Origin of the sequence: Falsiroseomonas sp. HW251, from assembly GCF_050563545.1 — a bacterium.
Classification (GTDB): Bacteria; Pseudomonadota; Alphaproteobacteria; order Acetobacterales; family Acetobacteraceae; genus Falsiroseomonas.
In genome coordinates, this window is sequence record NZ_JBNXUM010000019.1 from 56,432 (window position 1) to 111,337 (window position 54,906).

The 54,906-nt window shown below is 71.8% G+C and carries 50 protein-coding genes, 1 tRNA gene and 1 pseudogene (1 of these 52 running past the window's edge); 27 read left to right on the top strand and 25 right to left on the bottom strand.

The genetic code is table 11. The annotated features are described in order from the left end of the window. The first annotated feature begins 68 nt into the window (after window positions 1–68). From ACLF3M_RS21795 to ACLF3M_RS21805, 3 genes are read left to right on the top strand one after another with little or no spacing between them, the layout of a single operon-like run. Window positions 69–1,070, top strand: a complete 1,002-nt coding sequence (locus tag ACLF3M_RS21795; protein ID WP_430659166.1) for a Gfo/Idh/MocA family protein — start codon at window positions 69–71, stop codon at window positions 1,068–1,070. After that, on the top strand, window positions 1,067–1,888 hold the full coding sequence (locus ACLF3M_RS21800) for a sugar phosphate isomerase/epimerase family protein (RefSeq protein WP_430659089.1): 822 nt from the start codon (window positions 1,067–1,069) through the stop codon (window positions 1,886–1,888). The genes ACLF3M_RS21795 and ACLF3M_RS21800 overlap by 4 nt, the downstream gene beginning before the upstream one ends. Next, entirely contained in the window at window positions 1,888–3,315 is a 1,428-nt protein-coding gene (locus tag ACLF3M_RS21805; protein ID WP_430659090.1) for a mandelate racemase, read from the top strand. The genes ACLF3M_RS21800 and ACLF3M_RS21805 overlap by 1 nt, the downstream gene beginning before the upstream one ends. A gap of 3 nt (window positions 3,316–3,318) precedes the next feature. Here ACLF3M_RS21805 and ACLF3M_RS21810 read toward each other — a convergent pair whose 3' ends face one another. Genes ACLF3M_RS21810 through ACLF3M_RS21820 form a run of 3 tightly spaced genes read right to left on the bottom strand, consistent with a single transcriptional unit; the run spans window position 3,319 to window position 6,736 of the window. Then, window positions 3,319–4,680, bottom strand: coding sequence for a DUF2927 domain-containing protein (locus ACLF3M_RS21810; protein WP_430659091.1), 1,362 nt, complete (start codon window positions 4,678–4,680; stop codon window positions 3,319–3,321). Then, window positions 4,668–5,714, bottom strand: a complete 1,047-nt coding sequence (locus tag ACLF3M_RS21815; protein WP_430659092.1) for a dihydrodipicolinate synthase family protein — start codon at window positions 5,712–5,714, stop codon at window positions 4,668–4,670. Before ACLF3M_RS21815 ends, ACLF3M_RS21810 begins: the two co-directional genes overlap by 13 nt. Next, complete coding sequence (locus tag ACLF3M_RS21820) at window positions 5,714–6,736, bottom strand: NAD-dependent epimerase/dehydratase family protein (protein WP_430659093.1); 1,023 nt, start codon at window positions 6,734–6,736, stop codon at window positions 5,714–5,716. Before ACLF3M_RS21820 ends, ACLF3M_RS21815 begins: the two co-directional genes overlap by 1 nt. Window positions 6,737–6,850: 114 nt before the next feature. On the opposite strand from ACLF3M_RS21820, the gene ACLF3M_RS21825 reads away from it, so the two are divergent. The 7 genes from ACLF3M_RS21825 to urtE all read left to right on the top strand — a co-directional run bounded on the left by ACLF3M_RS21825 (window position 6,851) and on the right by urtE (window position 14,808). Continuing rightward, window positions 6,851–8,917 carry a carbon starvation CstA family protein gene (locus ACLF3M_RS21825; RefSeq protein ID WP_430659094.1) on the top strand — a complete coding sequence of 689 codons (2,067 nt, stop codon included), beginning with the start codon at window positions 6,851–6,853 and terminating at the stop codon, window positions 8,915–8,917. Next, entirely contained in the window at window positions 8,914–9,120 is a 207-nt protein-coding gene (locus ACLF3M_RS21830; RefSeq protein ID WP_430659095.1) for a YbdD/YjiX family protein, read from the top strand. The genes ACLF3M_RS21825 and ACLF3M_RS21830 overlap by 4 nt, the downstream gene beginning before the upstream one ends. A gap of 311 nt (window positions 9,121–9,431) precedes the next feature. Then, window positions 9,432–10,673: an urea ABC transporter substrate-binding protein gene (gene urtA / locus ACLF3M_RS21835; protein ID WP_430659096.1), complete on the top strand. Its 1,242-nt coding sequence runs from the start codon at window positions 9,432–9,434 to the stop codon at window positions 10,671–10,673. Window positions 10,674–10,714: 41 nt separating this feature from the next. Beyond that, window positions 10,715–12,286: an urea ABC transporter permease subunit UrtB gene (gene urtB, locus ACLF3M_RS21840; RefSeq protein WP_430659097.1), complete on the top strand. Its 1,572-nt coding sequence runs from the start codon at window positions 10,715–10,717 to the stop codon at window positions 12,284–12,286. Beyond that, window positions 12,283–13,377 (top strand): urea ABC transporter permease subunit UrtC, encoded by a 1,095-nt coding sequence (gene urtC, locus ACLF3M_RS21845; RefSeq protein ID WP_430659098.1) that lies wholly within the window; start codon window positions 12,283–12,285, stop codon window positions 13,375–13,377. Before urtB ends, urtC begins: the two co-directional genes overlap by 4 nt. Continuing rightward, complete coding sequence (urtD, locus tag ACLF3M_RS21850) at window positions 13,374–14,111, top strand: urea ABC transporter ATP-binding protein UrtD (protein ID WP_430659099.1); 738 nt, start codon at window positions 13,374–13,376, stop codon at window positions 14,109–14,111. The genes urtC and urtD overlap by 4 nt, the downstream gene beginning before the upstream one ends. 4 nt (window positions 14,112–14,115) lie before the next feature. Next, window positions 14,116–14,808, top strand: coding sequence for an urea ABC transporter ATP-binding subunit UrtE (gene urtE, locus ACLF3M_RS21855; protein ID WP_430659100.1), 693 nt, complete (start codon window positions 14,116–14,118; stop codon window positions 14,806–14,808). Between the two features lie 48 nt (window positions 14,809–14,856). Here urtE and ACLF3M_RS21860 read toward each other — a convergent pair whose 3' ends face one another. Then, complete coding sequence (locus ACLF3M_RS21860) at window positions 14,857–15,606, bottom strand: winged helix-turn-helix domain-containing protein (protein ID WP_430659101.1); 750 nt, start codon at window positions 15,604–15,606, stop codon at window positions 14,857–14,859. Window positions 15,607–15,824: 218 nt separating this feature from the next. Between ACLF3M_RS21860 and ACLF3M_RS21865 the strand changes: the two genes are divergently transcribed. Then, window positions 15,825–18,143, top strand: coding sequence for a heavy metal translocating P-type ATPase (locus ACLF3M_RS21865; protein ID WP_430659102.1), 2,319 nt, complete (start codon window positions 15,825–15,827; stop codon window positions 18,141–18,143). Between the two features lie 30 nt (window positions 18,144–18,173). On the opposite strand, the gene ACLF3M_RS21870 is transcribed toward ACLF3M_RS21865, so the two are convergent. The 4 genes from ACLF3M_RS21870 to ACLF3M_RS21885 all read right to left on the bottom strand — a co-directional run bounded on the left by ACLF3M_RS21870 (window position 18,174) and on the right by ACLF3M_RS21885 (window position 22,832). Beyond that, window positions 18,174–19,241: a BMP family ABC transporter substrate-binding protein gene (locus ACLF3M_RS21870; protein ID WP_430659103.1), complete on the bottom strand. Its 1,068-nt coding sequence runs from the start codon at window positions 19,239–19,241 to the stop codon at window positions 18,174–18,176. A 68-nt stretch (window positions 19,242–19,309) separates the two neighbouring features. Next, window positions 19,310–20,227: an ABC transporter permease gene (locus tag ACLF3M_RS21875; protein WP_430659104.1), complete on the bottom strand. Its 918-nt coding sequence runs from the start codon at window positions 20,225–20,227 to the stop codon at window positions 19,310–19,312. Next, window positions 20,224–21,297: an ABC transporter permease gene (locus ACLF3M_RS21880; protein WP_430659105.1), complete on the bottom strand. Its 1,074-nt coding sequence runs from the start codon at window positions 21,295–21,297 to the stop codon at window positions 20,224–20,226. The genes ACLF3M_RS21875 and ACLF3M_RS21880 overlap by 4 nt, the downstream gene beginning before the upstream one ends. Further along, window positions 21,294–22,832 (bottom strand): ABC transporter ATP-binding protein, encoded by a 1,539-nt coding sequence (locus tag ACLF3M_RS21885; RefSeq protein ID WP_430659106.1) that lies wholly within the window; start codon window positions 22,830–22,832, stop codon window positions 21,294–21,296. Before ACLF3M_RS21885 ends, ACLF3M_RS21880 begins: the two co-directional genes overlap by 4 nt. A gap of 65 nt (window positions 22,833–22,897) precedes the next feature. On the opposite strand from ACLF3M_RS21885, the pseudogene ACLF3M_RS21890 reads away from it, so the two are divergent. After that, window positions 22,898–23,266, top strand: a pseudogene (locus ACLF3M_RS21890) (YkvA family protein); the annotation flags it as partial. Here ACLF3M_RS21890 and ACLF3M_RS21895 read toward each other — a convergent pair. From ACLF3M_RS21895 to ACLF3M_RS21910, 4 genes are all read right to left on the bottom strand, one after another. Further along, window positions 23,164–24,396, bottom strand: a complete 1,233-nt coding sequence (locus tag ACLF3M_RS21895; RefSeq protein ID WP_430659107.1) for a DUF305 domain-containing protein — start codon at window positions 24,394–24,396, stop codon at window positions 23,164–23,166. The pseudogene ACLF3M_RS21890 and the gene ACLF3M_RS21895 sit on opposite strands and share 103 nt — an antisense overlap. A 139-nt stretch (window positions 24,397–24,535) precedes the next feature. Beyond that, complete coding sequence (locus ACLF3M_RS21900) at window positions 24,536–25,294, bottom strand: SDR family NAD(P)-dependent oxidoreductase (protein WP_430659108.1); 759 nt, start codon at window positions 25,292–25,294, stop codon at window positions 24,536–24,538. A gap of 3 nt (window positions 25,295–25,297) precedes the next feature. Beyond that, complete coding sequence (locus ACLF3M_RS21905; protein ID WP_430659109.1) at window positions 25,298–26,065, bottom strand: crotonase/enoyl-CoA hydratase family protein; 768 nt, start codon at window positions 26,063–26,065, stop codon at window positions 25,298–25,300. Beyond that, window positions 26,065–26,547 carry a MarR family winged helix-turn-helix transcriptional regulator gene (locus ACLF3M_RS21910; RefSeq protein WP_430659110.1) on the bottom strand — a complete coding sequence of 161 codons (483 nt, stop codon included), beginning with the start codon at window positions 26,545–26,547 and terminating at the stop codon, window positions 26,065–26,067. Before ACLF3M_RS21910 ends, ACLF3M_RS21905 begins: the two co-directional genes overlap by 1 nt. A 95-nt stretch (window positions 26,548–26,642) precedes the next feature. On the opposite strand from ACLF3M_RS21910, the gene ACLF3M_RS21915 reads away from it, so the two are divergent. From ACLF3M_RS21915 to ACLF3M_RS21935, 5 genes are all read left to right on the top strand, one after another. Continuing rightward, a complete protein-coding gene (locus tag ACLF3M_RS21915) occupies window positions 26,643–28,487 on the top strand; it encodes a feruloyl-CoA synthase (RefSeq protein ID WP_430659111.1) in 1,845 nt (614 codons plus the stop codon). Beyond that, a complete protein-coding gene (locus ACLF3M_RS21920) occupies window positions 28,484–29,716 on the top strand; it encodes a thiolase family protein (protein WP_430659112.1) in 1,233 nt (410 codons plus the stop codon). The genes ACLF3M_RS21915 and ACLF3M_RS21920 overlap by 4 nt, the downstream gene beginning before the upstream one ends. Next, complete coding sequence (locus ACLF3M_RS21925) at window positions 29,709–30,146, top strand: acyl-CoA thioesterase (protein WP_430659113.1); 438 nt, start codon at window positions 29,709–29,711, stop codon at window positions 30,144–30,146. The genes ACLF3M_RS21920 and ACLF3M_RS21925 overlap by 8 nt, the downstream gene beginning before the upstream one ends. 421 nt (window positions 30,147–30,567) lie before the next feature. Next, entirely contained in the window at window positions 30,568–31,560 is a 993-nt protein-coding gene (locus ACLF3M_RS21930; protein ID WP_430659114.1) for a Bug family tripartite tricarboxylate transporter substrate binding protein, read from the top strand. A 74-nt stretch (window positions 31,561–31,634) separates the two neighbouring features. Continuing rightward, window positions 31,635–33,194 carry an ArnT family glycosyltransferase gene (locus ACLF3M_RS21935; protein WP_430659115.1) on the top strand — a complete coding sequence of 520 codons (1,560 nt, stop codon included), beginning with the start codon at window positions 31,635–31,637 and terminating at the stop codon, window positions 33,192–33,194. A 61-nt stretch (window positions 33,195–33,255) separates the two neighbouring features. On the opposite strand, the gene ACLF3M_RS21940 is transcribed toward ACLF3M_RS21935, so the two are convergent. Genes ACLF3M_RS21940 through ACLF3M_RS21970 form a run of 7 tightly spaced genes read right to left on the bottom strand, consistent with a single transcriptional unit; the run spans window position 33,256 to window position 40,282 of the window. Then, window positions 33,256–34,062: a YdcF family protein gene (locus tag ACLF3M_RS21940; RefSeq protein WP_430659116.1), complete on the bottom strand. Its 807-nt coding sequence runs from the start codon at window positions 34,060–34,062 to the stop codon at window positions 33,256–33,258. A 3-nt stretch (window positions 34,063–34,065) separates the two neighbouring features. Continuing rightward, on the bottom strand, window positions 34,066–34,938 hold the full coding sequence (locus tag ACLF3M_RS21945) for a glycosyltransferase family 2 protein (protein ID WP_430659117.1): 873 nt from the start codon (window positions 34,936–34,938) through the stop codon (window positions 34,066–34,068). Next, window positions 34,938–35,822 (bottom strand): glycosyltransferase family 2 protein, encoded by an 885-nt coding sequence (locus ACLF3M_RS21950; RefSeq protein ID WP_430659118.1) that lies wholly within the window; start codon window positions 35,820–35,822, stop codon window positions 34,938–34,940. The genes ACLF3M_RS21945 and ACLF3M_RS21950 overlap by 1 nt, the downstream gene beginning before the upstream one ends. After that, window positions 35,819–36,931 carry a glycosyltransferase gene (locus tag ACLF3M_RS21955; RefSeq protein ID WP_430659119.1) on the bottom strand — a complete coding sequence of 371 codons (1,113 nt, stop codon included), beginning with the start codon at window positions 36,929–36,931 and terminating at the stop codon, window positions 35,819–35,821. The genes ACLF3M_RS21950 and ACLF3M_RS21955 overlap by 4 nt, the downstream gene beginning before the upstream one ends. Then, window positions 36,928–37,971 carry a glycosyltransferase family 4 protein gene (locus ACLF3M_RS21960; protein ID WP_430659120.1) on the bottom strand — a complete coding sequence of 348 codons (1,044 nt, stop codon included), beginning with the start codon at window positions 37,969–37,971 and terminating at the stop codon, window positions 36,928–36,930. The genes ACLF3M_RS21955 and ACLF3M_RS21960 overlap by 4 nt, the downstream gene beginning before the upstream one ends. Next, window positions 37,968–39,497: a flippase gene (locus tag ACLF3M_RS21965; protein ID WP_430659121.1), complete on the bottom strand. Its 1,530-nt coding sequence runs from the start codon at window positions 39,495–39,497 to the stop codon at window positions 37,968–37,970. Before ACLF3M_RS21965 ends, ACLF3M_RS21960 begins: the two co-directional genes overlap by 4 nt. A gap of 59 nt (window positions 39,498–39,556) precedes the next feature. Continuing rightward, the gene (locus ACLF3M_RS21970; RefSeq protein ID WP_430659122.1) at window positions 39,557–40,282 is read right to left on the bottom strand and encodes a sugar transferase; all 726 of its coding nucleotides are present in this window, start codon (window positions 40,280–40,282) and stop codon (window positions 39,557–39,559) included. Window positions 40,283–40,561: 279 nt separating this feature from the next. Between ACLF3M_RS21970 and ACLF3M_RS21975 the strand changes: the two genes are divergently transcribed. Further along, window positions 40,562–40,732: a hypothetical protein gene (locus tag ACLF3M_RS21975; protein ID WP_430659123.1), complete on the top strand. Its 171-nt coding sequence runs from the start codon at window positions 40,562–40,564 to the stop codon at window positions 40,730–40,732. Window positions 40,733–40,790: 58 nt separating this feature from the next. After that, entirely contained in the window at window positions 40,791–42,416 is a 1,626-nt protein-coding gene (locus tag ACLF3M_RS21980) for a DUF6311 domain-containing protein (RefSeq protein ID WP_430659124.1), read from the top strand. On the opposite strand, the gene ACLF3M_RS21985 is transcribed toward ACLF3M_RS21980, so the two are convergent. Both ACLF3M_RS21985 and ACLF3M_RS21990 read right to left on the bottom strand, forming a co-directional pair. Further along, a complete protein-coding gene (locus ACLF3M_RS21985) occupies window positions 42,317–43,372 on the bottom strand; it encodes a glycosyltransferase family 2 protein (protein ID WP_430659125.1) in 1,056 nt (351 codons plus the stop codon). The genes ACLF3M_RS21980 and ACLF3M_RS21985 overlap by 100 nt on opposite strands. A 98-nt stretch (window positions 43,373–43,470) precedes the next feature. Then, window positions 43,471–43,839, bottom strand: coding sequence for a hypothetical protein (locus ACLF3M_RS21990; RefSeq protein ID WP_430659126.1), 369 nt, complete (start codon window positions 43,837–43,839; stop codon window positions 43,471–43,473). A 114-nt stretch (window positions 43,840–43,953) separates the two neighbouring features. Between ACLF3M_RS21990 and ACLF3M_RS21995 the strand changes: the two genes are divergently transcribed. Next, window positions 43,954–44,028 (top strand) — tRNA-Thr (locus tag ACLF3M_RS21995). Window positions 44,029–44,143: 115 nt separating this feature from the next. On the opposite strand, the gene ACLF3M_RS22000 is transcribed toward ACLF3M_RS21995, so the two are convergent. From ACLF3M_RS22000 to ACLF3M_RS22015, 4 genes are read right to left on the bottom strand one after another with little or no spacing between them, the layout of a single operon-like run. Then, window positions 44,144–44,518, bottom strand: coding sequence for a phage tail fiber protein (locus ACLF3M_RS22000; RefSeq protein ID WP_430659127.1), 375 nt, complete (start codon window positions 44,516–44,518; stop codon window positions 44,144–44,146). 48 nt (window positions 44,519–44,566) lie between these two features. After that, the gene (locus ACLF3M_RS22005) at window positions 44,567–45,844 is read right to left on the bottom strand and encodes a phage head spike fiber domain-containing protein (protein WP_430659128.1); all 1,278 of its coding nucleotides are present in this window, start codon (window positions 45,842–45,844) and stop codon (window positions 44,567–44,569) included. Further along, the gene (locus ACLF3M_RS22010) at window positions 45,844–48,198 is read right to left on the bottom strand and encodes a glycosyl hydrolase family 28-related protein (RefSeq protein WP_430659129.1); all 2,355 of its coding nucleotides are present in this window, start codon (window positions 48,196–48,198) and stop codon (window positions 45,844–45,846) included. The genes ACLF3M_RS22005 and ACLF3M_RS22010 overlap by 1 nt, the downstream gene beginning before the upstream one ends. Window positions 48,199–48,238: 40 nt before the next feature. Further along, a complete protein-coding gene (locus ACLF3M_RS22015) occupies window positions 48,239–48,889 on the bottom strand; it encodes a hypothetical protein (RefSeq protein ID WP_430659130.1) in 651 nt (216 codons plus the stop codon). Window positions 48,890–49,185: 296 nt separating this feature from the next. On the opposite strand from ACLF3M_RS22015, the gene ACLF3M_RS22020 reads away from it, so the two are divergent. The 7 genes from ACLF3M_RS22020 to ACLF3M_RS22050 form a co-directional block, all read left to right on the top strand. Then, window positions 49,186–50,280 carry a polyamine ABC transporter substrate-binding protein gene (locus ACLF3M_RS22020; RefSeq protein ID WP_430659131.1) on the top strand — a complete coding sequence of 365 codons (1,095 nt, stop codon included), beginning with the start codon at window positions 49,186–49,188 and terminating at the stop codon, window positions 50,278–50,280. Then, a complete protein-coding gene (locus tag ACLF3M_RS22025; RefSeq protein WP_430659132.1) occupies window positions 50,277–51,341 on the top strand; it encodes an ABC transporter ATP-binding protein in 1,065 nt (354 codons plus the stop codon). The genes ACLF3M_RS22020 and ACLF3M_RS22025 overlap by 4 nt, the downstream gene beginning before the upstream one ends. Further along, window positions 51,338–52,198 (top strand): ABC transporter permease, encoded by an 861-nt coding sequence (locus tag ACLF3M_RS22030; RefSeq protein ID WP_430659133.1) that lies wholly within the window; start codon window positions 51,338–51,340, stop codon window positions 52,196–52,198. The genes ACLF3M_RS22025 and ACLF3M_RS22030 overlap by 4 nt, the downstream gene beginning before the upstream one ends. Beyond that, a complete protein-coding gene (locus tag ACLF3M_RS22035; protein WP_430659134.1) occupies window positions 52,195–52,989 on the top strand; it encodes an ABC transporter permease subunit in 795 nt (264 codons plus the stop codon). The genes ACLF3M_RS22030 and ACLF3M_RS22035 overlap by 4 nt, the downstream gene beginning before the upstream one ends. A gap of 52 nt (window positions 52,990–53,041) precedes the next feature. Next, the gene (locus ACLF3M_RS22040) at window positions 53,042–53,395 is read left to right on the top strand and encodes a hypothetical protein (RefSeq protein ID WP_430659135.1); all 354 of its coding nucleotides are present in this window, start codon (window positions 53,042–53,044) and stop codon (window positions 53,393–53,395) included. Window positions 53,396–53,500: 105 nt separating this feature from the next. Next, the gene (locus ACLF3M_RS22045) at window positions 53,501–54,700 is read left to right on the top strand and encodes a pyridoxal phosphate-dependent aminotransferase (RefSeq protein ID WP_430659136.1); all 1,200 of its coding nucleotides are present in this window, start codon (window positions 53,501–53,503) and stop codon (window positions 54,698–54,700) included. Between the two features lie 137 nt (window positions 54,701–54,837). After that, window positions 54,838–54,906, top strand: partial view of a GNAT family N-acetyltransferase gene (locus tag ACLF3M_RS22050; RefSeq protein ID WP_430659137.1) — the 5' portion only. The gene runs 369 nt beyond the window's last position; only the first 69 of its 438 coding nucleotides appear in the window; it begins with the start codon at window positions 54,838–54,840; its stop codon lies beyond the right edge, outside the window.

The following is a 54,906-nucleotide window of genomic DNA, read 5'->3' on the forward strand; positions in this document are numbered from 1 at the left end:
GCACGCCAACGCGCGGACCGGCGTGCGGCTCCTTGACCGCGCGCGCTGCGCGTCCTTCGCTGGTGACGATGGCCAGGGTCCTGCTGATCGGCGCCGGCGCCTTCGGGCGCGTGCATGCCGCTGCGCTCGCGCGGCTCGGCGTGCCGGCGCGCGGCTACGACACCGCGGTCGCGGCCCTGCCCGGGCTGGACTTCGTGGAGCGGCTGGAGGACGGCCTGGCCTGGTGCGACGCGGCGATCGTGGCGACGCCGCCCGCCACCCATGTCGCGCTGGCCGGGGCCGTGCTGCGCGCCGGCCGCGACCTGTTCCTGGAGAAGCCCGCAACCGAAACGGCGGCCGAAAGCGCGGGGCTGGCGACGCTTGCGGCCGCGCAGGGCCGGATCGTGCAACTCGGCCTCTATTTCCGCTTCCATCCCAAGGCGCAGGCGCTGCGCGCGCTGGTCGCGGAGGGCGCCTTCGGCCGGCTGCATCACCTCTCCGCCCGCATGTCGGGGCTGAAGCGCGCGCGGAGCGATTCCGGCGCGCTGCTGAACGACGCGGTGCATTTCGCGGATCTGCTGCCCTGGCTGGCGCAAGAGGCGCCGGCCCGCGTCTTCGCGACGACCGCCGATCCGCTCGACCGCGGGCAGGAGGATCTCGCGCTGATCCATCTGATCTTCCCCTCGGGCCTCACCGGCTTCATCGAGGCCGGCTGCGTCCTGCCCGGGGAGCACGCGGACGCCGTCGTGCCCGGCGCGGAGACGCGCAAGCTGTTGGCGGTCGCGGGCCGCGACGCGCTGGCGGAGCTGGATTTCGCCGCCGAGCGCCTGGCGCTGCGCCGCGGCCGCCACGAGCCCGCGCAAGGCGGGGCCTGGCTGCCGCACCACGCCCCGCGGGAGGTGATGGACGTCCCCGCGCTCGATCCGCTCGGCGTCGTGACGGCGGAGCTCGATGCCTTCCTGCACGCGGTCGCGACGCGCGTCCCGCAGGGCCCGGGCTTGACGGAAGGCGGCGTCGCGCCGCTGGCGATCCTGGATGCCGCGCGCCGTTCCGCGCGAGAAGGCCGCGTGGTCGCGGTCGGGGAGACATGATGCGCATCGCGCTCTGCAACGAGGTCGTCGCCACGCTGCCCTTCCACGCGCAGGCAAAGCTGGCAGCGTCGCTCGGCTACGCCGGACTCGAGGTCGCGCCCTTCACGCTGGATGCCGAGGCGCCGCACCTTCTGCCCGCCTCGCGCCGCGCCGAACTGCGGCGCATCGCGGAAGGGGAGGGCGCGCCGATCACCTCGCTGCACTGGTTGCTGGTCGCGCCGGCGGGCCTGTCCATCACGACGGCCGATGCCGCGATCCGCGCGCGCACGCTGGATGCCGTGGAGCGTCTGATCGGCCTGGCCGCCGATCTCGGCGCGACGCTGCTGGTGCATGGCTCGCCGAGGCAGCGCCAGGTCGCGGGGCATGGCGACGCTGAGCGGGCGGAGGAGGCGATGGCGAAGGCCGGCGCCTTGGCGGCGCAGCACGGCCTGACCTATTGCCTGGAGCCGCTCGACGCCGGCCAGACCAACTGGGCGACGACGGTCGCGGAAGCCATCGAGATCGTCGCGCGCATCGCTTCGCCCGGGCTGAAGACGATGCTGGACGTCAGCGCCGCCGGCAATGGCGAGGCCGAGCCCGCCGAGACGCTGCTCCGCCGCTTCGTCCCCACGGGCTGGATCGCGCATGTCCACCTGAACGACCGCAACCGCCGCGGCCCGGGGCAGGGGACCGACCGCTTCGCGCCGGTGCTGCGCGCGCTGAAGGACACGCACTACACCGGCTTCTGCGCGGTGGAGCCCTTCGACTACCACCCCGACGGGGCTACCAGCGCCGCGCGCGCGATCGGGTATCTCTCGGGCATCCTGGAGACGCTGTGATGGACGCGCCGAAGTTCAGCCTCGTCGAGACGCAGCGCTTCGAATGGCCCTTCCGCCTGCGCCTTCCCTTCCGCTTCGGCGTGATCACCGTCACGCATGGCCGCCAGGCCGTGATCCGCGCGCGCATCCGGCTGGAGGACGGCACGGAGCAGTGGGGCGTGGCGGCCGAGACGCTTGCGGCCAAGTGGTTCGACAAGGATCCCGCGCTGACGGATGCGCAGAACGAGCACCAGCTTCGCCGCGCGTTGGAGATTGCGGAGGAGGCGACGCGCGCCGCCGGCGCCGCCACCGCCTTCGGCCATTTCGCCGACAGCTACGCCGCGGTGACGCAGGCCGGCGCTGCGGAGAAGCTGAACCCGTTGGTCGCGAGCTACGGCCGGGCGCTGCTGGACCGCGCGATGCTGGACGCGCTGCTGAAGGCACGCCGCGTGTCGTTCTGGACGGGCATGCGCGCGAACATCGGCGGCATGGCGCCGCATGCGGTCGCGTCCGACCTCGCGAGCTTCGACCTCGGGGGCATGCTTGCATCCGCGCAGCCCCTGACGCGCCTGCACGCCCGCCACACCGTGGGCCTGGTGGACCCCATCACCGCCGCGGATCAGGCGGAGCGCGTGAATGACGGCCTGCCCGAGACGCTGGAGGAAGTCGTCGCGACGTATCGCCACCGCTACTGGAAGCTGAAGGTCGGCGGGAATGTCGCGGCGGACGTGGATCGCCTCTCCCGCATCGCCACGGTGCTCGACCGCCTGCATGGCGGCTACCACGCGAGCCTGGACGGCAACGAGCAATACGAGGACGCCGAGGGCGCGCTGGCGCTGTGGCGCGCGATCGAGGCCGAGCCGCGGCTGGCGAAGCTCTGCGCCTCCATCTTGTTCATCGAGCAGCCCGTGAAGCGCGCCAGGGCGCTCGAGACCGGCATGAGCACGCTCGGCGCTGCGCGCCCGGTGATCCTGGACGAGAGCGACGGGCCGCTCGATGCCTTCGTCACGGGCCGCGGGCTCGGCTATGCCGGCGTGTCGTCGAAATCCTGCAAGGGCGTGTGGCGCTCGATCATCAACCTCGCGCGCTGCCGCGCCTGGAACGCGGCGGAAGGCCGCGAGCGCTACTTCATGTCGGCCGAGGACCTGACCACGCTGGCGGGCGTCTGCGTGCAGCAGGACCTCGCATTGGTCGCGCTGCTTGGCCTCCCGCATGTCGAGCGCAACGGCCACCATTTCGTCGACGGCTTCGCCGGCCGCCCGAAGGCGGAAGCCGTGCGCTTCATGGAAGCGCATCCCGACCTCTATGCCGACACGCCGCGCGGCCCGCGGCTGCGCATCCGCGACGGCGCGCTGGAGATCGGGTCGCTGGACGTCGCGGGCCTGGGCGCGACGGAGGAGCCCGACGTCGCCGCGATGGAGCCGATGCCGAAGGCCGCCTGGCCCTGAACGCTACGGCGCGATCCGGCTCAGCCCCACCGTCCGCCGCGCACCCTCGCGCGCCTCCGCCAGCGTCATGCCCGGCCGTAGCCCCGAGAGATACAGCAGCCGCAGCATCCGCTGGTCTAGCGTCGTGAGGTCGAGATAGGGCAGCGATGTCCTGAAACTGCTGGCCTCCAGCGCGTCATCCGTCCCGAACTGCCCGAGGAGGCGGCTGGTCCGCGCCACTAGTTCCGCCCAGATCCGTGTCGGCGAGGCGTCGCCGCGCACCGCGACGGTCGTCATGCCGGGACCGAGCGACCCGCTCACCGCTTCGACATCGCGGGCGATGACAATTGCGAGGTTCGCGCGCGTCTCGGCCGCCTCGATCGCGTGGCGCGTGAGGAAGGCGAGCTGCCCGATCAACGCGCCGGCCCAGAAGCGGTAGGGCGAAGCGGCCTCGTCAGTCACGACGCGAACCCGGACCGGCTCGTCCCAGCGCGCCAGGCGGGTGCGCCCGTTTGCGAAGGCGAGCGACAGCAACCCCTCCACGACCTGCGCATCCGGCACGTCGAAATCAGGCATCACCGACCCGGCGATGATGCCTTCCGGCCGGAGCCTTCGCATCGCCTCGGTGGCGGCACGCAATGCCTCGGGCCGTGTCATGCCGGGCCGGATCGAGCGGTCATACAGCAGGCGGAGCATCCAGCGGTCGGGATCGGTCAGGTCCACATAGGGGCTGGCGTCGTTGAAGATGGACCAGCCCACGCGGTCGTCGTCGCCGAGCAGGCCGAGGAGCTGGGACAGTTCCTCCACGACCGCGCCGTAGATCATGGCGGGGTCGCGGTCGGTCGGGATCAGCACCAGCCCGCCCACGATGTCGTGCGGCCGCCCCGACGCGAAGGCCGGCGTGAAGAGCCCGCCATTGGCGAGCGTGATGGCGCCGAGGAATCCGTCCAGCGCGGCCTCGCCGCCGAACATCCGCACCAGCGTCGCGCGTTGCCCGCTCTCGCGCAGGAAGCGGGGCGCGTCGCGCGTCAGCAGGACGACGACGCTGGCCTCCGCCGGCGCGGAGAGGCCGACCGGCTGGCCGGTCGCCCGCGACAGGGTGCGCGCATGCGCCACGACCCAGGGCGTGTAGCGCGCCGCATCCTCGCCGAGTGTCGCGATGCGCATCGGCGTGCGGAAGCGCAGCAGCCGGTCTCGCGGCGGCGCGCCGGTCTCGGCGTCGCCGCCGAAGGCGATGGCGCAGAAGGCTTCGGCGATGCGGTCGTTGGTCGGGTTGAAGAAGGTCGCGGGCGCGACGGACTGGTCGCTCGGGATCACTTGGCCCAGCGCCGCGCCCGGCAGTGCCAGGCCGGCGCCGAGCAGCGCGCGGCGTCTCAGCGCAGCCACCGGTCGAGATTGTCCCGCACGAAGGCATCGTCCGTGAGGTGCGGGTAGCGCGCGGAGACCGCGGTCAGCAGCTCCGCCTGGCCGGGCGACAGCCCCTCATGCGGATCGAGGCACCAGATGCCCTCCAGCAGGCCCTGGCGGCGCAGCACCTCGTGGCAGCCCGCGATGACGCCGTGGAAGGCGTTGGCGACATCGAAGACCGCGGCGTTCATCTCCGTGACCTGCGCATCCTGCGCCAGCAGCGCCGGCGGGATCGGGCCGTCGGCGACGCCGCGGCAGCGCCGGTGCAGCGCGACCGCCGCATGGGTCCAGACCGACCAGTGGCCGAGCAGCCCGCCCACGATGCGCAGCGGCCGACCGCTACCGAGGTCGAAGGGCGTCAGCAGGTCGCCGACGATGTGGTCGTCGTTCCCGGTGTAGAGCGCGACGCGGTCCGCCGCGCCCGCTTCCTGCACGCCGCGCAGCACGTCGAGCGTCGCATAGCGGTTGAAGGGCGCGATCTTGATCGCGACGACGTTCGGCAGCGCCGCGAAGCGCCGCCAGAAGGACGCGGGGAGCGGCACGCCGCCGACGGCGGGCTGCAGGTAGAAGCCGACCAGCGGCATCTCCGCGGCCACTGCCGCGCAGTGCGTCACGATCTCGTCCTCCCCCGCGCCCTTCCAGGCCGCGAGCGAGAGCAGCACGGCGTGGTAGCCGAGATCGCGGGCGATACGCGCTTCCCGCACGGCCTGCTCGGTCCGCCCGATCGCCCCGGCGACCAGGATCGGCGGCGTGCGCTGCTCCCCCGCCGCTTCCGCGGCGATCCTCAGCACGGGCTCGTACAGCCCGACCTCGCGGATCGCGAATTGCGTGGTGTGCACGCCGACCGCGAGCCCGCCCGACCCCGCATCCAGGTAGTAGCGCGACAGCGCCTTCTGCCGACGCGGATCCAGCGTCCGGTCCGCCCGCAGCGCGAGCGGATGGGCCGGGATCACGCAGCCCGCGCGCAGCCGCTCCGCGATGCCCGTCGGCCAGTCCTGCCAGCGAAGTGCCATCAGAACCTCCCGTCCCGGACCTCGAACTTGGTGGGCTTGCCCAGCGCGCGGCCGCCGCGCTGCACCCAATCCGCGACCCAATGGACCATGCGGTCCAGCGGCACGCGGGGATAGCCGAAGAGGGCGAAGGCCCAGGCGGCGTTGGACAGCAGCGCTTCCGGCGCCTCGGTGCCCGTGAATTCCGGCGTGCGGCCCATCAACGCACCGAAGCGCGTGGCGAGCCAGCGGATCGAGACGGTCTCCGGCCCTGTCACGTTCATGATGGGGCAGGCCGCATCGGCATGGCGCAGCGCGCGCAGCGCCCAGGCATTGGCGTCGCCCTGCCAGATGACGTTGGCATGCCCCATGGCCAACGGCACCGGCGTGCCAGCCAGCACCTTGGTCGCGACGTCGTGCAGAACGCCGTAGCGCAGGTCGATCGCATAGTTCAGCCGGATGCCGAAGAGCCTGGTGCCGCGCGCGGCGCCGGCATGCTGGAAGACGCGCTCGCGCCCCAGGCAGCTCGCGGCGTATTCGCCGACCGGGCCGGGCCTGGCGCTCTCGTCCGGCGATGGCCCGTTCACCGCCGCCATCGGCAGCACGTTGCCGGTGGAGAAGAAGACGATCCGCGAAGTGGGATATCGCTCCGCCACCATCGCCGGCAGCACCACGTTCATCTGCCAGGTCAGCGCCTCGTTCCCGGTCGAGCCGAACTTGCGCGCCGCCATGAACACCACGTTCGGCGCGTCGGGCAGGGCGGCCAGCGCCGCGCGGTCCGTCAGGTCGGCCGACAGGCACTCGATGCCCCAACCCTCCATCCGCTCCCGCAGGCCGGGCTCCGACCATCGCGCCACCGCGATCACGCGCCGCGCGGGATCGGCGCGCCTGGCCAGCCGGCAGAGCGTTGGGCCCATCTTCCCCGCGGCGCCCAGCACCAGCAGGTCGCCCGGCACCGCGGCGAGGTCCGCGCGCAGCGCCTCGTCCGGGATCGAAAGGACGTCCTCGAGCGCCGCCTCGTCCTCGATCCGCATCTGCCAGTCCATGCCGTTTCCTCCTCGGCGCGCAGGATAGGGGGAGTGGCTGCAACCCGGAAGGCGCCCGGTGCGATTGAAAAGGAATGGCCCGGCCCCCGCAGGCGGCACGGGCGGGAGACGTCCATGCGCGCCAACGGCATCATGTCCCATCTGCCCTGGATCGCCCTCGGCATCCTCGGCGCCGTCGCGCTCGGCATCGTCGCGACCGAGCGCGGGGAGCCCGTTAACGCCCTCTGGATCGTCGTCGCGGCGGTGGCGACCTACTTCGTGGCCTATCGCTACTACGCGCTCTACATCGCGCAGAACGTGATGCAGCTGGACCCGTCCCGCCCGACCCCGGCGGTGCGCCGCAACGACGGGTTGGATTATGTCCCGACCAACCGCGCCGTGCTGTTCGGCCACCACTTCGCCGCCATCGCCGGCGCGGGCCCGCTGGTCGGCCCCGTGCTGGCCGCGCAGATGGGCTACCTGCCGGGCATGCTGTGGATCCTGGCCGGCGTGGTGCTGGCGGGTGCCGTGCAGGACAGCATGGTGCTGTTCGTCTCCATGCGCCGCGACGGGCGCTCGCTCGGCGAGCTCGTGCGGTCCGAGATGGGCACCGTCGCCGGCGTCGTCGCGTTGCTCGGCGCCTTCATGATCATGGTGATCATCCTGGCGGTCCTTGCGCTGATCGTGGTCAAGGCGCTGGCCGACAGCCCCTGGGGCACCTTCACCGTCGCCGCGACCATCCCGATCGCGATGGTCATGGGCGTCTGGATGCGCCACATCCGCCCCGGCGCGATCGGCGAGGCCTCGATCGCCGGCTTCGTGCTGCTGATGCTCGCGATCATGGGTGGGCAGTGGGTGTCGCAGGACCCGGAATGGGCGGCGGCCTTTACCTTCAGCGGCACCGAGCTCTGCTGGATGCTGATCGGCTATGGCTTCGTCGCCTCCATCCTGCCGGTCTGGTTGCTGCTGGCCCCGCGCGACTACCTTTCCACCTTCCTCAAGGTCGGCACGATCATCGCACTCGCGCTCGGCATCCTCGTCGTCGCGCCGCGGCTCGAGATGCCGGCGGTCACGCGCTTCGTGGACGGCACCGGCCCGGTCTGGAGCGGGAGCCTGTTCCCCTTCCTCTTCATCACCATCGCCTGCGGGGCGGTGTCGGGGTTCCACAGCCTGATCTCGTCGGGCACCACGCCGAAGCTGATCGCGACCGAGGCCGACGTCCCCTTCATCGGCTATGGTGGCATGCTGATGGAGAGCTTCGTCGCCATCATGGCGCTCGTCGCGGCCTGCGTGATCGAGCCCGGCATCTACTTCAGCATGAACAGCCCGGGCGGCATCGTCGGCACGACGCCGGAGACCGCCGCCGCCGCCGTGACCGCCATGGGCTTCGCCACGGACGCGGCGACCATCGCCCAGGCTGCCCAGGACGTCGGCGAGACCACCATCATCAGCCGCGCCGGCGGTGCGCCGACTCTCGCCGTCGGCATGGCCCACATCTTCCACCAGGTCATCGGCGGCAAGGCCATGATGGCCTTCTGGTATCACTTCGCCATCCTGTTCGAGGCGCTGTTCATCCTGACGGCGGTGGACGCTGGAACCCGCACCGGCCGCTTCATGCTGCAGGACCTGCTCGGCGTCGCCTTCCCCGCGATGCGCAACACCGAAAGCTGGGGGTCGAGCATCCTGGCGACCGCGATCTGCGTCACGGCCTGGGGCTACTTCCTCTACCAGGGCGTGACGGATCCGCTGGGCGGTGTGAACACGCTCTGGCCGCTCTTCGGCATCTCCAACCAGATGCTGGCGGCCGTGGCGCTGACGCTCTGCACCGTCGTGATCTTCCGCATGAAGCGGGAGCGTTACGCATGGGTGACGATCGTGCCGACGGTCTGGCTGGTCGCCTGCACGCTGACGGCGGGGATGCAGAAAGTGTTCCATTCCGATCCGCGCATCGGCTTCCTGTCGCATGCGTCCCGCTTCCAGGATGCGATCGCGGAAGGGCGCGTGCTGGCGCCGGCCCGCAGCCTCGACCAGATGCGTCAGGTCGTGGTGAACGACTACGTCGACGCCGCGCTTGCCCTGCTTTTCATCGCGGTCGTCGTCGCCATCGTCGCCTTCGGCATCCGCGCCTGCCTCGACGCGTATCGCACCCATCACTGGACCGCGCGGGAGGTCGGCGGCGCCGCGCCGGCGGGCGCGGAATGACCGCGCAGCCCGGTGGCCTGGCAGCCCTCCTGCGCTGCGCCTGCGACACCGCGCGGCTGATGGTCGGTCAGCCCAGCTACGAGGCCTATGTCGCGCATATCAGGCGGACGCACCCGGACACCGCGCCGATGACGCCGGCCGAGTTCTTCCGCAACCGCCAGGACGCACGGTTCGGCGGCGGCGGGCGCTTCACCTGCTGCTGACGCGATCTGTCTGCTCCGCTTTCAGGAGCGGGGAGGAAAAGCGTCTCCGTTGATCGTCCGGCAGGCGAAGCGCGGATTGCGCTTTGCCCATCTGCCCACGAGTTGGGCGGGCTACCGCTTCCGTGATGCATGGGCTGCCTCCGATCGGGGCAGCCGTCGCTGGTGCGTGCCGCCATGCCGCGCAGGACCGTGTTGCCACGCCGGCATCACGCTCTGGCACGCAACTCGCAAGACCCGGTCCGGCCACCACGCGCGCCGATGGCGGCGCGTGCCTGGGCGAGCCATGCCCAAGAGGAGGCTTCGACCCCCGCATGACCAGCTTCAAGCTCACCCGCCGCGCCGCGCTCGCCGGCGCCGCCGCCGCGATCGCCTTCCCCAACATCAAGCCGTCGATGGCGCAATCCGCCCCGATCAAGGTCGGCGTGCTGCATTCGCTGTCCGGCACCATGGCGATCTCCGAGACCGCACTGCGCGACACCGTCCTGATGATGGTGGAGCACCAGAACAGCAAAGGCGGCCTGCTCGGCCGCCGCCTCGAGGCCGTGGTGGTAGACCCCGCCTCCAACTGGCCGCTGTTTGCCGAGAAGGCGCGCGAGCTGCTGCAGGTGCACCGCGTGGACGTGACCTATGGCTGCTGGACCTCGGTGTCCCGCAAGTCCGTCCTGCCGGTCTTCGAGGAGCTGAACGGCATGCTCTTCTACCCCGTCCAGTACGAGGGCGAGGAAGAGAGCCGCAACATCTTCTACACCGGCGCCGCGCCGAACCAGCAGGCCATCCCCGCGGTGGAATACCTGATGTCGGCCGATGGCGGCGGCGCCACGCGCATCGCGCTGCTTGGCACGGACTACGTCTATCCCCGCACGACCAACCGCATCCTGCGCGGATTCCTCAATTCCAAGGGAATCGGCAACGCCGACATCATGGAGGAATACACGCCCTTCGGGCACAGCGACTGGCAGGGCATCGTCGCTCGCGTCAAGCGCTTCGCCGGCGAGGGCAAGAAGACCGCGATCGTCTCCACCATCAACGGCGACGCCAACGTCCCCTTCTACCGCGAGCTCGGCAACCAGGGCATCACCGCGACCGACATCCCCTGCGTCGCCTTCTCCGTCGGCGAGGAGGAGCTCGCCGGCATCGACACGCGTCCGCTGGTCGGCCATCTCGCGGCCTGGAACTACTTCATGTCGGTCCAGTCGCCCGCGAATACCGAGTTCAAGAACCTCTGGCAGGCCTACATCAAGAACCCGCGCCGCGTGACCAACGACCCGATGGAGGCCACCTACACCGGCTTCAACATGTGGGCCCAGGCGGTGACCGCGGCGCGCAGCACGGCCGTGGATGCGGTGCGGACGGCGGTGATCGGCCAGAAGTTCAACGCCCCCGCCGGCTTCGAGGAGGCGATGCTGCCGAACCATCACCTGTCCAAGCCCGTGATGATCGGCGAGATCCAGGCCGACGGCCAGTTCAACGTAGTCTGGAAGACGCCGAACGCGGTGCCGGCGGAGAACTGGTCGCAGTTCATCCCCGAGAACGCCAACCGCCGCCGCGGCTGAGCGGACAGGACGGGGCGCGCCGCGCCCCGTCCACCCCTTGCATGAGGCGCATCCTTCTTCTCCTCCTGCTGCTCGTCGCGGCCATCCCCGCGCGCGCGCAGGATGCCTTCGTCGAGGCCCTGCCGGGGCTTGGCGGCAACTTCAACCAACAGGCCGAGGCGGTGGACCGCCTGGGGACGCTGGCCGATCCACGCGCGCTGCCGATCTTGCGTGCGCTGAACGACGGGCGCCTGCTGCGCACTGCCGAGGGGGCGCTGCTGCTGCGCGACGGCTCGACCCTGACCGATGCCGCGACCGGTGCCGTGGTGCCCACGCCCTCGCCCGAGCCGCAGCGCATCAACATCAACAACCGCGTTCGCGTCACTCTGCGCGGCGCGCTCGGCCGGCTGCAGATCGTCTCGCCTGACCCTGCCGAGCGCTTGGCCGCGGCCGAGGCCGTCTTCCGCACGCGCAGCGCCGAGAACGTCGCGCTGCTGGAAGCCGCGCTGCAGCGCGAGACGGTCGGGCGCATCCGCGAACGCATGGAGCTCGCGCTCGGCGCGTCCCGCCTGATCGCGTCGGACCGCGACGCCAAGCTCGCCGGCATCGCGACGCTGGGCGCCACCGCCTCGCCCGAGGCACGCTCCATCCTGCTCGAGGCCCGCGCCGCCAACCCCGACCTGCTGCCGCAGATCGAGGAGGCCGTGGCTGCGATCGACACGCGGCTGGCGATCCGCCGCGCGGTGGAGACGACGTTCCAGGGCCTGTCGCTGGGATCCGTGCTGCTGCTGGCCGCGCTCGGCCTGGCCGTGACCTTCGGCGTCATGGGCGTGATCAACATGGCGCATGGCGAGTTCGTCATGCTCGGCGCCTACACCACCGTCGTGGTGCAGGACCTCACGCGCGACATCCCCTGGCTGCAGCCCTGGGCGCTGCCGCTGGCCGTGCCGGCGGCCTTCCTGGTGACGGCGCTCGCCGGCGCGGCGCTGGAACGCGGGCTGATCCGGCACCTCTACGGCCGCCCGCTCGAGACGCTGCTGATGACCTTCGGGGTCGGCATGATGATCCAGCAGGCGGTGCGCCTGGCCTTCGGCGCGCAGAACCGCGAGGTCATCAGCCCGCCCTGGATGCAGGGGACGCTGATGCTGCCTTTCGACATCCCGGTGACGCAGAACCGGCTCTGGATCCTCGCCTTCAGCCTGGTAGTGCTGCAGCTGGTCGTGGCCGCGATCCGCTTCACCCGCTTCGGGCTCGAGATGCGCGCAGTCACGCAGCGCCGCGCCATCGCGTCCGCCATGGGCATCCGCACGGGCCGCGTGGACGCGCTGACCTTTGCGTTCGGCTCCGGCATCGCGGGGATCGCCGGCGTGGCGCTGAGCCAGATCGACAACGTCTCGCCCAACCTCGGCACGGGCTACATCATCGACAGCTTCCTCGTCGTGGTCTTCGGCGGCGTCGGCAGCCTGGCCGGCGCGCTGATCGGCGCCTTCAGCCTCGGCCTCATCAACAAGGTGATGGAGCCCTGGGTCGGCGCGGTGCTGGCCAAGGTGGTGGTGCTGGTCGCGATCATGCTGTTCATCCAGCGCCGGCCGCGCGGGCTCTTCGCCCAGAAGGGCAGGGCGGCCGAGGCATGAGCGTGGCGGTATCCGAGCCGCCGCCGCTCTCCCGCGCGCGGCTCGGCCTGCGGGCCGGGTTGATCCTGGTCGTCCTGATCCTGGCGGCTTTTCCGCTGCTGAACCTGCTCCCGCGCGACAATGCCTTCCACGTCTCCGACTTCCTGGTCAGCGTGACGGGCAAGTGGATCTGCTACGCGATCCTCGCGCTGTCGCTGGACCTCGCCTGGGGCTACACCGGCATCCTCTCGCTCGGCCACGGCGCCTTCTTCGCACTCGGCGGCTACGCCATGGGCATGCACCTGATGCGGCTGATCGGGCCGCGCGGCGTCTACGGGCATCCCGTGCTTCCGGACTTCATGGTGTTCCTGGGCTACCGCGAACTGCCCTGGTACTGGCTAGGCTTCGACAGCTTCCCCTTCGCCATGCTGATGGTGCTGCTGGTGCCGGGCTTCCTGGCCTTCGTCCTCGGCTTCCTCTGCTTCCGCAGCCGCATCACCGGCGTCTATCTCTCCATCATCACCCAGGCCATGACCTATGCGCTGATGCTGGCCTTCTTCCGCAACGACATGGGTTTCGGCGGCAACAACGGCTTCACCGACTTCAAGGAGCTGCTGGGCATGCCGCTCAACACCTCCCCCGCGCGGGCCGCGCTGTTCTACGCCTCGCTGGTCTCGCTGGTCGGCTGCTACGCGCTCTGCCGCTGGCTGACCGCCACGAAATACGGCCGCGTGCTGACCGCGATCCGTGATGCGGAAAGCCGCGTGCGCTTCCTCGGCTACGACGTGACCAGCCACAAGCTCTTCGCCTTCGTGCTGTCCGCGATGATGGCGGGCCTGGCCGGCGCGCTCTATGTCCCCCAGGTCGGGATCATCAACCCCGGCGAGTTCAGCCCGGGCAACTCGATCGAGGCGGTGATCTGGGTCGCGGTCGGCGGGCGGGGTACGCTGGTTGGGGCGGTGCTCGGGGCCTTCAGCGTGAACGGGCTCAAGACCTGGCTGACCTCCGCGGCGCCGGATCTCTGGCTCTTCGTGCTCGGCGGCCTCTTCGTGCTGGTGACGCTGTTCCTGCCTCGCGGCCTGATCGGTCTGCTGCAGGGGCGCCCGAAGTGAAGGGCCGGCGCCTCTATCTCGACGGTGTCTCCGTCGTCTTCGACGGCTTCAGGGCGCTGAACAACCTGGCCCTCGTCGTCGAGCCCGGCGAGCTCCGCGCCGTGATCGGCCCGAACGGCGCGGGCAAGACCACGATGATGGACTGCATCACCGGCAAGACGCGCCCGACGACGGGCGTCGTCAGTTTCGGCGATGCGGACCTCACCCGCATGGATGAGGCCGCCATCGCCAATCTCGGCATCGGCCGCAAGTTCCAGAAGCCCACGGTCTTCGACGCGCTGACGGTGTTCGAGAATCTCGAGCTCGCGCTCAAGGCGCCCCGCGGCCCGATCGCCTGCATCCGCTGGGCCCTGACCGGCGAGGCGAAGTCGCGCATCGAGGCCACGATGCAGGAGATCGGCCTGACGGAGCGCGCCCGCGACCTGGCCGGCATCCTCTCCCACGGCCAGCGCCAATGGCTGGAAATCGGCATGCTGCTGATGCAGGACCCCGACCTCATGCTGGTGGACGAGCCCGTCGCAGGGATGACCGACGCCGAGACCGAGCACACCGCCGCGCTCCTGGTCCGCATCGCGGGCCGGCGCAGCGTCGTGGTGGTGGAGCACGACCTGGAATTCGTCCGCGCGCTCAATTGCCGCGTCACGGTGCTCGCCGAGGGCAGCCTGCTCTCCGAAGGCTCCATCGACCACGTGCAGAACGACGAGCGCGTGATCGAAGTCTACCTCGGTCGCTAGAAGCATGCTCGACGTCGCCGCCATCGATCTCTTCTACGGCGCAAGCCGGTGCCTTCGTGGGGTCTCCATGTCCGCGCAGCCCGGCAAGGTGACCGCCGTGCTCGGCCGCAACGGCGTGGGCAAGTCGTCGCTGCTGCGCGCCATCATGGGGCTCGAGCGCGTGAAGGCCGGCACCATCACATGGGAAGGCCGCGACGTGACGTCGCTCGGCCCCGCGGAGCGCGCGCGGGCCGGCATCGGCTATGTCCCGCAGGGCCGCGAGATCTTTCCCTTCCTCACCGTGCAGGAGAACCTGGAAACAGCGCTCGCCGCTGCCCCGCGAGGCAGCAGCGTGGACAGCGAGGTCTTCGACCTCTTTCCCATCCTGCGCCAGTTCCTGCGTCGCCGCGGCGGCGACCTCTCCGGCGGGCAGCAGCAGCAGCTGGCGATCGCGCGCGCTCTCTGCGCCAGGCCGCGACTGCTGATCCTGGATGAGCCGACCGAGGGCATCCAGCCCAATGTCATCAAGGACATTGCGAAGGTGATCCGCCACCTCGCGCGCGGCCGCAACATGGCGGTCGTGCTGGTCGAGCAGTACTACGATTTCGCCCGCGACCTCGCGGACACCATCACGGTGATGGTGCGCGGCGAGGTCGCGATGGCCGGCCCGACGGACGAGCTCGACGAGCCCGCCGTCCGCCGCCTGCTGACGGTCTAGCGAGAAAGCCCTCTCCCCCCTGCGGGTGGAGAGGGCTTCGTCGCCCCCTCAGCTGGCGATCGCCATCTCCGCGGCCGCCTCGTTCGCCGCCACCGGCGGCATGCCGGTGACCACGTCGAAGCCGACGAAGACATACCCGATCCCGCGGACCGACTTGATCAGCCGCGCCGCCGCGCCCTCGTCGCCGAGCTTGCGCCGCAACCGCAGCACGATGTTGTCCAGCGCCCGGTCCTCCGGGTGATAGGGCCGGCGCAGCACCGACAGCGACAACGCGTCGCGATGCACCGGCATGCCCTGTTGCCGCGCCAGGCTCTGCAGCAGCTCGAACTCGGCCGAGGTCAGGTGCCGCGCCCGCCCGTCCGGGGCGAACAGCTCCCGCTGCCGCAGGCAGAGCCGCCAGCCGCCACGCGCATCGTCCCGTGGCGGCACGATGCGCACGCGCCGCAGCACCGTGCGGATGCGGGCCAGCACCTCCCGCGGGCCGGTGTCCTGGCGGAGGTAGTCGTCGGCGCCGATCTCCAGCGCCAGCACGCGGTCCACCTCGTCGTCGCCGTCCATCGCCCGCAGCATCACGGGCACGGAGGACGCCGCCCGCAGCCGGCGCAGCACCGTCAGGTCCGGCTCGGTCCGCACGCGCCGGTGCAGAAGCACCAGCGCCGGCGGCTGCACCGCCAGGCGCTGCAGCAGGGCGTCGCCGGCGTTCCAGCACTCCGTGCCGAGCCCCTGCCGGGTGAGGAAAGCGGCCAGCGCCTCGCCGTCCTCGGCGTGGTGATCCGCGATAAGAATACGTGTCGCCATCCGTCCACCCCATCCCCTTGATCCGCCGGCGCCTCTCGCCGGGCTCACGGACACGTGTAGGCGGCTCGCGGTCGCGTTATCCAGTAAATTGTATTCCATTTACGGTCGCGGAATGTCTCGCTTTGCACGCGATGGTTGCCGCCGCTTGATCCATCCCATGTCGCCCTTCTGCCGTTCCGGCGCATGCTGAATGGCATGGCCACCGCCCACGAGGCGACATGACGCGCTACCTGCTGCTCTGCTGGGTGCTGGCTGGCCTGATCCTCGGCGGCGCGCTGCGCGTGTCTGGCTTCCCGGATGCCGCCGCTCTTGCCTGGTCAGCGGCCGCGCTGCCGGTCGCCTTCCATGTCGCGATCGGGCTGGTCCGGTCCCTGCTGGGTGGGCGGATCGGCGTGGATGCCGTGGCGCTTGCCGCCATCCTCGGCGCCGTCCTGCTGCAGGAAGCCGCGGCGGCGGCCGTCATCGGCCTGATGGTTGCCGGCGGCGAGGCACTGGAGGCTTGGGCCGAGGGGCGTGCCACCGGCGCGCTCACCGACCTCATGGCCCGCGCCCCGCGCCGCGCCGCGCGCATCGAGGGTGAGACGCTGACCGAGGTGGACGTCGCCGCCGTCCGCCCCTGCGACCTGCTGCTGGTCCGCCCCGGCGAGACCGTCGCCGTGGACGGCGTGCTGGAGGACGAAGCCGCGACGCTCGACGAGAGCGCACTAACCGGCGAGGCGCTGCCCGTCGCGTTGTCGCGCGGCGCGGCGCTGCGCAGCGGCGCGGTGAATGCCGGCGCCGCCTTCCGCCTGCGCGCCGCCAGGGACGCCGCCGACAGCACCTACGCCGCCATCCTGCGCCTGACCCAGGAAGCCGCCGCCGCGCGCGCGCCGCTGGCCCGCCTGGCCGATCGCTGGGCACTCGGTTTCGTCTGCGCGACCGCGTTGCTGGCCGGCGGCGCCTGGATCCTGACGGGCGATCCCGTGCGCGGCCTCGCCGTGCTGGTCGTCGCGACGCCCTGCCCGCTGATCCTCGCCGCGCCCGTCGCGCTGGTCGCCGGCATCGGCCGCGCGGCGCGGCGCGGCATCGTGGTGAAGGGCGGCGGCGCGCTGGAACGCCTGGCGCGCATCCGCACCGTGCTGTTCGACAAGACCGGCACGCTGACGCCGGGCCGCCCGCGCCTAGCCGCCATCGACACCGCCGAGGGCCTGACGCGTGATGACGCGCTGCGCCTGGCGGCCGCGCTGGCCCAGGCCTCGACCCATCCCGTCTCCGCCGCGCTCGTCGCCGCCGCCGCCGCGCGCGGCCTGGTGCCGCCGGTGCCGGAGAGCGCAGCCGAGGTCCCTGGCGGCGGCGTCACCGGCCAGGTGGAAGGCCACGTCCTGCTGCTCGGCGCCGAGGGCTTCCTGCGGTCCGCCAGCGTCGAGCCGGATGACGGCTTCGCGGTCGCCGCGCAGGTCTCGGCCGCCGCGGGCTCCGTTGCCTGGCTCGCGATGGATGGCCGCGCCGTCGCCGCCTTCGTCATGGCCGACGGCCTGCGGCAGGAAGCGCCGCGTGCGGTCCGCCGCCTGCGCGCGTTGGGCGTCGCGCGCCTCGTCATGGTCAGCGGCGACCGCGCGGCGGCGGCCGCCCCGATCGGCCGTGCGCTGCGGCTGGACGAGGTGCTGGCGGATCGCTCGCCCGCCGACAAGATCGAAGCCGTGCGTGCCGAGGCCGCCGCCGCGCCAACCGCGATGGTCGGCGATGGCGTGAACGACGCGCCGGCGCTGGCCGCCGCCGACGTCGGCATCGCGATGGGCGCGCATGGCACCGCCGCAGCGGCCGAGGCCGGCGACGTCGTGCTGCTGGTGGACCGCGTGGACCGCGTGGCCGAGGCCATCGCCATCGCCCGCCGCGCGCGGCGCATCGCGCTGCAGGCGATCCTGCTGGGGATGGGCATGTCCGTCCTGGCCATGACCTTTGCCGCGGCCGGCTACCTCACGCCGCTCGCCGGCGCGCTGGTGCAGGAGGCGATCGACGTCTTCGCCATCCTCTACGCCCTGAACGCGCTGCGGCCCGGCCCCGACGAGGCCGCACCTGCCGCGCTGCCCGCCGAAGCGGGGCTGGCGGAACGCCATGCCGAGCATGCCGGCCTGCGCGAGCTCGCCGACACGCTGCGCGCCGGCGCCGAGGCGATCGGCGGCTCGCCTTCCGTGCTGCCTTCTCTCTCCGCCGTCGAGCAGCGCCTGCGCGCCGAGCTCCTGCCGCACCAGCACGAGGAGGAACGCGCGCTGTATCCCGAAGCCGCGCGCCGTCTCGGCGGCCTCGATCCCATGGCGCCGCTGCTGCGCATGCATGCCGATATCGAGGGGCTGTCCGAACGCGTCGCTGCGCTGATCGCGCTGGCGAAGGACGAACGCCAGTGGGGCTCGGTCGGACCCGAGCTCCGCCGCACCCTGTTCGGCCTCGAGGCGCTGCTGCGCCTGCATCTCGCTGCCGAGGAGGAAATCATGGCGAGCCTGTCGGCCGAGACGCCCCACACTCCCTCTCCACCCAAAGGGGGGAGAGGGCCGGGGTGAGGGGGCGTGCCGAAGCGCGCCGCCCGCCCCCTATGGGATGGCGACGTCGATCCCACGGTAGAAATAGTTCATGGACTTGATCTGCTCGTCGGTCAGCCGCTGCCCCGCGGGGATCACCGTCGTCCCGTCCTGCCGCACGATCGGGCCATCGAAGGGATGCAGCGTGCCGGCGGCAATGGCGTCGCGGATGCGCGCGGCCTCGGCCTGCTCCTCCGGCGTCATGTTGGTGAAGGCCGAGAGGCGCAGCATGCCGCCCTTCAGCCCCTCCCAGGTGTCCGTCGGCCGCCAGCTGTTGTCGAGCATCGCGCGGGCGCGCTGGGTGTAGTAGTCGCCCCATTCGTCGATGCTGCTGAAGAGGTGCGCGCGCGGCGCGAAGCGCGTCATGTCGCTGGCCTGGCCGAAGGCGTGGATGCCGCGCTGCTCCGCCAGCTGCAGCGGCGCGGGGCTGTCGGTGTGCTGGCAGAGCACGTCGCAGCCCTGGTCGATCAGCGCGCGCGCGGCGTCCGCTTCCTTCGGCGGGTCGAACCAGGTGTTGGCCCAGACCACGCGCACCTTCATCGCGGGATCCACGCTCCAGGCGCCGCGCATCAGCGTGTTGATGCCGTGGATGACCTCGGGGATCGGGAAGGCCGCGACATAGCCGATGGTCTTGCTGCGCGATTTCCGCGCGGCGACGACGCCCTGGATGTAGCGGCCTTCGTAGAAGCGACCGTCATAGACCGCCATGTTCGGGCCTGGCGCGGTGCCGGTCGCGCTCTCGAAGCGGACATTGCCCATCCGCTGCGCCGCGCGCTGGGTCGCCTGGAAATAGGTGAAGCTGGTGGTGAAGATCAGCCGCGCGCCATTGCGCTGCAGCTGCGTCACCACGCGGTCGAAATCGGGCGGCGCCACGGACTCCACGACGGAGGAGGCGATACGGTCGGCGCCGACCGCGTCCATCATCTTCCGCCGTCCCTGGTCGTGCTGGTACGACCAGCCGTAGTCGCCCACCGGGCCGACCAGGATGAAGCCGATGTTCAGGCGCTGGGCCTGGGCCTGGGCCGAGGTGGCGAGGGCAGCGCCGGCGGTGCCGAGCAGGGCGCGGCGGGACAGGGTCATCGGGGGGACCTCCTTCGATGCCGCGAGCCTGCCGTCGCGCTGCCCGGGGCGCAACCGCCGGGCGTGACCTAGCGGTCCGGCACGAAGGGCGTGCCGAGATCCGCCGGCCCCGCCGCCCCGCCGCGGCGCAGCCGCATGATCGCGACCAGCACGACGATGGTGATGAGGTAGGGCAGGGCGGACATCAGCTGAGGCGGCACGCGGAACCCCGCGCCCTGCGCGTGCAGCTGCAGGATGGTGACGCCCCCGAAGAGATAGGCCCCGAGCGCCGCCCGCCAGGGCCGCCAGGACGCGAAGACCACGATGGCCAGCGCGATCCAGCCCCGCCCGCCCGTCATCCCACTTGTCCAGAAGGGCGTCAGCACCAGCGAGAGATAGGCCCCCGCCAGCCCCGCGCAGCCGCCGCCGAACAGGATCGCGAGGAAGCGGATGCGCAGCACCGGATAGCCCAGCGCATGCGCGCTGGCGGCACTTTCCCCGCAGGCGCGCAGCACGAGGCCGGCGCGCGTCCGCGTCAGGAACCAGGCGACGCAGGCGGTCAGCGCGACCGAGGCATAGACGAAGGGATCCTGCGCGAACAGGACCGGCCCCAGGAAGGGGATCTCCGACAGCAGCGGGATCGCGAGCTTGCCGATCCCCTCGCGCTGCGCGCCGACATGCGACGCGCCGATCACGCCGGAGAGCCCCAGCCCGAAGATCGTCAGCGCCAGCCCCGACGCCACCTGGTTCGCCGCCAGGCCGAGCGTCAGCGCCGCGAACAGCGTCGCCATCGCCATCCCCGCGAGCACCGCCGCGGCGACGCCCGCCGCTCCCGATCCCGTCGCGATGGCGGCGACGATCCCGCAGGCCGCGCCCATTATCATCATCCCCTCGACGCCGAGGTTCAGCACGCCGGATTTCTCGACCACCAGCTCCCCGACCGCCGCGATCAGCAGCGGGGTGGACGCCGTGATGACCGTCAGGATGATCGCCTCGAGTAGCGTCACGCGGCGGCGCTCCTGACCAGCCGCGGCCGGTAAAGCAGCAGCGTGTCGCAGGCCAGCACGTAGAATAGCAGCAGCCCCTGGATCACCCGCGTCGCGTCCAGCGGCAGGCGCAACATGATCTGCGCGTTCTCGCCGCCGATGAAGGTGATTGCCAGGAACACCCCCGCCACCAGGCACCCCACGGGATTCAACCGCCCGAGGAAGGCCACGATGATCGCGGTGAAGCCGTAGCCCGGCGAGATCCCGGGCTGCAGCATGCGCACCGTCCCCGCGGCTTCGAGGATGCCCGCCAGCCCCGCCAGCGCGCCGGAGGCCGCGAAGACCACCCAGGTCAGCCGCGTCGCGTCGAAGCCGGCGAAGCGCGCCGCACGCGGCGATTCGCCCACGAGCCGGATCTCGAAGCCCTTCAGCGTGCGGCCCATGACCACGGCCAGCACGATTACCACGAAGATCGCGATCGGCGTGCCGAGGTTGAGCCGCCCGCCCTCCATCAGCAGCGGCACCGTCGCATCGGCCGAGAAGGTGACGGTCACCGGCATGTTGAAGCCCTGAGGGTCGCGCCAGGGCCCCCGCACCAGCCAGTCCAGCAGCAGTTCCGCCACATAGACCAGCATCAGCGAGGTCAGGATCTCGTTCGCGCCGAAGCGCGTCTTCAGCGCCGCGGGGATCAGCGCGAACAGCGCGCCGCCCGTCGCACCCGCCGCCAGCATCGCCGGCAGCAGCCACGCCCCCTGTGCCCCGCCATGCGTCGCGACGGCGAGCCACCCGCCCGCCATCGCGCCGACCAGGAACTGGCCCTCCGCCCCGATGTTCCAGTTGTTCGAGCGGTAACACAGCGCGAGCCCCACCGCGATCAGCACCAGCGGCGTCGCTTTCACCGCAACTTCCTGTAGGCCAAAGGCGTCGGAGACCGGATTCAGGAAATAGGCATCCAGCGCGACCAGCGGATCGAGCCCCAGCGCCGCGAAGATCGCAGCGGAGGACACCAGGGTCAGCGCGACCGCCAGCATCGGCGAGACCAGCTGCAGCCAGAACGGCGTCGCGTCGCGCTTCTCCAGCAGGAGCTTCACGCCGCTTCCTCCGCGGGAAAGCCGGATCCGCCCATCAGCAGGCCGAGCGTCTCGCGCGTCAGCCCCTTCACCGGCATCGCGGGGGACAGCCTTCCATGGAAGATCACCGCGATGCGGTCCGCGATCTCCAGCAGCTCGTCCAGGTCCTGGCTGATCACCAGCACGCCCGCGCCCTGCGCCGCGAGGTCCACCAGCGCCTGGCGGATGCGCCGGGCGGCGCCGGCATCCACGCCCCAGGTCGGCTGCGCCGCCACCAGCAGCGACGGGCTGCGCAGGATCTCCCGCCCCACCACGAATTTCTGCAGGTTGCCGCCGGACAGCGCCCGCGCCTCGGGGTCGCGCGGGCCCTTGCGGACATCGAAGGCGCGGGTGATCTCGTCCACGAAGCCCAGCAACCGGCCGCGGCGCACCAGCCCCGATCGCACGAAGCCGCCCGTCGCATGGCCCGACAGCAGCGCGTTATCGCTGAGCGCGAAGCGCGGCGCCGCGGCATGGCCCAGGCGCTCCTCCGGCACGAAGGCCGCGCCGAGGCGTCGCCGCGCATTGATGTCGAGCCCGCCGACCGCGCGCCGGTCCAGCAGCACCGCTTCCGCCCGCGCCGCCGGCCGCTCACCGGAGATCGCGGCGAACAGCTCCTCCTGCCCGTTGCCCGCGACGCCGGCGATGCCGAGCACCTCGCCCGCATGGACGCCGAGCGAGATGCCGCGCAGCGCGACGCCATGCGCCTCCGCCGGCGGCAGCGAGAGGTTGGTGATGGCCAGCCGCACCGGGCCCGTCGGCTCCGCCGCGTCGTGCCGGACGCCGAGGATCGTGGTGCCGACCATCATCGCGGCCAGGCTCGCCGCGCTTTCCGCGCGCGGATCGCAGCGCGCGACCACCTTGCCCTGCCGCAGGATCGTCGCGGTCTCGCAGAGCCGCCTGATCTCCTCGAGCTTGTGCGAGATATACAGCACCGCGCGCCCCTCGGCCCTGATGCGGTCGAGCGTGGCGAAGAGCCCCTCGGCTTCCTGCGGCGTCAGGACCGAGGTCGGCTCGTCCAGGATCAGCAGGCGCGGATCCTGCATCAGGCAGCGCACGATCTCGATACGCTGGCGCTCGCCGACCGAGAGCTGCCAGACCTTCCGCCCGGGATCGAGCGGCAGGCCATAGGCGCGGCTGACCTCGGCCAGGCGCTCCGCGATTCGGGGCAGGGGCTCCGCACGGTCCAGCGCGAGAGCGACGTTCTCCGCGACGCTCATCGCCTCGAAGAGCGAGAAGTGCTGGAAGACCATGCCGATGCCGCGCGCCCGGGCGTCGCGGGGCCCGTCCAGCACGACGGGCTCGCCCTGCCACAGGATGCGCCCGGCATCGGGCTGCAGCAGGCCGTAGAGCATCTTGACCAGCGTGGACTTGCCCGCGCCGTTCTCGCCGAGCAGGGCATGCACCTCGCCGGCGGCCACCGTGAGGTCCACATGGTCGTTGGCCGTCAGCGCGCCGAAGCGCTTGACGACGGCGTCGGCCTGGATGAGGGGCGGGCCAAGGGGCGGAGACGTCACGGCGCGTCTGCTTAGCGAGGCGCCGGGGGCTTGGGAAGCGCGGGATCGGAACGATGCTCGACGGCGCGAAGCGCTGGGCGAAGGCGATGAAGCGGGACGTGCACGCCGTCTTCCTCGCGGCGCGCCATCCCGCGACGCCCTGGCACGCCAAGGCCCTGGCGGTCGCCGTCGCGGCCTATGCGCTGTCGCCGATCGACCTGATCCCGGACTTCATCCCCGTGCTGGGCTACCTGGATGACCTGCTGATCGTCCCGCTCGGCATCCTCCTGGTGACGCGCCTCGTGCCGCCCGCCGTCATGGCGGAATGCCGCGCGCGGGCAGCGGCCGCGGATCAGCGCCCGCGCAGCATCGCCGGCGCGGTTGCGATCGTCTCGATATGGCTGGCCGCAGCGGGGCTGCTGCTGTGGTGGCTCTGGCCGTCGCCGGCGCCGTGAAAGCCGGCGCGCGCCTCGGCACTGCCCTCGCCGAAGGGATCGAGCATGGCGGAGAGCGCGGCCGCGCCGACCGCGAAGCCGCGCGGGATGCCGTGCATCAGCTCGATCTCGCCGCGCTGGGCGTGCCGCAGCGCATGCGCCATGACACGCAGCCGTGGATCGCCGGCGTTGCGCAGCGCCCAATCCGCCATCTGCACCGCGCCGAGATGGTGGCGCGTCATGCGCACGACGAAGGCCGCGTCGAATTCGGCGCCCCTCGCGGCGGAGAGGCCCGCCATCTCGGACGGGCCGAGCATCCCCGGCATCTCGCCGTGTTCGTCCGGCAGCTCCGCGGCGAACCAGCCGAGATGCCATTGCCGCAGCACGGCGATGTCGCTGGCCTGCGCCGCCGCCATCAGCCGCGCGAGCGACCGCAGCCGCGGATCCTCCGCGCGCTGCTCCGCCAGCCCTGCGATCGCGATGCCCTGGCGGTGATGGGCCGCCATGCGCCGCATCCAGGCGGCGTCCTCCGCTCCGCCGCCGTTCGGCGGCCATTCGTGCCCCGACGCGCCGAGCCAGGCCAGCACGCCCAGCACCGCCGCCACCGCGCCGGCACCTGCCGCCCAGCGCCGCGCGACGCGCCGGTGCGGCGGATGCGGCCGCCGCGCCACCGCGTCGCGCAGCCAGGGATACAGCGGATAGAGCGAGGCCGAGGTCGCGTGCACCAGCAGCCCGATCCAGTAGGGCTGCTCCAGCACGAAGACGGGCTGCCAGAACGGCACGATCACGAAGTATTCGGCGGCGGAGGTGAAGATCGCCCAGGGCAGCGCGACCGCCGCGATCGCGCGCGGCGAGAGCCGCGCCGTCCATCGCCCGGCCAGGCCGAAGAAGACCAATGCCCAGACGAAGTCCGCGCTCTGGTGGAACAGGATGCCGACGAGGATCACGCTCCAGTCCGGCGCGTCGCGCAGGGCCGCCTGCTGCATCGGGATCGCCGCCACGATCATCCAGTCCAGCCAGGCGTCGCGCCCGAGCCTGGTCGCGGCGAGCTGCGCGACCAGCGTGGACCATGACGAGGTGATCAGTCCGAGCAGCGCGGCGGCGATCCAGTCGCGGCGCCGCGCAGCGGTGGTGCGGGAAGGGTGCGTCATCGCGCCATGCAGCGCCACGCCACCGCCGTCGTTCCCGGCCCTTCTTTGCCTCAGGCGCCGGCGCCCGCTCCGTGGGCTTGCCTCGCCGGCCTGCTGCCGGCGGGCCGCATTCGCGGCCTCGGCCTACGTGGCTCGCCGCTTAGACCGGCGGAAGCCTCAGCGCGCCGTCCAGCCGGATGGTCGATCCGTTCAGCAGCGGGTTGGCCGCGACCGCCAGCACCATGGACGCGAACTCGTCGGGCCGCCCGAGCCGCTGCGGGAAGAGCGGCTGCCTGCCCAGGCTCTCCCGCGCCTCGGGCGTCAGCGTGTCCATCAGCGGCGTGTGGATCAGCCCGGGTGCGATGGTCACGACGCGCACGCCGAAGCGCGCGAGCTCGCGCGCCGCCGGCAAGGTCAGCCCCACCACGCCGCCCTTCGACGCGGAATAGGCGGCCTGGCCGATCTGCCCCTCATAGGCCGCGATGGAGGCGGTCTGCACCACCAGCCCCCGCTCGCCCGTCGGCAGCGGATCGTTGGCGGTCATCCTCGCGGCCGCGAGCCGCAGCAGGTTGAAGGTGCCGATCAGGTTCACCCGGATGACGCGGGAAAACAGGTCGAGGTCATGCGGCCCGTTCCGGCCCGCCACACGCGCCGCCGGCGCGATGCCGGCGCAGGCGACCGCAATCCGCAGCGGCGCGAGCTTCGCCGCCTCCTCCACGGCCTTGGCGAGCGGCGCTTCCTCCGCCACGTCGCCCGCGACCGCGATGCCGCCGATGCGCTGCGCCACGGCCTGCGCATTGGCCTCGTTGATGTCGAAGACCACGACCTTCGCGCCGGCCTTGGCCAGCGCCTCCGCCGTCGCGGCGCCGAGGCCCGACCCGCCGCCGCTGACGACCGCCGATGCGCCGTTCAGCTCCATCGCTCAGCTCCCCGCCTTGGGCGCGCGCTTGTCGAGGAAGGCCTGCAGCCGCGCCGTCGCCTCGGGCCCGGTCTGCGCCATCGCCGCGACCAGGCTTTCGACGAAGAGCCCGTCCTCCTCGCTCATGTCCTGGATGCGCGGCAGCGCCTGCAGCACGCCGAGTACCGTCAGCGGCGCCGCCTCCGCGACCTTCGCCGCCAGCGCCTTCGCCTTCGCCAGCGCACCGCCGGCGGGCTCGACATAGGTGACGAGCCCGACGCGTTCCGCCGCGGCACCGTCCAGCGAGCGGCCCGTCAGCATCATGTCGGCCATCCGCGCCGCGCCGACCAGCCGCGCGACATGCACGCTGGCGCCGCCCCCGACGAAGATGCCGCGCGTGCCTTCCGGCAGCGCGAACATCGCGGTTTCGTCCGCGACGCGGATGTGGCACGCGGTCGCGAGCTCCAGCCCGCCGCCGACGCAGGGGCCGTGGATCGCCGCGATGGTCGGTACGCGGCCCAGCCGGATGCCGCGGAAGACGCGATGCCATGCGCGGGAGTGGTGGAACACCTCCTCCGCGCTGCGCGCCTTGTGCTCCGCGAGATCCAGCCCGGCCGAGAAGCAGGGGCCGTGGCCGTGGATCACCATCGCGCGCGCCTCGCGCTGCGCCACGGCAACCCGCGCCTCGATCGCGGCCAGCAGGGCGTCGTTGATCGCGTTGCGCTTGCCCGGCCGGTTCAGCCCGAGCACCGCGACCGGCCCTTCGAATTCCAGGGTGACGAGATCGTCCATCAGGCCCTCGCAATGCGCCTGAGCGCGCTGACCAGCGCGGCGCGTTCGGCCGGCTCGAGCCCGGCGCAGATCTCGTCCTCCACCAGCGCTTCCTGCACGCGGGCCCGCTTCAGCAGCGCCCGGCCGGCCGGCGTCAGCCGCAGGACGTTCGCGCGGCGGTTCTGTGCGTCCTCGGACCGCTTGATCAGCCCGTCATTCTCGAGCGTCGCCAGCAGAACTGCCACGTTTGGAGGCTTGATGCGCAGCGCCTCGGCCAGCGCGGCCTGGCGCATGTCGGGCTGGCCTTCCAGCAGCAGCAGCACGGCCAGGCGGCCTGGCGTCAGGCCGAGCGGCGCCATGGCGCGGTGGAAGGAATCGAAGGCGTTCTGCTGCGCCAGGCGCAGCCAGAAGCCGACACGATCCGACAAGGGGGAAAGGTCGGCCGGCTCGCCCTTCGTCTCGGGCGGCGGGGTGGCGTCGGTCCGGCGGCGTAAGGTGGACATGCTCCCGAGTATGCTGGCGCGACTGGCCCCTTGGAAGGGGGGCAGAAGCTCAATATTATAGGGTATAACAAACACGCGCCAGTCCGGAGGGATGGATGTCCGCCGCCCCGCAGGTCACCCGTCGCAGGCTCGGCCCCGGACCCGTGCGGTTCGAGCGGCGCGGGGACGGCTGCCTGATGGTTACCCCCGAAGGCCGGCTCGGCGCCTATCCGCGGCGCCTGACGGAACGGCTGGAGCAATGGGCGCGGGTTGTGCCGGAGCGCACGTTGATCGCGCGGCGCGATCCCGCGTTGGCCGGCGACTGGCGCCGGATCACCTATGCCGACATGCTGGGGAAGGTCCGCGCCGTCAGCCAGGCGCTGCTGGACCGCGGGCTGTCGGCGGAACGGCCGGTCGCAATCCTGTCCGGCAACTGCCTGGACCAGGCGGTGCTGACGCTGGCGGCGCTGCATGTCGGCGTGGCGGTGGCGCCGGTCTCACCCTCCTACTCGCTGCTCGCGAAGGACTACGCCAAGCTCCGGCACTGTCTCGATCTGCTGACGCCCGGCCTCGTCTTCGCCAATGACGGCCCGCGCTTCGCCGCGGCCATCGAGGCCGTGGTGCCGGCGGACACGGAACTCGTGGTTGGCACGAACCCGCCAGGCCGCGCCGCGACGTTCTTCGCCGACCTGCTCGCCACCAGGCCCACGCCGGCCGTCGAAGCCGCCGCTGCCGCCGTCGATCCCGATGCGCTGGCGAAGGTGCTCTTCACCTCCGGCTCCACCGGCCAGCCCAAGGGCGTGATCAACACCCAGCGCATGCTCTGCTCGAACCAGCAGATGCTGCTCGAGGCCTTTCCCTTCATGGGCGAGGAGCCGCCGGTGCTGCTGGACTGGCTGCCCTGGCACCACACCTTCGGCGGCAACCACAACATCGGCATCGCCCTCTACAACGGCGGCACGCTCTACATGGACGACGGGCGTCCGGTGCCCGGCGGCTTCGAGGAATCGCTGCGCAACCTCCGCGAGATCGCGACCTCCATCTACTTCAACGTCCCCCGCGGCTTCGAGGAGGTGGTGCACCACCTCAAGGCCGACGCCGCGCTGCGCCGCATCTTCTTCTCGCGCGTGCGGATGATGTTCTATTCCGCCGCCGGCCTGCCGCAGCATGTCTGGGACGAGCTCGACGCCATGGCGATGGCCGAGCGCGGCGAGAAGATCCCGATGATCACCGGCCTCGGCGCGACGGAAACCGCCCCCTTCGCGATCTGCGTGCGGGAAGATTATTCAGCCTCCGGCGTCGTCGGCCTGCCCGTACCGGGCGTCGAGCTCAAGCTGGCGCCGGTTGACGGCAAGATGGAGGCGCGCGTGCGCGGGCCTTCCATCACGCCGGGCTACTGGCGGAACGCCGACGCCACCGCGAAGGCCTTCGACGAGGAAGGATGGTACCGCTTCGGCGATGCGCTGGTGCCGATGGATCCTGACGACCTGCACAAGGGGTTCCGGTTCGACGGCCGCATCACCGAGGACTTCAAGCTCTCCACAGGCACCTGGGTCAGCGTGGGTCCGCTGCGCGCGCGGCTGATCGCGGGGCTCGCGCCCTATGTGAAGGACGTCGTGATTGCCGCGCCGGACCGCGACGAGCTCGCTGCCATCCTGCTGCCGGAGATGGAAGCGGTCGCGAAGCTCGTTCCCGCCGGCGAGGATCCCGCGACCCATCCCGGCCTGCGCGCCGAGCTCCGCGCGAAGCTCGCCGCCCTCGCGAAGACCGCGACCGGCAGCAGCCAGCATGTCGCGCGCGCGACGCTGCTGACCCGGCCGCTCTCGCTCGATGCCGGCGAGATCACGGACAAGGGCTCGGTCAACCAGCGCGCTGTGCTGGCCGCCCGCGCCGCGCTTGTCGAGGACCTCTACGCCGAAACGCCGCCCGCCCACGTCATCACCATCGGAGGCACGCCATGACCGCCCTGCACAATGCCTGGTCCGACGCCTGGCTGCTCGCCGGCGCGCGCACGCCCTTTGCCGATCTCTCGGGCCCGCTGTCGCAGGTCTCGCCCATCGACCTCGGCATCAAGGCCGCGCGCGCCGCGGTGGAGAAGGCCGGCATCACCGGCGAGGAGATTGGCTACGTCTCTGCCGGCTCCGTCGCGCAGGCCAGCTTCGACGCCTACATGCTGCCGCGCCACATCGGCCTCTATGCCGGCGCGCCGGTGGAGGTGCCGGCACTGCTCGTTCAGCGGGTCTGCGGCACCGGGATCGAGGCCATCGTCCAGGCCGCCACCGCCGTGGACCGCCAGGGCGCGGGCTACGCGCTGGCGACAGGTGCGGAGAGCATGAGCCGCAACCCCATTGCCGCCTACACCCACCGCAACGGCTTCGGCCTCGGCGCGCCTGTCGAGTTCAAGGATTTCCTGTGGGAGGCGCTGCTCGATCCCGCCTGCGGCCTATCGATGGGCGGCACGGCTGAGGAACTCGCGAAGCGCCACAACATCTCCCGCGCCGAGGTGGACGCGTTCGCCGCCCGCAGCTTCGACCGCGCGCTGGCCGCCCAAGCCGCCGGCTTCTTCGCCGACGAGATCGTCCCGGTTGTCACCGAGACCTTCAGGCGCGAGGGCATGCACGACCGCGGCATCGCGATCCCCCGCAAGCTCGACGCGGTGAAGGCCGACACGCATCCACGCCCGTCTCCGGTGGAAACGCTCGCGAAGATCCGCCCGGCCTTCGGCGGCGTGCAGACCGGCGGCAATTCCTCGGCCGTGGTGGACGGCGCCGCGGCTGCGATCGTGGCTTCCGGCGCCATGGCGAAGGGGCGCAAGCCGCTCGCAAAGCTCATCGCGTCCTGTGCCGTGGGCTGCCCGCCGGAGATCATGGGCATCGGCCCCGTGCCGGCGATCCGCGCCCTGCTGGAGCGCGTCGGCCTGACGCTGGCCGACATCGCGCTGGTCGAGATCAACGAGGCCTTCGGCGCGCAGGTCATGGCCTGCGCCCGCGCGCTCGACCTCGACGAGGCCAGGCTGAACGTGAACGGCGGCGCCATCGCGATCGGCCATCCGCTGGCCGCGACCGGCGTGCGGCTGTCCGTCACCGTCTCGCGGGAGCTGAAGCGCCGCCGGGCGCGCTACGGCATCGCCGCGGCCTGCATCGGCGGCGGGCAGGGGATCGCGCTGCTGCTGGAGAACACCGATGCCTGAGTCGCCTGCACCGACGCTGGTGAACCGGCGCGCGGTGACCATCGAATGGGGTGATTGCGACCCCGCGGGGATCGTCTTCTTTCCCCGCTACTTCGCCATGTTCGACGCCTCCACCGCCGCGCTGTTCCAGGCCGCGCTCGGCATGACCAAGATCGCCATGCAGCGCCACTTCAATGCGCTCGGCTTCCCCATGGTGGACACGCGCGCGAAGTTCCACGTGCCCTCGGCCTATGGCGACGAGGTCGTGATCGAAAGCCGCGTCGCCGCCTTCCGCCGATCCTCCTTCGACGTCGAGCACCGGCTGGTCAGGCCCGGCGCGGTGCTCGGCGTGGAAGGCTTCGAGACGCGCGTCTGGACCGTGAAGGACGAGGAGGGGCGGATCCGCTCCGCCCCGCTGCCGGCCGAGCTCGTCGCAGCGTTCGCGCGCTGATCGGCTTTCCGGCTGGAAGCCGCTCTCGCGCACCACCGCGGCCCAGCGCCCGCGCTGGCGCGGGATGCGCTCGGCGAAGGCCGCGGGACCGTCGATGGTGGGCAGGAATTCCAGCCGGTCCAGAGCGTGGCGCACCTCGGCCGCCTGCGGCGCGGGCTGCACGGTCTGGAACAGCGACGCAGGCCTTGGCCGTACGGCGCGATCGCGTCGGAGATCACCGCCACCACGAAGGGCACCTGGCCCGCCAGCAGGTCCTGCACCGCCGGCGCCGCGCCGCGATGGGCACGCATGGCCGTCTTCTACCGGCTGGTCGTTTCCTGCCCCGTCGTTATGAGGGATAACGGTCGCCGTGCAAGCCGATTTGCGCTGGACGCCGGCAAGGACGCGGCACACCATGCCCGCAATGATGGGAGGACCAACCATGATGCATCTCCGCCGCCGCACCCTGCTGGCCACCGCCGGCGCGCTGGCCCTGCCGGCAGGCTTCTTCCCTGGGGCCGCAGGCGCGCAGACCGTCCAGCGCACCGCCCGCGCCATCGTCGGCTTCCCCGCCGGCGGCTCCTCCGACATCGTGGCGCGGCTCTATGCCGAGCGCCTGCGCGGCAGCTACGCGCCCTCCGTCATCGTCGAGGGCAAGGTCGGCGCGGCCGGCCGCATCGCGATCGAGTTCGTGCGCGACGCCGACAAGGACGGCACGGTCTATCTGCAGACGCCGGCCTCCATCATCACCCTCGCCCCCTACGTCTTCCCGCGCGAGGCACGGTATGACGCGCTGACCGACCTCTCGCCGGTCTCCTCGGTCTGCAGCTTCCCCTTCGCGATGGCGGTCCCGGCGAACCACCCCGCCCGCACCCTGCAGGACTTCGTGGCCTGGCTGAAGGCGCAGCCGAACGAGGTGCCCTTCGCCTCGCCGGCGGCGGGGTCGGCGCCGCACTTCCTCGGTGTGATGTTCGGGAAGGATGTCGGCGCACGGCTGACCCACGTGCCCTATCGCGGGGCCGTGCCGGCGATCCAGGACCTGATCGGCGGGCGGCTGCCGATGTTCATCGGCGTGCTCGGCGATATCTCGCCGCAGCAGAACCAGGGCCTGCGCATGCTGGCGATCACCGCCGAGCAGCGCCATCCCCGCTACCCAGACGTGCCGACCTTCAGGGAACTCGGCTACACCAACATGACGCGTAGCGAATGGTTCGGCGTGCTGCTGCCCGCCGGCACGCCGGCGCCGATCGTCACCGGCCTGCACGGCGCCATCGTCGCCGCGGCGCGCACGTCGGAGATCGTCGCTGCGCTCGATCGCCTGGAGTACCTGCCGACGGTCTCCGCGAGCCCTGCCGAGTTCGCCGCGGCCATCCGCAAGGAGCGCGACGAATGGGCGACCATCGTGCGGGAGAGCGGCTTCCAGCCCGAAAACTGAGGCCCGGCGGGCTTGCCTGCCGGCCCCGCCTGAGGCCAGGGTGATCCGGGCGGCCGGGGGCCGCCCGAGGACCGATGCCCGAAGCGCCGACGCCGACCGTCACGATCCGTCATCGCACCCCGCCCTGGCGGGATGTGGTGGCGATGCTCGTCCTGGTCGCCATGGTCGTCGTCCTGCGCATCACCTCCTTCGTGCCCGCGGTGGTGGACACGGATGAGGGGCTCTACATGGTGCAGGCGCGGGAATGGCTGAGCGGGGGCTGGCCGCTGGTGGCGGCCTGGGACATGCACCCCGTCGGCGCGCCCGCGATGTTCGCGCTGGCCTTCCTCGCCTTCGGCGTGTCGGTGGAAGCGGCGCGCCTGCTTGGCATGATCTGCGTCGCCGCGACGGCCTGCGCGCTGTACGGCACGGCGCGCGCGGTCCGCGCGCCCTGGGCGATCGGCGTCGCGGCGGGCGTGATCTACGCCGCGCAATCCGTGCTGCTGGGCGGGCTCTGCACCAACACGGAACTGCTGATCGCGCCCTTCGTCACCGGCGCGATGGCCATCGGCATGCGCGGCGCCGCGCGCGCCATGGCGCGCGATGGCACAGCGCCCGGCATGGGATCGGTCATCGCGATGGGCCTGCTGATCGGCTGGGCGCTGGTCGTGAAGCAGGTCGTCGTGCCGGAGGGGTGCCTGGCCTTCGCGCTGCTGGCGCTGCCCGCGCTGATGAAGCGGCTGCTGCCCTTCCGCCGCGCGCTGGCGATGGCGCTGGTCTATGCCCTGCTCTGCGCCACGCCATTCGTGCTGATGGGGGCCGCCTACTGGGTGCGGGGCTGGCTGCCCGAATACCTCGACGGCTCGCTGCTCGCGCCCTTCCGCTATTCCATGGAGCGGATCGAGACGGAGGAGGCGGCGCGCCGCATCGCCTCGGCCATGCTGATGCTGCTGCCGGGCTTCCTGATGGCGGCGATCGCCCTGTTGTCCTGGCGGCCGCGCGCGGCGGCGCAGCCCGCGGCCTTGCTGACGGCCTTCGTGCTGCTGTGGTTCGTCGTGGCCTCGGCCGCGATCGCGGGGCCCGGCTTCTACTTCGCGCACTACTTCCTGCTGTGGCTGCCGCCGCTGTCGCTGCTGGCGGCGATCGGCGCCTGGCGGGTGGCCAACGCGGTCTCCCGCCCCGGCGCCACGCGCATGGTCTTCGCGGGCCTTGTCGCGCTGGTCGCGCTCGACGCCTGGTCGATCGAGATGCGTGACCGCGTGGAGCGCGGCCCGGGCTGGCTGCACCGCGATCCCGTGCGGGAGGTGGCTGCCCTGGTCGCGCAGGTCGCGGGGCCGGGCGGCGTCGCCTTCATGGCGAACTACCACCCCGCGGTCTATGTGCTGTCCAACACCCGCGCGCCCACGCGCTTCGTCTTCCCCGCCCACCTGACCGGGGATTTCGAGGACCTGTCCACGACGAGCACGGAGGCCGAGCTTGGCCGCGTCCTGGCGGAGCGGCCGAAGGCGATCGCGATCGACCGCGAGTGGATGCGCAACATGCGCCGCGCCGCGGCAGCGCAAGTCGATGCCGCGCTGGAGAAGGACTACGAGCTCTACGCGACGGTGCAGGGCAACGACACGCGCGTCGAGATCTGGAAGCTGAGGGAGGGGTAGTGCGCTTCGCTAAAGACCTCTCCCCGCCCCCGCGGGTGGAGAAGGCTTGCGCCAAGTCTTCCTAACGTGCCCGCGGCGCCGGAAACCACGCATCAGTCCGCCCGAGCAGGTGATACGCTACCAGTCCCACCCATTCCCGCATCGCCCATTCCGCCTGGTTCAGCCGCGTCGGGAAGGGCCAGTTGTACCAGAGCCCGGGATCGCGGCCGGTCGTGTAGTTCACGGGCCACGGAACGATGTCGAAGCCGGCCGCGCGGAAGCAGCCGACCGCGCGCGGCATGTGGCTGGCCGAGGTCACCATGATCCAGGTCTCTCCGGGCTTGGGATCGAGCATCCGGCGGGACAGCACCGCATTCTCCCAGGTGTTGCGGCTCTCGTCGTCGAAGACCAGGCGCGATTCCGGCAGGCCGAGATCGCTGAACAAGCGCCGTGCGGTGTCGGCTTCCGTCGGCCCGCCGGGCACCACCGCCGCGCTGCCGCCGGTGAAGACGAGCCTGGCCTGCGGGTAGCGCAACGCCAGCGCGACGCCTTCCGTCATCCGCTCCGCCGCGCCGTTCAGCGCGGGGATGCCATGCGCCGCGGTCAGCCTCTGCTCCACCGCGCCGCCGAGCACGATGATCCCCGCGACGTTCGTCGGCGGCGGCTGCGGGCGCGCGAAGCGCTCCTCCAGCGGCAAGGTCAGGAAGGACGCGACGGGCAGGAAGAACACCGCGGCATACCAGCCGAGACCGAGCGCCAGCGGCCAGCGCCCGGAGCGCCGCCCGCGCCAGAGCAGCGCCGCACCCAGGATCGCGAGCAGCAGTGCGGCCGTGTTCGGCGCGGCCACCGTCCAGAACAGCTTGGACACCACGAAAAGCGCGTCCTGCATCGCCTACAGCTCCAGCGCGCGCATCGGGTGCATCCGCCCGCGCAGCAGGTCGCCGATCGCGATCAGGTTGCCGCGCAGCCGCCCGCGCCGGTCGGCCCATGGTTCCGGCCTGACGCTGCGCAGCGCGTTCATGCAGAGATGCCGCCCCGCCGACCACAGCGCGTGGTCCCAAGGATAGCTGCCCTTGCGCGCGAGATAGACGCAGTTCGCGACCTGGCTGTAGCCGAGCTTCACCTGCGTGACGCGCCCCGACTTGGAGCCGAGATGCACGCCGCGCGCGCCATGCAGCCGCAGGATCGTGCCGAAGCGGCCAAGCCGGCGCGTGAGGTCCATGTCCTCGTACCAGCCATAGAGCGGCAGGTTCTCGTCGAAGCGCAGCACATGCGCGCGCATCGGCGCGAGCCGCAGCGCCATGTTGCAGCCATAGCCGTTGAAGTGGGAATGGAAGCCTGTGACGTCGCCGTCGAAGGCATCGGCGGCGTTGATCGCGCGGCCCTCCTCGACGGGGATGCCCGGTCCCTTGGCGCCGTCGGCGACGACGGTGCCGGTGGTCACCACGCAATCCCCCTGCTTCTCGAACACGCGCTCGGTCACGGCGAGGTAGCCGGGCTGCGCAAGGAAATCGTCGTCGAGGAACAGCACGGCGTCGCAATCGCCGAGCGCGTCCAGGATCGCGTTGCGCTGCCTCGGCAGGCCCGCCGGCGCGGTGATGAACTCGACATGCGGGAAGCGTTCGGCCAGGCCGGTCACGTCGTCCGGCGTGACATGGCAGACGACGATGCGATCGGCCTCGCGGGTCTGGCGCGCGATATCGGCAAGCGTCTCGCCGAGGATCGCCGCCCGCCCCCGCGTCGCAATGCCGACCGCGATCCGCATCAGGGTTGGCCATCCATCGGCGCGCGCACACGTCCCGCGCCGGCATCGCTGCGCAGGAAGCCCTGCAGCCGCCCAACCAGCGTCAGCCCGTAGTACTTCGCGTTCGCGACATCGAGCTTCGCCAGGCTGATCAGCGCGCCGCCGAGCGGGCGCACCATGAAGGTCAGCCAGACCGAGGCCGGCACGCCGTGCCGCCGGAGCGCGAAGCCGAGGCCCCGCCCATAGGGTGCCGCGCGCGCCAGCGCCAAGGCCGGGTTGGTCTGCCGCTTGTCCGGGTGGATGACCTTTAGGCTAGGATCGAAGCGCGTCGCGTGCCCCGCCAGGATCGCGCGCAGCATGAAGTCCGGACCCTCGGCGGAGCTCAGGTAGGTGCCGAGCCCCATCTCCTCGTCGAAGCCGCCGAGCGCGAGCATCACGGAACGCCGCACCCAGGTGTTGAACTCGATCATGCTGGTCCAGACCTTCCCGGGCTCGACCGGCCCGCCCTCGGTCTGGAAGCGGCCCGAGCCGACCGTGCCGTCGGGGTTGATCGACGGCCCCGTCAGGATCGCGAGATCCGGATCCTCGTCGAAGGCGCGCGCGACATGGTCCAGCGCGCCAGGCGGGTAGATGCAGTCGTCGTCGGGCACGCTGACGATCTCGCCCTTCGCCTCGCGCAGGCCGAGGTTCCGCGCGTGGCTGATCTTCGAGACGCTCGAGCGGATATGCGTGACCGGTAGCCGTCCCGCGAAGCGGCCGAGGATTTCCACCAGCCGGTCGTCCTCGTTCTGGTCCACCACGATCAGCTCGTAGTCGTCGCGGCCCTGCATCAGCAGCGCGTCGATGTAGATCGCGATGTCCTCGGTGCGGCCCTTGGTCGGCATCACCAGGCTGAAGCGGATCATGGGGCCCTCGCGGCCAGCGCGGCGTCGATTTCGGCGCGGACGCGCCGACGGAAGGCCTCGCGGGAGAAGCGCTCGGCATTGGCGCGGCAGGCCTCGGGCGCGATCGGCAGCGCCTCGAACCGGCGGATCGCCTCGGTCAGGCTCGCCGCGGTCTGCTCGGGGAACAGCACGCCCGTCTCGCCCTCGCGCACGATGTCGCTGGCGCCACCGCGACCATAGGCAATCAGCGGCGTGCCGCAGGCCTGGGCCTCCACCATGCCGATGCCGAAATCCTCCTCGGCCGCGAAGACGAAGGCGCGGGCGGATTGCAGCAGCGCAACCAGCTCCTCCTGCGGAACGCGCCCGCGGAAGGTGATGTTTCCCGAGTCACCCGCGGCAGCCTTCACGCGCGTCATCTCGGGCCCGTCGCCCACGACGACCAACTGCCTGTCCGGCATGGCCCGGAACGCCTCCACGACGATGTCCACGCGCTTGTAGGGAACCATGCGCGAGGCGATGACGTAGGTCTCGTCCTTGGCCGGACGATACGGGAAGCCGTCGATGTCCACGGGCGGGTGGACGACGGTGCTCTCGCGCCGCCAGGTCTTGCGGATGCGCTCGGCGATCCAGCGGCTGTTTGCCAGGATCACGTCGGGCCGCGCGGAGGAGGCGTGGTCCCACGCCCGCATCTTCGCCAGCAGCCAGCGCGTCAGCGCACCCTTGACCCCGCGATCGAGCCTGGCCTGGCGGAGATACTGGTGCTGCAGGTCCCACGCGTAGCGCATCGGGCTGTGGACGTAGCTGACATGCAGCGTCGCCGGCCCCGTCAGCACGCCCTTCGCCACGGCATGCGACGAGGAGATCACGAGGTCATAGGACGAGAGGTCGAACTGTTCCACCGCCAGCGGCATCAGGCCGAGATAGTACCGGAACCAGCGCTGCGCGCGAGGCAAGCGCTGGATGAAGGAAGTCGTGGGCACCTTGCCCCTGAGGAAGCCGCGCTCCTCGTCCGGCAGGAAGTCGCAGACGGCGTAGACGTCGGCGTCGGGGTAGATCTCCAGCAGCTGTTCCACGACGCGTTCGGAGCCCGCGTAGCTCTCGAGCCACTCGTGGACAATCGCGATCTTCATCGGATCAGATCCAGCAGCCGCCTCGCGGCCGCGTCCCAGGAATAGAGCGCGGCGCGCGCGCGCCCGGCCTCGCGCAGCGAGTCAGCCAGGCCCGGCTCGTCCAGCAGCCGCGTCAGCGCGGCCGCCGGTGTCGCAGGGCCTTCCGCGTCGAACCAGAGCGCGGCGTCGGCGCAGACCTCCGGCACCGCGCCGGCGCGGGCGGCCAGAACGGGGCAGCCGCACCACATCGCCTCGAGCGGGGGGATGCCGAAGCCCTCGTAGCGCGACGGGAAGACCAGGCAGAGCGCATTCTCGTACAGCGCGCGGAGCTCGGCGTCGGTCACGCGGCCGAGCATGTGCACCGCGTTGCCCTGCGCGTCGCCGGGACCGGCAAAGACATTGCCCTTCACCGCCCCGGCGACGGCCAGCACCATGCCGCGCGATCCCAGCAGCGCGGCAGCATCGCCCAGTGCGCCGAGGTTCTTGTGCGCGGCGCGCGTGCCGACTGCCAGGGCATAGCCCCGCGGCGCCAGCCCGTGCTTCGCAAGCACGGCCGCGTCGGCGGGTGCGCGCAGGATGTGCTCGCCGCCCTCGGGCATCACGGCGATCCGCGACGCGTCGAGGCGCAGGTTTACCGCCAGCCGCGATCGCGAGAACTCGGAGACCGTGACGATCTGCGCGTCGAGCCGGGGCAGGGCACGATGCAGGAAGCGGTACCAGCTCCGGAAGGCCAGGGAATAGCTCTCCGGCGTGTCGAAGACGCCGGCGTCGTGGATCACCAGGATCCGCTTGCCCCCGCAGCGCAGCGGCGCGGTGTTGCCGAGGCTCAGCAGCGGCGCGGGGTTCGACGCGCGCGGCAGGTCAAGCTGTTCCCAGCTCTGCCCGCTGCGCGTGCCGACATGCTCGACCGGGATGTCGCCGAGCCGGTCCGGCGTGCCGTTCGGTGCCACCAGCCGGATCGGCGTGCCCGTTCGCGCGATGGCCTGCGTGACCTCCGCGGCGAAGCGCTGCACGCCGGTCAGCCCCTGCGTCAGGAAGCGTCCGTTCACCACTAGCGTCACGCGGGCTCGCCCCTCAGCACCGCCTTGATCCGCCACGGCCGCCGCAGCAGGACGCGGGCGTCGCGGCGCTCGGCCGGCGTCAGCGCCCGCAGCGCCGCGACGCCGAAGACCGCGACGGCCAGCAGCGACACCACGGCCAGCCACCCGATGCCGGAGAAGGGCAGCAGCGCCGCCAGCCCGGCGCCGCCCGCCGCCATCGGCAGAGCCAGCGCGCGCGCTGCGTCGCGCGCCGCGGGATAGAGCCGCCCGGCGAAATAGAGCCGCCCCGCGACGTCCGCCGCGCACCGCGCCGCCCAGGCCGCGGCCGCGCCCTCGATGCCGAACCTCACCAGCAGCAGCGCCGAGAGCGGCAGGAACAGCGCGGCCTGCGCCAGCTGCCACTTCGCGTTCACGTCGGGCCGCCCGATCGCGTCCAGCAGCGCCGCCGGCGCGAAGGACGCGCAGGAGAAGAAGATGCCGACGGCCAGGATCCGCAGTACCTGCCCGCCGCCGGCGGCAAATTCCGGGCCGAGCCACAGCCTCAGCAGCCACGGCCCCGTTGCCACCAGCACCACGCAGGCCGGCAGCACGACGGCCAGCATCAGCAGCGCGCCGCGCCGCAGCAGCCCCGCTGTCTCGGCTTGGTGCGTGGAATACGCGGCCGCCATAGCCGGCATCAGCGCCTGCGCCACCGCCACCGGCAGGATCCACATGCGCATGACAAGGTCGAGCGGCGTCGCGTAGAAGGCCACGGCCGAGAGCGTCAGCAGCGCCCCGATCAGGAAGCGGTCGGCGTAGAGCAGCGCCTGGGTCAGGATGCCCGAGGCGCTCATCCACCCGCCCATGCGCAGCAGCGGCCCGACCACCGCCCAGCGCGGCAGGGTGGGGCGCAGGCCCGGCAGGTCGCGCCGCGCCAGCACCCAGTAGCAGATCGTGTTGGCGACGCGGCAGGCCAGCAGCGCCAGGATCACGCCGACCAGGCTCTGCCAGGCCATCAGCACCAGCACGGGGCCGAGGTAGTAGAAGGTCGCGACCGGGATGGTCACCAGGTTCGCCTCCCGGAAGCGCTGATGCGCGGCGAGTGCGCCCCAGAGCGCCGCGTTGATCACCACCAGGGGTGCGGCCACGCAGAGCAGCCGGAACGCCGCGACGGCTTCCTGCTGCAGCGCTGACGGCGTGTTCAGCACCCGCTCCACCAGCACGGGCACGAAAGCGAAGGCGCCGGCCGCGATCACGCCGCTGACCAGGGCCAGCGCGGTGATCGCCGCCCCCGCGAGTTCCGATGAGTCAACCTCGCGATGCGCCGTCGCGCGCGCCGCCAGCGCCCGCGTCAGCGCCGCGCCGACGCCGAGGTCGAAGACCCCGAAGACCCCGACCAGCGCGAGCGCCAGGGTGAAGAGCCCCCAGCGATCGATCCCCATCTGGTGCACCAGCACCGGGGTGAGCGCCAGGGCCAGGATCAGCGGCAGCCCGCGCCCGAGCGCGTTCCACAGCGTCCCGGAGAGCAGCCGCCCCCCGGACGCCCGCTGTTCGGCCGTCTCGGCCATGGTGATCGACATTCCCGAAGAGGCCCGCCTGGATGCGGGCCGGGCCGTGACCGCGGCGTTCAGTATGCGCCGCGGCGGGCCAGCACCGCCATCGGGGTGCGCAGCAGGATCCTGACGTCCTCGATCAGCGAGGGCCTGGTCACATAGGCGACATCCAGCGCCACGCGCTGGGCATAGCTGGTGTCGCTGCGGCCGCTGATCTGCCACGGCCCCGTCAGGCCCGGCCGGACCGAGAGATAGTGCTGCGCCGCCGCGCCGTAATAGGCCGCGAGCTCGCTCGCCTGAACGGGCCGGGGGCCGACCAGGCTCATCTCGCCCTTCAGCACGTTGATGAGCTGCGGCAGCTCGTCGAGCGAGGAGGCCCGCAGGAAGCGCCCGACCCAGGTGACGCGCGGGTCGTTCTTCAGCTTGCGGGTCGAGTCCCATTCCCTGCGGGCCTCGGCCGAGGTCTCCAGCAGCGCGGCCAGCCGCTTGTCCGCGTCCATCACCATGGAGCGGAACTTCAGGCAGCCGAAGCGCGTGCCGTGGCGGCCGATGCGCTCATGCGCGTAGAAGGCCTTGCCGCCATCCAGCTTGACCAGCAGGGCGAGCACCAGGAACACGGGCGAGGCCGCCACCACCAGCAGCGCCGCGCCGGCGATGTCGAGCGCCCGCTTGCCCAGCGGCCGCAGCCGGTCAGACAGCGTCTCCGCCCGGGCCGGCATGGCCCGCAGCGGGTGGAACGCGGCGGACTGCATCGTCTCGGGCTCGCGAACGAGCATCTGGACGGCTTCCAGGCCAGGCATCGGTGCCTCGTGAGCGGGGGTTGCCCGCATCTCCTCGGGGTAGGCTGCTTCCCGGACCTCATCCGCACGATGCCGCCGCGGCTGGGGGGCCGCCGGGGACGCCGGGCGAATGCCGAACGCAACCCTGATGCCAAGCAACCTAATGTCGCCGCCCGGCGGGTTCGTGACGGGCTTGGGGCGGGATTGTGGCAGCGCAGCAAGAGGCGACCTCACGAGGAAAAACGGGGACTCCCCCCGATTTCGTGGGAACCCCTGCCCCGATTCTGCCATCATTGACGCATGGCTCAGGTGATTCTCCATCCGGCGGCCCTGCTGGGCGCCGGCCCGGCGACCCGGACCACCCGCTCCGGCCAGGATCCCGCGGCGGCGGCGCGCGGCATCCTGCTGGCGCTGGCGCTGTCCTGCGTCGCCTGGGTCGGCCTGGCGCTGCTCGTCCCGCAACTCTGGTAGCTGGACGCGGCGCGAGCGGGGCGGTTAGACCTCGGGGGACTGCCCGGGGGCCCGCCACTTGCGTTCCGCTGCTCTCGTCTATGCCGGCGCGCTGGCGCTCGGCATCGCGCTGGCCTGGACCATTTTCCCGGCCGACTTCCTGTTTCCCCATGCGGGGCTGCCCTTCCGCCCCGTCGGCGACACCGCGCAGCACATCGTCGCGCAGCGCTACCTGATCGCCGACCACTGGCGCTGGCCGCCGACCTTCGCGGCCAACCTCGATACCCAGCAGGGCGGCGTGAACATCGCCTTCACCGATGGCATCCCGGCCCTGGCGCTGGCGCTGAAGGCCATCCGCTGGGCGTTGCCGGAGGGCTTCCACGGCATCGGTCTCTTCTACGGCCTGTCCTGGGTGCTGCAGCCGGTCGCCGCGGTCTGGGCGCTTCGTGGCGCGGGGGAGCGGCGGATCCTGCCCGCGATCGGCATCGCCATCGCCGCGCTCTCCATGCCCGCCTGGATCGGGCGCTACGGCCATGCCGCGCTGTCCGGGCATTTCCTGATCCTGGCCGGGCTCGGCCTCTATTTCCGCCTGGTCGCGGACGACGAGGAGGAGCCGTCCCGCGCGCTCTGGCTGGCCGCGGCCGCGCTGCAGCTGCTGGCCCTGCTGGTCCACCCCTATCTCGCGCTGATGACGCTGGCGCTGCTGGCCGCCGTGCCCGCGACGCGGCTGCTGCGTCGCGAAGCCTTCCTCCCTGACCTGCTGCGCACCATCGCCTGCGCCGGCGCGGTGGTCGGAACCATGGCGGCGCTGGGCTATGTCGGGGCGCAGGGCGACAGCGGCTATTACGGCCAGTTCGCCATGAACCTCCTCTCGCCCTTCTGGCCGGCGGGGTCGGGCATCCTGGGCTGGCCCTGGGAGCCGCAGCTGGACGCGACCGGCAAGGGCGGGTGGGAGGGCTACAACTGGCTTGGCCTCGGCCTGCTGGCGGCGCTGGCCATCGGCATCCTCGCCCGCCCGATCGAGGCGTCGGAGGCGCTGTGGCTTCGCCATGCCGGGCTGACACTGGCGCTGCTGGCGCTGACGCTGATCGCCATCAGCGTCCGCGTCGGCTTCGGCCGGGTGATCGTGCTCGATCTCGGCGAGCCGCCGGCGGTGATGGAGCAGTTCCGGGCCTCCGGCCGCTTCTTCTGGCCGGTCGCCTATGCGCTGCTGGTCGGCGCGACGATCCTGCTCGCGCGGATCTGGCCGGTGCTCTGCGTCGCCTTCGGGATCATGCAGTTCGTGGACGCCGCGCCGCTGCGCGGTGAGCTCGAGGCCTGGGCCGGCCAGCACCGTCCCTGGTCCGCGGAAGCCGAAGCCCTGCGCGGGCCGCTGGCCGAGGCGCGGTCGCTGACGCTGCTGCCGTCCTGGCCCTGCGTGGACAAGGCGACGGGCGATGAGACCTACGCCACGCTGCTCGAGATCCTGGCGCTCGCGTCCGAGCGCGCGGTGCCGGCCAGCACCATGTATGTCGCGCGCTGGCACGAGAAGCCGGCCTGCCGCGACCGCGATCTCGCCTCGGCGCCGCTCGCGCCTGGCGAACTCCGCGTCGTCCTGCCCGTGGCTCAGGAGGCGATGGCGCCGCTGGTGCCCGACGCCGGGGCGCGCTGCACGCCGGCGGGATCGCTGCTGGTCTGCCGCCAGGCGGCGCCCGAGGGCAGGTAGCGCTCCGTGATGTAGAGCGGCCGGCCCTTGGTCTCGTTGAAGATGCGGCCGAGATACTCGCCGATGATGCCGAGCGTCATGAGCTGCACGCCGCCGAAGAACAGCACGACGGCGAGAAGGCTGGGGTAGCCCGCGACAGGGTTGCCGAAGAGCACGGTGCGCACGATCAACTGCATCGCATAGAGCGCTGCGAAGACGGCGGTGGCGAAGCCCAGATAGGTCGCGATCTTCAGCGGGCCGACCGTAAAACTCGTGATGCCCTCCAGGCTGAAATTCCAGAGCTTCCAGTAGTTCCACTTCGTCGTGCCGGCGGCGCGCGGCGCGCGGTCGTAGGGCACCGCCACCGAGGGAAAGCCGACCCAGGCGAAGAGGCCCTTCATGAAGCGGTGCTGCTCCCGCAGAGTCAGCAGCGCATCCAGCGAGCGGCGGCTCATCAGCCGGAAATCGCCGGTGTTGGGAGGCAGCTGCACCTTGCCGCCGATCTTCTGCATGAAGCTGTAGAAGGCGTTGGCGGTCGCCTTCTTCATCCAGGTCTCGCCCTCGCGGACGCGGCGCTGGGCATAGGCGATGTCGAAGCCGCGCCGCCAGGCCGCGACCAGGTCGGGGATCACCTCGGGCGGGTCCTGCAGGTCGGCGTCGATGACGACCACCGCCTCGGTCCCCGCGGCATGGTCGAGGCCGGCGGTCAGCGCGATCTCCTTGCCGAAGTTGCGGCTGAGGTTGACGACCGAGACATGGCCGTCGGCGGCCTGCAGCTCCAGCATGATCGCGAGCGTGCCGTCGCGCGAGCCGTCGTTGACGTAGACGACCTCCCAGGGCAGGCCGATGCCCTCCATCACGGGCGTGATGCGGGCGTGGAAGGCGCGCAGCACCTCCTGCTCGTTGTAGGCGGGCACGACGACGGAGATCGCGGGTCGGGCTTCCCCGCGGATCGGGACGGGGGAGAGGGGGGTCATCGTCGGGTGGTTCCGGCCAGGTCCATGCCCAGGCAGTCGCCGGGCTCGCCGCCTCCTAGCCCGAGATCGCGGCGGATCGAAGGCCGGTTTTCGACGGCTCAGGCCCGGTCGGGCTCGTCCTCCTCCTCGCCATCGGCGCTCCAGACGCCGTTGGGCATGGCGATCTCCGGCGTCGGGTTGGAGTCCAGGATGGCGGCGGTGTCCTCGTCGAAGGCCTCGATGCCGGCCTCCTCCTCGCCGCCCAGGCCGAGCGCGCTGGCGGTGGCGGCGGCGACGCGGGCGGCCAGGGCGGCGGCGCGTTCGTTGCTGCATTCCAGCAGGATCTCGGCGTCGGCGCCGTCGCCCTGGACAAGCTCGACGAGGAAGAAGGCCGCGTCCTCCCGCGCGCCGGATTCGAAGGCGCCGTCGGCATTGCGGTGCATCGGGGTGATGGCGATGGAGAGGCGGGGCAGGGCGCTGTCGGACATGGCGGTGATCCCAAGGGGTGTTGCCATGAAGCGCGCGAGGTGCGGGCGGGATGCGCGAGGGGTTGCGCCGGGGCAGGGCGGAGGCTAGGAAACCGGCCTTCCGCCGCCCGGGCCGCTGCTGTAGCTCAGTGGTAGAGCACTCCCTTGGTAAGGGAGAGGTCGAGAGTTCAATCCTCTCCAGCAGCACCAGGGGCGCATGGCACCCCGTGCCTTTCCCCGGTCCCGACAGGGCGGAGATCGATCCGCCCCCCCCAAACTCGGCTCGAAGGGGCTGTGGCAACCCCCCGGTGTCAGGCCTGCCTGGCTATTGCGGCGTGACGGTCAGGCCATTGATCGCGACCGTCACCGTCCCGGGCCCGGCGACGGACACCGCGGAGGAGAGCGGCGCCCAGGTCAGCGGGTTGCCCCCCGTCGCCGCGTCGAAAAGGCCGAGATGCGTCAGGCTGCCCGCCGCCGCGCTGAAGGTGAAGCTGAAGGCAGTGGCGTTCAGCTGCTGGCCGGTGCCGGTGAAGGTGACGCGCTGCCGGGCATAGCCGGTGCCAGCAGGCTCGCCGGTGATGCCGGTGGCGTCCGCGCCGCCGGTGCCGAGCCCGGCCCAGACGGCGGTCGGTAGGGCGGGCACACGGCCGCACAGCGCGCGGCCCAGCAGGTTCTTCGCATAGTCGGTCAGGTCGGCCATGGCCGAGATCCTTTCTGGTCAGGGAGGGGGAGGAGGAAGCCGGGCCGATCAGCCCGGCAGCGATGCCACCAGGCCGGCGAGCGTCGCGTCGGAGACGGCGAAGGGCAGCACCCGGCATTCCGGGATCACCCCGCAGAGCGGCCCGGTGTTGCCGGCGTTGTTGCCGATCCGCAGCGTGGTGAGCCCCGCGGTAGGCCCGCCGGTCTGCGCCACCGCCGCCGCGCCATTGACGCTGCCGGCGACGCGGCCCGCGCCGTCCACCGACATGCCGGCCTTGAAGGCGGTGCCGGCCGTCATCGTGCCGGCCAGGCTGGTCAGCCCCGTCCCGCCCGTGCTGCGCCCGACATTGACCGCCGACCCGCCCGCCACGTTGAAGATGCGGTAGCGGTTGTTGGTCGTGCCGTCGTCGATCGAGACCAGGTTCTGGTCCACGCTCGACGGCGAGGCCTGCGGCAGCAGCGCCCAGGCCAGCACCGTGCAGGCGCCGTTCGCGCCGATGCCGAGCGAGGGCAGCGTCGCGGTCAGCAGGTCGGCGCTGCGCGTGCTGACTGCCGGCGTGCCCGCGACGGGCAGGATGGGGGAGGACGCGAAGGACGCCTGCTCCATCTGCGGCCAGCCGATGTCGAAGGTGCAGTCCACGGCCTGGTTCAGCGTGAAGGAAAGCTGCAGGTCCAAGGTGGCGGTGACGACGGTCGCAGTGGCGATGGTCGTGGTCGCGGCGGACCGCGCCAGGCTGCCGCCCAGGGTGATCGCCGTCGCCACCATGTTGAAGGCGGCCTGGACGTTGTCGCGGCCCATCACCCGCAGCGAGAGGCCGAGATTGGCGGGGCTGCCGGCCTGCAGCCGGACGAAGGCCGAGCCCGTCCAGGTCTGCCCGTTCGCCGCCGTGATGGAGGTCAGCGTCTCGAGGTCGAGCCGCGCGGTGGTGGTGGAAGCCGGCGTGCCGCTCACGCGGATCCGCAGCCCCTGCACGCCATTGGTCGTGACGATGCCGACTACGGAGGAGGCGACGCCCGAGGGCAGGCCGGAGATCGCCCAGTTCGTCGGCAACGTGCCCGGCGTGCCGGCCACCGCACCCTCGGCGCGCGGGTTGCGGATGCGGTTGCTGCGCGTGCCCTCGATCAGCAGTCGGCGCGCGGAGCCCTGGAAGCGCACGGCATCGGCGGCGAATTCCGACCAGGTGAGGTCGTCGGCGCCGATTGCGGTCGCGCGCGTTGCGGTCTGGGTGCGCGACAGCGCGACGAGCGGGTCGAGCCCGGGATCGGCGATCAGCCGCCGGCCGCCGCGATGCGGCACGCCGAGGGCCGCGGGGGCGATCGGGATCATCAGGGTGCCCCCGCGCCGGAGAGCAGCAGCAGCTTCGTCGTCCCGCCATCCGGGCTGAAGGCGAGCAGCGTCGCCAGGCCGTTGTTGCGGATCTTCGTCAGCCCGTCCGGGTTGGTCGGCGTCGTGCCGGTGAAGTTGGTCATCGTGACGCCGAGGTCGGCGCCGGTGCGGTTGACGATCAGGCAGGAGAAGCCGCTGCCGGTCGCAGCCCAGTCGATGGACAGCGTCGTCCCCGCATTCGCGCTGACCAGCCGCGCATTGTGGTTCGCGAGCGTCAGCGGCGTGGTGGCGGAGGCCGCGACCACAGGCAGCGCGCGGCCCGTGAACTGCGCGTCCACATAGCCCTTGCGCGCGGCCTGGTTGGCGGCCGTCGGGTCGGCAGGCAGCACCATCGGGCCGGTCAGCGTCACCGTGCCCGACGCCGCGATGCGGAAGCGCTCGGCCAGCGTGCCGGCGTTGCGGGTCTCGACCACGAAGGCGCCGCCCTCGGTGCCGGAGGCCACGCTCTCCACGATGGCGCCGGCGCGGGCGAAGACGGTCTCGGCGGCGGCGGCGTTGTTGCCGCTGAAGGCGATCTGGCCCAGCGCGTCGTTGGCGGCGGGCGTCGCGGAGCCGCGGCGCAGCGTGACCGCCATCGGCGCCGTCATCGCGGTGCCGCCGCCGAAGACCACCCCGCCATTGGGGTTGACCGTGGGATCGCCCGCGATCTCGAGCGGCGCGGTCGCGCCGGTCCCCACCATCATGGTGTAGGAGACGCTGCTGTCCTGGTTGGAGAAGTCGAGCTCCGCCCCCTGCGTCGCGGAGCGCGGCCCGAGCACGGTGATCTGCTGGTCGGCGGAGGAGCGCGCGGCCTGGTTGCGGTTCGCCACCAGCACGATGCGGGACGCATCCGCCGTGGTCTGGCCGCTGAAGGTCGCGGAGCGCGTGTCGGAGGCGACGACGCTGAGGCTGTCGCCGGTGGTCGCGAGGTAGACGCTGGCCGACGGCAGGTCGCAGGCGACCAGCGTCAGGCCGCCATCCAGGACCTCGACCGTGCGGCCGGCGCCGGCGCCGCCCACCATGACCCCGACGAACTGGTTGTCGCCGGAGGAGCTGGCGTTGCTGTTGACCCGGATCGCCGTCGCCTGCGAGGAGAAGAAGCCGCCGACCCATTTCGTGCGGAAGGCGGTGCCGCGGATCCAGACGCCGGTGGTCTGCGGGTCGGTCAGCACCAGCAGGTCGTCCACGCTGCAATTGTGCGTCTGGATGGACTGTGCGCCGTCGCCGATGTCGTAGCCGACGTCGTAGCCGAAGGCGAAGCAGTTGACGTATTCCGCGACGTCGCTGGTCTCGATGCGGAAGGCGGTGCCGAGGCGGCGGTTGTTCCAGACCGCGAGGGTGCCGCCGCCGGACCAGCTGCCGGCGAAGGCGGTGCCCTGCAGGTCGACGCGCGTGGCGTCCACCACGGTCGCGGTGTAGCGGCCATTGGCCGTGGCCACGCCGCCGACGCCATAGACATTCACGAGGTCGCCGGTGACCAGGCCATGCGCGGTCGAGGTCGTCACGCGCACGAGGCCGCTGCCGTTGTTGGCAACGGCGGAGACCGCGCGCTGCACGACCGAGACGTTGGCCAGGTTGCCCGTCAGGAAGGGCCAGAAATGGACGTCGTGGACGCGGGTGATGTCGTAGGTGCGGGAGATCCAGAGCCCGTTGCGGTTGTCGCCGCGCATCCGCCGGATGTTCAGCCGCTGCGAGTTGTCCGAGCGCAGCGCCAGGTTGAAGCCGAGCACGAGCATGTCCTCGACCAGCACGTCATGATGGCTGCCGGAGCCGTCGCCGATGGTGATCGCGGTGCCGGCCATGGCGGCGCGCAGGTTGATGGCGTCGCGCATCGTGGCGGGCGGCGCGCCCATGCCGTCGCGGATCAGCGCGACGCGGCGCAGCGTGGCGCCGCGGAGCACGCGCACGGTGCGCGTGCTGTCCAGCCGGATCGTGCCGGGCAGGCTGCGGTAGTCCGCCGAAGGCCGCTGCCCGCCGGGAAACAGCGGGCCTTCGAGGGAGACGTTCTCCTTCACCACGATCTCGTTCGTGACCACGCGGTAGCGCCGGGGGCCGAGCAGCACGATGCCACCGCCGGCCGCCGCCGCCGCGTCGATCGCCGCCTGGATGGCCGCGGCGTCGTCGGCGACCCCGTCGCCGATCGCGCCGTAGTCGCGGACATGGAACATGCGCTCGGCGAAGACGCCGGCGGTGACCTGCGCGAAGGAGGCGCGGCGGGTCGTCGCGGAGACGCCGCTGCCCTGCACCACGGGCAGAATGTCGGCAGCGGCCAGCGCGCTGGCGGCCGGCAGGTCGGAGATCTTGGTGTCGGGCATGGGGCTCTCGGCTGGCGGTTCGGAGGAAGGGCTGGGTTCGTCAGAGCGCCAGGCGCGCGCCGTCCTGCGCGACGAGCGTGTCGCCGGCCTGGGTCAGCAGCGCGTAGGGGATGCTGACGGAGAAGGCGGCGGAGGTGTCGGCGACGAGGGGAAAGCCCACGGCCTCGGCGCGCAGGCGATAGCCGCTGCCGGCCGGCGGCGCGGTCAGCGTCGCGGCGGCGATGCCCGACGTCACGCTGCCCGTCGTCGGGCCCGCGACGGTCGCGCCGGCGGCGTCGCGGATCTCGAACGAGACCTGCGCGACCGGCCCGCTGACGCTGGCCTGGGTGGCGAATTGCGACCCCGCGGTGATGCCCCCGCCGAGCGGCGCGAGCAGGATCGTCACCGCGACGGCGGTCGCGACCTGGCGGACCGAGAAGACCTTGGCCGCGCTGCGGTTGACCTTGAAGGGCGCGGCGAAGGTGTCGACGACCAGGCCGCCCGGCACCGTCGTGCCGGTGCGCACCGTCGTCAGCCCCAGCGCGTCGGAAGCCTGCAGCAGGATCACGTCGCCCGCGACGAGCCGCGCGGACGCGCCGCTGAAATAGCCCGCGGCCAGCGCGGTCGCTCGCGTGTCCTGCGTGCGGTAGTACCAGAGCGTGAAGCCGCTGGTCGTCGCGAGGGAGAGAAGCGAAGTGTTGTCGAAGGCCATGCGGGGCTCCGTCTGGACGCGCGCGGCCGCGGCAGCCCGTGGACGGGCGCCGTGGCCTGGAAGGGCGGGCAAGGGGGTCTCGTCCCGCGCCGGCGGGGCCGGGCGCGGCTGAGTGACGCGAAGGGGGGCGGAACAGGCCGCGGCGGCTGGCGTCTGGACGCAATTCGCCCCGTGGCGAAGGGCATCTAGTCCCAGGCGTGGGCGATTGTCAAGATGAATTTCCTATCCGACCTCCCCCATGCGGCCCGGCTCCCGCGTGCTAGAAGGCTCGGGCATCCGTGATTCGGGGAGCGGGGATGACGCTGCGCCGCCTGGTCCTGACCGCCTTCTGCGCGCTGCTGCTGGCCGTGCCGGCAGGCGCGCAGGACAGGGTCGTCAACGTCTTCAACTGGAACGACTACATCGACCCCTACATGGTCCAGCGCTTCACGCGCGAGACCGGGATTCGCGTGCGCTACGACGTCTTCGACAGCCTCGAGACACTGGAAGGCCGCATGTCGGCGGGCCGCACGGGCTACGACATCGTCGTCCCGACGAGCGAGCCCACCTTCTCGCGCCTGGCCCGCGCCGGCGCCTTCCGGCCGCCGGACCGCGCGGCAGTGCCGAACCTCGCGAACCTCGATCCCGCGCTGATGCGCCAGGTCGAGAGCAGCGATCCCGGCAACCGCTTCGGCGTGCCCTATCTCTGGGGCACGATCGGGCTGGGCCTGAATGCAGAGAGGATCCGCGCCGCCGCGCCCGACGCGCCGCTGGACAGCCTCGCGCTGCTGCTCGATCCGAACAACGCTAGGCGCATCGCGCGCTGCGGCATCATCATGATGGACAGCGCGACCGACGTGATCCCGACCGTGCTGCGCTACCTCGGCAAGGACCCGAACAGCACGAGCGACGTCGACCTGCGCGAGGTCGAGCGCGTGCTGATGGCGGTGCGCCCCTTCATCCGCAACTTCTCCACGGGCGGCGCGATCGAGGCGCTGGCGACCGGCCAGTCCTGCCTGGCCTTCGGCTATTCCGGCGACATGATCCAGGCTGGGCTGCGCGCGAAGGAGGCCGATCGCGGCGTCGTCGTGACCTATGTCGCGCCCAAGGAAGGTGCGCAGCTCTGGTTCGACCTGATGGCGATCCCGGCCGACGCCCCGAATCCCGGGAACGCCGAGGCCTTCATCAACTTCCTCCTTCAGCCCGAGGTGATGGCGGCGATCACCGCCCATGTCCGCTACCCCAACGGCGTGCCCGCGAGCCGCGCGCTGGTGCCGGCCGAGGTCGCGAACGACCCAGCGGTCTTCCCGACCGAAGCCCAGCGCGCGTCCTTCTTCACCATCGGGCCGGTGCCCCAGGCCGCGGAGCGCGCGCGGTCCCGGATGTGGGCGCGGTTCAAGGCGGGCAGGTGAGCTTCCTCGCGGTAGAGGGCGTCCGGAAGCGCTTCGGCGCAACCGTCGCGGTGGACGGCGTGGACCTGGCCATCGCGAAGGGCGAGCTGTTTGCCCTGCTCGGCGGGTCGGGCTGCGGGAAGTCCACGCTGCTGCGCTGCCTCGCGGGGTTCGAGACGCCGGATGAAGGCCGCATCCTGCTGGACGGGCAGGACATCACCGCGACGCCCCCTTACGCGCGCCCCGTGAACATGATGTTCCAGTCCTACGCGCTGTTCCCGCACATGGACGTCGCGTCGAACGTCGGCTTCGGTCTGCGCCAGGACGGCCTGCCCAAGCCGGAGATTGCGCGCCGCGTCGAGGAGATGCTGGCGCTGGTGCAGCTCGAGCGCTTCGGCGGGCGCCGGCCGGCGCAGCTCTCGGGCGGGCAGCGCGCGCGCGTCGCCCTGGCCCGCGCGCTGGCCAAGCGGCCGCTGCTGCTGCTGCTGGACGAGCCGCTGTCCGCGCTCGACCGCAACCTGAGGGAGGCGATGCAGCGCGAGCTCGTCGGCATCCAGCACCGCACCGGCACGACCTTCGTCGTGGTGACGCATGACCAGCAGGAGGCGCTGGCCATGGCGAGCCGGATCGGCGTGATGGACCGCGGGCGCCTGGTCCAGGTCGGCACGCCGGCCGAGGTCTACGAAGCGCCGAACAGCCGGTTCGTCGCGACCTTCCTCGGTGCGGCGAACATCCTGGAGGGCACGGTGACGGAGGCCGGGCCAGATGGCCTGCGGATCGCGACACCGGGCGCGGAGATCGTCGCGCCGGGCCGCGCCGAGGCCGGCGCGCACATCGCCGTCGCGCTGCGCGCGGAGCATCTGCGCATCGAGCCCGCCGGCGCCGCCGGCCCGAACCGCGCGCGCGGGACGCTGCGCGACGTCGCCTATCGGGGCGAGGGTTTCACCGTCCACGTCGCCCTCGACGCCGGTGGCGAGCTGCGGGTCAGCCGGCCCAACCGGCGCGGCGCCGCGCCGCCCGTCGCCGGCGAGGCCGTCACCGTCGCCTGGGATCCCGACGCCGCGGTGGTGCTGACGGCATGACGTCGCGGTCGCTGCGGCTGGTGGCGCTCGGCCTGCCCGCGCTGTGGATGGCCTGCTTCTTCCTCGCGCCTTTCGCGATCCTGCTGACCATCGCGCTTGGCGAGTCGGCGGAAGGCCTGCCGCCCTACGCCTCGCCGTTCAGGGATGGCGGCTTCACGCCAAACTGGGCGAATTTCGCGATGCTGGCCGAGGATGGCTTCTATGCCGAGGCATTGCTGCGGTCTCTCCGCGTTGCGACGGTCTCCGCATCGCTGTGCATGCTGATCGGCTATCCCATGGCGCTGGCGATCGCGCGCGCGCCCGAGCGGTGGCGGAACCCGCTGCTGCTCGCGGTCATGCTTCCGTTCTGGACGAGCTTCCTGCTGCGGGTCACCGCCTGGATCGGCATCCTGCAGGACCAGGGCTGGCTGAACGCGGCGCTGATGGGGCTCGGCCTGACCAGCGAGCCGGTCCCGCTGCTCTACACCGAATTCGCGATGTATCTCGGCATGAGCTACGGCTACCTGCCCTTCGCGGTGCTGCCGCTCTACGCCAGCCTCTCGAAGCAGGACCCGGCGCTGGAGGAAGCGGCCTTCGACCTCGGCGCCACGCCATGGCGCGTGTTCCTCTCCGTCACGCTGCCGCTGTCGCTGCCGGGCGTCGTCGCGGCCTTCCTGCTCGTCTTCATCCCGGCCTGCGGGGAGTTCGTGATCCCCGAACTGCTGGGCGGGCCCTCGGCGCAGCTCGTCGGCCGCGTGCTCTGGACCGAGTTCTTCCAGAACCGGGACTGGCCGCTGGCCTCGGCGCTGGCCGTCGCGATGCTGCTGCTGCTCGTGCTGCCGATCGCGATATTCCAGCGCAGGGCGGCCAAGGCATGAACCGGATCGGCAGGCTGGCGCTGCCGCTCGGGCTCGGCTTTGCCTTCCTCTATCTCCCGCTGCTGCTGATGGCGGTGTTCTCCTTCAACGACAGCCGGCTGGTGACGTCCTTCTCCGGCTTCTCGACGCGCTGGTATGCCGCGCTGTGGCGGAACGAGGCGCTGATGGAGGCGCTCTTCCTCTCGCTGCGCATCGCCGCGATCGCCGCGACGGGCGCGACCATACTCGGCACGCTCGCGGGCTTCGCCCTGGCCCGGCTCGGCCGCTTCAGGCTGCGGGCGGGCTTCGCCGCGGTGATCGCCGCGCCGCTCGTGATGCCGGAGGTGATCACGGGCCTCTCGCTCCTGCTGCTCTTCGTGGCGCTGGACCAGGCCTTCGGCGTCTTCGGCCGCGGCGCCACGACGGTCGCGATCGGGCACGCCACCTTCGGCGCGGCCTATGTCGCCGTGGTGGTGCAGGCCAGGCTCTCGGAACTCGACGCCAGCCTGGAGGAGGCCGCGATGGACCTCGGCGCCCGGCCCTGGGGGGTGTTCCGGCGCATCACCATCCCGCTCGCCGCGCCGGCCATCCTCGCGGGCTGGCTGCTGGCCTTCACCCTGTCGCTGGACGACCTCGTGGTGGCGAGCTTCGTCTCGGGCCCCGGGGCGACGACGCTGCCGATGGTGGTGTTCTCCGCCGTGCGGCTGGGGCTGACGCCCGATCTCTATGCGCTGGCGACGCTGCTGGTGCTGGCGGTCGCGGCGGCGCTGGCGCTGGCCTGGTGGCTGGGACTGCGGCCGGGGCGCGGCTGAACGCCGCCATGATCCTGCCGGAGAGCGGCGCTACGCAGCGGACATGCGCCGCTTGGCTGCCCTTCTGCTGCTGCTCGCCCTCGCCGGCTGCGCCGAGCGCTGGACCCGGCCTGGCGCGACCGAGGCCCAGGCGGATGCCGCCAACGCCGCCTGCACCGACCAGGCGATACTGGCCGTCCCGCCGCAGATGAGCTGGGAGATCGTCGAGCCCGGCGGGACCTATTACGACCGCCAGTGCTGGCGGGACGGCAGCGGCGATCGGGTCTGCCGCAGCATCCCGCGCTACCGGCCGCCGCGCTGGGACTGGGTGGACCTGGCGACCCCGCCGCGGGACGCCTGGCGTCGGGAATGCATGCGCGCCCAGGGCTACACCTTCGAGGGCTACAGGCCGTTGCGACTGGAATAGGGGCCGGCCATGCGCGCGCGCCGGTGGACGCGCGCTGCCCATGGCGTTAGGTAACGACCCGGCCGCACCCCGGGCGTTGCCGAACCGGGGCGGCAGGGAACCGCCATGAGCTTCATCGCCGACCGCCTCGACCGCATCTCGCCCTCGCTGACCATCGCCATGACGTCGAAGGCCCGCGCGCTGAAGGCGGAAGGCCGCGACGTGATCAGCCTGGCCGCCGGCGAGCCCGATTTCGATACCCCCCGCAACGTCAAGGACGCCGCCATCGCGGCGATCGAGCGCGGCGAGACGAAATACACCGACGTCGCCGGGACGCTGGCCCTGCGCAAGGCCGTTTGCGAGAAGTTCAGGCGCGACAACCACATCGAGTACAAGCCCGAGGAGATCCTGGTCGCCACCGGCGGCAAGCAGGTGATCTTCGACGCGCTGGTCGCCACCATCAACGCGGGCGACGAGGCGATCATCCCCGCCCCGTGCTGGGTGTCCTACCCCGACATCGTGGCACTCGCCGAGGGCACGCCGGTGATCGTCCCCTGCGGCCCGAACCAGGGCTTCCGCATGACGCCGGAGCAGCTGGAATCCGCGATCACGCCGAAGACCAAGTGGCTGATCCTGAACAACCCGTCCAACCCGACCGGCGCCGGCTATTCCGCCGCCGAACTCAAGGGCCTGGCGGAGGTGCTGCTGCGCCACCCCGAGGTCTGGATCTTCTCCGACGACATCTACGAGAAGCTGACCTACGGCATGAAGTTCGCGACGCTGGTCGAGGTCGAGCCGCGCCTGAAGGACCGGACCGTCACCATGAACGGCGTGTCCAAGGCCTATGCCATGACGGGCTGGCGCATCGGCTTCGCCGGCGCGCCGGTGAAGCTGATCAAGGCGATGGACAAGCTGCAGAGCCAGTCCACCTCCAACACCTCCTCCATCTCCCAGGCTGCGGCGGTCGAGGCGCTGACCGGCCAGCAGGACAGCGTGGAGGAGATGCGCAAGGTCTATCAGCGCCGCCGCGACATGGTCGTGGCGTTGCTGAACAAGGCCGAGGGCCTGCGCTGCCCGACGCCGGAAGGCGCCTTCTACGTCTTCCCCGACATCCGCGGCTGCCTCGGCAAGGTGTCGGCGTCCGGCAGGAAGATTGAGACGGACGAGGATTTCTGCCTGGCGCTGCTGGAGGAGCAGGGGGTTGCGACGGTGCACGGCGCCGCCTTCATGTTCCCCGGCCATTTCCGCATCAGCTACGCCACCGACGACGAGAGCCTGAAGGACGCCTGCACCCGTATCCAGAAGTTCTGCGCGGGGCTGAAGTAGTCTGACTAGACCCCGCTCCTGCTTCCCCCCTTACCCCGCAGTTGCGGGGGGTCGCGGCACTGCCGCGACGCCAAGGGCCCGGCGGCGTACGCCGCCGGAGCCGTAGGCTGGATGGGGAGGGGGCTTTGCGCCACGCCATGCCAAGCGCCGCTTTCACCTTCCGACCTGCCGCGGAATCCGACTTCCCCTACATCCTCGACCTTTCC

Coding starts and splice junctions, on each gene's coding strand:
- ACLF3M_RS21795 (WP_430659166.1), top strand. CDS start 69: ATGGCCAGGGTCCTGCTGATCGGCGCCGGCGCCTTCGGGCGCGTGCAT.
- ACLF3M_RS21800 (WP_430659089.1), top strand. CDS start 1,067: ATGATGCGCATCGCGCTCTGCAACGAGGTCGTCGCCACGCTGCCCTTC.
- ACLF3M_RS21805 (WP_430659090.1), top strand. CDS start 1,888: ATGGACGCGCCGAAGTTCAGCCTCGTCGAGACGCAGCGCTTCGAATGG.
- ACLF3M_RS21815 (WP_430659092.1), bottom strand. CDS start 5,714: ATGGCACTTCGCTGGCAGGACTGGCCGACGGGCATCGCGGAGCGGCTG.
- ACLF3M_RS21820 (WP_430659093.1), bottom strand. CDS start 6,736: ATGGACTGGCAGATGCGGATCGAGGACGAGGCGGCGCTCGAGGACGTC.
- ACLF3M_RS21825 (WP_430659094.1), top strand. CDS start 6,851: ATGCGCGCCAACGGCATCATGTCCCATCTGCCCTGGATCGCCCTCGGC.
- ACLF3M_RS21830 (WP_430659095.1), top strand. CDS start 8,914: ATGACCGCGCAGCCCGGTGGCCTGGCAGCCCTCCTGCGCTGCGCCTGC.
- urtA (WP_430659096.1), top strand. CDS start 9,432: ATGACCAGCTTCAAGCTCACCCGCCGCGCCGCGCTCGCCGGCGCCGCC.
- urtB (WP_430659097.1), top strand. CDS start 10,715: ATGAGGCGCATCCTTCTTCTCCTCCTGCTGCTCGTCGCGGCCATCCCC.
- urtC (WP_430659098.1), top strand. CDS start 12,283: ATGAGCGTGGCGGTATCCGAGCCGCCGCCGCTCTCCCGCGCGCGGCTC.
- urtE (WP_430659100.1), top strand. CDS start 14,116: ATGCTCGACGTCGCCGCCATCGATCTCTTCTACGGCGCAAGCCGGTGC.
- ACLF3M_RS21860 (WP_430659101.1), bottom strand. CDS start 15,606: ATGGCGACACGTATTCTTATCGCGGATCACCACGCCGAGGACGGCGAG.
- ACLF3M_RS21865 (WP_430659102.1), top strand. CDS start 15,825: ATGACGCGCTACCTGCTGCTCTGCTGGGTGCTGGCTGGCCTGATCCTC.
- ACLF3M_RS21870 (WP_430659103.1), bottom strand. CDS start 19,241: ATGACCCTGTCCCGCCGCGCCCTGCTCGGCACCGCCGGCGCTGCCCTC.
- ACLF3M_RS21895 (WP_430659107.1), bottom strand. CDS start 24,396: ATGACGCACCCTTCCCGCACCACCGCTGCGCGGCGCCGCGACTGGATC.
- ACLF3M_RS21900 (WP_430659108.1), bottom strand. CDS start 25,294: ATGGAGCTGAACGGCGCATCGGCGGTCGTCAGCGGCGGCGGGTCGGGC.
- ACLF3M_RS21905 (WP_430659109.1), bottom strand. CDS start 26,065: ATGGACGATCTCGTCACCCTGGAATTCGAAGGGCCGGTCGCGGTGCTC.
- ACLF3M_RS21910 (WP_430659110.1), bottom strand. CDS start 26,547: ATGTCCACCTTACGCCGCCGGACCGACGCCACCCCGCCGCCCGAGACG.
- ACLF3M_RS21915 (WP_430659111.1), top strand. CDS start 26,643: ATGTCCGCCGCCCCGCAGGTCACCCGTCGCAGGCTCGGCCCCGGACCC.
- ACLF3M_RS21920 (WP_430659112.1), top strand. CDS start 28,484: ATGACCGCCCTGCACAATGCCTGGTCCGACGCCTGGCTGCTCGCCGGC.
- ACLF3M_RS21925 (WP_430659113.1), top strand. CDS start 29,709: ATGCCTGAGTCGCCTGCACCGACGCTGGTGAACCGGCGCGCGGTGACC.
- ACLF3M_RS21930 (WP_430659114.1), top strand. CDS start 30,568: ATGATGCATCTCCGCCGCCGCACCCTGCTGGCCACCGCCGGCGCGCTG.
- ACLF3M_RS21935 (WP_430659115.1), top strand. CDS start 31,635: ATGCCCGAAGCGCCGACGCCGACCGTCACGATCCGTCATCGCACCCCG.
- ACLF3M_RS21940 (WP_430659116.1), bottom strand. CDS start 34,062: ATGCAGGACGCGCTTTTCGTGGTGTCCAAGCTGTTCTGGACGGTGGCC.
- ACLF3M_RS21945 (WP_430659117.1), bottom strand. CDS start 34,938: ATGCGGATCGCGGTCGGCATTGCGACGCGGGGGCGGGCGGCGATCCTC.
- ACLF3M_RS21950 (WP_430659118.1), bottom strand. CDS start 35,822: ATGATCCGCTTCAGCCTGGTGATGCCGACCAAGGGCCGCACCGAGGAC.
- ACLF3M_RS21955 (WP_430659119.1), bottom strand. CDS start 36,931: ATGAAGATCGCGATTGTCCACGAGTGGCTCGAGAGCTACGCGGGCTCC.
- ACLF3M_RS21965 (WP_430659121.1), bottom strand. CDS start 39,497: ATGGCCGAGACGGCCGAACAGCGGGCGTCCGGGGGGCGGCTGCTCTCC.
- ACLF3M_RS21970 (WP_430659122.1), bottom strand. CDS start 40,282: ATGCCTGGCCTGGAAGCCGTCCAGATGCTCGTTCGCGAGCCCGAGACG.
- ACLF3M_RS21975 (WP_430659123.1), top strand. CDS start 40,562: ATGGCTCAGGTGATTCTCCATCCGGCGGCCCTGCTGGGCGCCGGCCCG.
- ACLF3M_RS21985 (WP_430659125.1), bottom strand. CDS start 43,372: ATGACCCCCCTCTCCCCCGTCCCGATCCGCGGGGAAGCCCGACCCGCG.
- ACLF3M_RS21990 (WP_430659126.1), bottom strand. CDS start 43,839: ATGTCCGACAGCGCCCTGCCCCGCCTCTCCATCGCCATCACCCCGATG.
- ACLF3M_RS22000 (WP_430659127.1), bottom strand. CDS start 44,518: ATGGCCGACCTGACCGACTATGCGAAGAACCTGCTGGGCCGCGCGCTG.
- ACLF3M_RS22005 (WP_430659128.1), bottom strand. CDS start 45,844: ATGATCCCGATCGCCCCCGCGGCCCTCGGCGTGCCGCATCGCGGCGGC.
- ACLF3M_RS22010 (WP_430659129.1), bottom strand. CDS start 48,198: ATGCCCGACACCAAGATCTCCGACCTGCCGGCCGCCAGCGCGCTGGCC.
- ACLF3M_RS22015 (WP_430659130.1), bottom strand. CDS start 48,889: ATGGCCTTCGACAACACTTCGCTTCTCTCCCTCGCGACGACCAGCGGC.
- ACLF3M_RS22020 (WP_430659131.1), top strand. CDS start 49,186: ATGACGCTGCGCCGCCTGGTCCTGACCGCCTTCTGCGCGCTGCTGCTG.
- ACLF3M_RS22030 (WP_430659133.1), top strand. CDS start 51,338: ATGACGTCGCGGTCGCTGCGGCTGGTGGCGCTCGGCCTGCCCGCGCTG.
- ACLF3M_RS22035 (WP_430659134.1), top strand. CDS start 52,195: ATGAACCGGATCGGCAGGCTGGCGCTGCCGCTCGGGCTCGGCTTTGCC.
- ACLF3M_RS22045 (WP_430659136.1), top strand. CDS start 53,501: ATGAGCTTCATCGCCGACCGCCTCGACCGCATCTCGCCCTCGCTGACC.